The sequence below is a fragment of the Mesorhizobium sp. CAU 1732 genome (genome assembly GCF_039888675.1).
GTDB lineage: Bacteria > Pseudomonadota > Alphaproteobacteria > Rhizobiales > Rhizobiaceae > Aerobium.
In genome coordinates, this window is sequence record NZ_JBDQQR010000004.1 from 227450 (window position 1) to 283109 (window position 55660).

Here is a 55660-nt window from a genome sequence, read left to right on the forward strand (position 1 = left end):
CAGTGGATTCCGGCCATCAGCGCATGGCGTCCCATTGTGGCCGCCGGATCGTCGACATGGTGTGGGAGGATCTGACGCCGGATTTGATTGTCACCGAGGCTTCGGTGCGCAATGCCGCGATCGTCGCGATGGCGACCGGCTGCTCCACCAACGCGGTCGTGCACCTGATCGCGATGGCCCGGCGCGCAGGCGTCAACCTGACGCTGGACGATCTGGACGCGCTTGGCCGCGTGACGCCGCTGATCGCCAATGTGCGCCCCTCCGGCAAGGACTATCTGATGGAGGACTTTCACTATGCGGGAGGCCTGCGGGCGCTGATGGCGCAGATCAGCGACCGGCTTTCGCTGGATGCCATGACGGTCACCGGCAGGACGATGGGCGAGAATTTGGAAGGGGCGAAGGTCTGGAACGACGACGTCATCCGCCCCCTTTCCAACCCGGTCTACAATGAAGGTTCGCTGGCGGTGCTGCGCGGGAACCTGTGCCCCTCCGGCGCCGTGATCAAGCCAGCCGCGTGCGATGGGAAATATCATGTCCACGAGGGGCCGGCGATGGTCTTCGACAGTTACCCGGACATGAAGAAAGCCATTGACGACGAAAATCTCGACGTCTCGCCCGACCACGTTCTGGTGCTGCGCAATGCGGGTCCGCAGGGGGGGCCGGGGTTCCCCGAATGGGGCATGCTTCCGATCCCCAAGGCTCTGATCAAACAGGGGCACCGCGACATGCTGCGCATTTCCGATGCGCGCATGTCCGGCACGTCCTACGGCGCCTGCGTTCTTCACGTCGCGCCGGAGGCTTATGTAGGCGGTCCGCTCGCGCTTCTGCAAAACGGTGACATCATTCGTCTGGACCTTCCGGCACGGCGGCTCGACATGCTCGTGGAGGATGCCGAACTGGAGCGCCGCCGCAGCGAATGGCAGGCGCCGGAGCCGAGGTTCCAGCGTGGTTGGGGCTGGATGTTTTCCAAGCATGTCACGCAGGCCGACAAAGGCTGCGACTTCGATTTCCTCGAGCGTGACTTTGGCCGCACTGCCGGCGAACCGGACATTTTCTGAGGCTCCATATCATGACATTCACCCTTTCCCGCGCGCTGACCGGAATCTCCGGAATTCTTGTCACTCCCTATGACGAGGCTGGCGATATCGCGCCGCAGAAATTGCAGCCGATCATCGACAGGGCGCTCGCGGCTGGCGTGCACCTGACTGTCGTCAACGGCAACACCGGCGAGTTCTATGCGCTGACCACCGACGAGGCCTGCCGGATGGTGCAGGATGTGGTGACGATGGTCGATGGACGCGCGCCCGTCATCGCCGGTGTGGGACGTGGCATTCGTGACGCCGAACGGCTGGCGCGGGTGTCGGCCGAGGCGGGCGCTGCCGCGTTGATGGTCCACCAGCCGCCTGACCCTTTCGTCGCACCGCGCGGCATCGTCGATTATTTGCGCGCGCTGAGCGACGCGTCCGGCGGGCTGCCGATGATGCTCTACCTGCGAAACGATGCCATCGGCACGGGCGCTATTGTCGATTTGTGCGCGCTGCCCGGCGTGGCAGGCGTCAAATGGGCGACGCCCAACCCGCAAAGTCTAGCGGAGGCTCGCGCAGCTTGCGATCCGTCGATCGTATGGGTCGGCGGTCTTGCCGAAGTGTGGGCGCCCGCCTTCTATGCGGTAGGAGCCAGAGGCTTCACGTCAGGCCTGATCAATGTGTGGCCCGAGCGTTCCGTCGCGATCCATTCAGCTCTGGAGGCGGGGGATTATGCGCAGGCCAATGCATTGATCGCCGGAATGAAGGTTTTCGAAGAAATCCGCGCTGAGGAAATGGCAGGCACAAACGTCACCGGCGTCAAGTCCGCCCTGATCGCCCAGGGGCTGGACTGCGGCCCGACACGGCCACCTTCGGCATGGCCACTCACAGACAATCAGGGGGAGCGCCTGAACCGCTTTCTGTCCGACAACACGCTGATTTGAGGGACACTTGATGACCGACTACATCCTCTCCGACGAAACCCGCGCCAAATTGTCAAAAGTCTCGACTGCTTCGGTGGCCACGGCGCTCTACAAGCGTGGTCTCCGCAACCAGTTCATTCAGGGAGCGAGGCAGGTGTCGCCCAAACCCTCCAGCATGGTCGGGCAAGCGTTCACCCTACGCTATATTCCGGCCCGCGAAGACCGCAATCCGCTCACCGTCTTTCGCAATGCCGATCATCCGCAGCGTGTCGCGATGGAAACGTGCCCTCCCGGCTGGGTGCTGGTGATGGATGCGCGCAAGGATGCGCGTGCGGCAACCGCCGGTTCAATCCTGATCACGAGGCTGGCGTTGCGCGGCGCGGCCGGCGTTGTGTCCGATGGCGGGTTTCGTGACGTCGCGGGCATAGGCGCGCTGGATATGCCGGCCTATTGCGCAGGGCCTTCAGCGCCGACGAACCTGACGCTTCATGAAGCGCTCGACGTCAACGTGCCGATCGCCTGCGGTGATGTGGCCGTATTTCCCGGCGACGTGCTGGTCGGCGACGGCGACGGCGTGATGGTGATCCCGGCTCATCTGGTGGAAGAAATCGCGGAGGAATGCAGCGGCATGGAGAGCTTCGAGGATTTCGTCCTTGGAGAGGTCAATGCGGGCGCATCGATCATCGGCCTCTATCCGCCGACGAAGGAAGAGAACCAGAAGAAATATGCGGAATGGCGCGAAAAAACCGGACGCTGAAACAGAGTGACCGATGATTCCCTTTAAAGGAGCAGGTCTTTGTCTTAGGCTGGGGATCTGTAATTTGCGGAGCTTGGCGGTGTTTCCCTTGAGGGTTTCAAGGATCTGTCCGCACTGATGGCTGCAAGCAGCGATCGTGCTGTATCGGGTTTCACAAGGTCGAACGTTGCATTGACTCGAAGCGGGCTCATTGGCCCATCCGATAACCTTCGCAGATCGCTCGTCCCTGCGTTCCCTCTCGGGACACCGCCCTCGGATCAGTGGCATCTGCCTGATAGCGCCTGGCCGTGGCCCAGCGAGCGTAGAAACGCTCCCGTCCATGCGCGTCTTGTGAGCCGCTGCGCCGCTGTCATGGTCAGGCGTTTCCGCTGGCGTTCAGCACGGCGGTCTCCCCTGGGGCATTGGCGAGAAGGCCAGCGCGGCTTTTCACGGCAGCTCTGACTGACGTAACGAGCTGATCTGGAAAGTCCTTCGGCAGACTCGCAATGACAGCGTCGGTTTGTTTTTCGGCGCGCGCGGCGAGGTCTTCGAAGATCGTGCGCATCAACGGCAAACCGACGCCCGCGATCTCGGCAGCCTGAAGGAAGTGGCGCGGCGTCAATATACGGGTTTGCGTATGAGGACGACATATACGCATTCGCGTATAAAATTATGATATACGCGAGCGCGTATAGCTAGTCGGACTTCGGGACGGCTCTGCCGGGGACTTGGCGCATAAACGTATTCATAGGAGCGCGTCCCTATCGGGTCAGGCTCTAGGCAAGCCCCGAGCCGCCGGTCGTCTCGGCCCGTTACGGGTAACGATCCTTCGCCCAAAGAGAGGCTCGGGAACGCACCACCAAGCAGGCAGCCTGCTCGCTGGATGGCGATAGACACAAGGAACTGCGGATGGCCGTGAATCAAGCCTACGTTTTCCGCAACAAGATTATTCACGGTCAGCAGACGGGCATAAACTTGACGGGAGCCTGTTGGCTGCCAGCCAGGGTGACCCTACGGGAGTGGTGCGAAACTGTTGCCAAGGAAGGGATGGAGCGCTTCGGTTACGATGGCTTCGGCCGCGCTTCACTCCGCAAGACCAATCGTGCGGACATCACAGCTTCCGTTGACAAGGCTATCAAGGACGACGGGTGGGAAGTTTTCGTGAAGTCGCTTTGATTGGTCGTTATCAATTATATATTGAAAACAATTACATAAGAATGCCCAGTTTCATCTCGTCCGGCGCGCTCAACCGGGACTCGGCTTCCCCGCCTTAGAGCCTCGATATTCGCCGCTTCGGCTTCGGGAGTGTAGATATCCAGCACGATCTCGCCCGTGCGTTCGTCGGCATAAGTCCCCCTGCAAACCGGGGAACTGGCCACGGAACCAGTCGAGATTGTTCGAATGGAGCGTCTCCAGCTCTTCTCTCGTATGCATCTGGCCTGAATTGAACACCACGTTCAGCGGTTCACCGCAAACCGTGAGCTGGCGTGCCGCGACAGGTCATCACCGGTCAGGCGAAGGGCCAGCCTGCTTTCGGCGCCTACCTGCTGGTCCCCGCGACGCGTAGGTCTCGCGCAACTCCCGGACAAGTGCGTCGGCCCCTTACTGGACGAGCAGCAGCTTGGCTTTCTCGGGCATGTGCGCCTCGAGAAGGGGCGTCGAACAATCGAAGAGCGGATCGACTCTGTCAGGGGACTCCGCGGCCATGGCGAAGCTCTGGCCCACGCCAAGGACGACGGATTGGCCATCGTCCACGCCCCCTCCATCGTCGTGAGGTGCGCGAAAGGGCGAAGCTGACACAGGCGCAGATGGCCCCGCTGATGGGCATGAGCGTGTCCGGTTATCGGAAGTGGGAACAGGGCCAGCGGCGCATCAGCGGCCCCCTGCGGCGCTTCTCAAGGTGCTCGAGCGGGAGCCGGATGCGGTGCGCCGGGCGCTGCTGGAAGATGCTAAATAGAGCGACTTCACGGCCCCGAACCCGCCCTCGCGAGGGGGGGTATTGACTAGCCCGATGAGCTGTCCCGGCTCAATCTTTACACGCTTCGTCATCAGCCTTTGCAGAGGCGGTCTTGTCCCCTTGCTGCTGGGCTTCAACATCCTGCTGAGACGTGGCCAGGTTCTTGTCGCCACCGCCCTCTTCGCTCGCGAGCGGCATAGTGTTACCGTCTTTCTTGACGGCGTTACTCGCATCATTCTCCGCTTTCGGTGTCTCGAGCGGTGCGTGAGTGCCGTCTTTGGAAATACCGGTGGTTTGTTCAGTGCCACTGCTTGATGCCGACTGGTCAGGACAGGCAGCAAACGAGGATCCAACGCTCATCGAAATCGCGGCTACTGCTATCAACAGGCGGTTTTTCATCTAACACGTCCTTCCATTCAAGTGCCCAACGAACAAAACAGAAGCTCCCATCCTTTTGTTCCGAGCCCAGCATCTTTTCAGCAGGTTAGAACAGTCCGGTAGCTCGCATGGCTCATAACCATGAGGTCGCGCGTTCGAATCCTGTCCCCGCAACAGCGAAGCCGTTCTGGAATTGCAGCGATCTGCTAGACCGAGGGGCCGGCGCGATCTTTGCGACCGCGCAGGTGATAGAGCCTGGAGGATCCCTCCTTGAACCAATGCTCCTGTTCCGCCATCGAGCGGAAGTTTGGCGAAAGGTACCGACCCCGATGGCTTTGATGGATCGAGGCGGATGGCCCTCGCAGTCTTTTCAAGCTGGGATCCAGAAGAGACCGACGAACTCGTACGCTTCTGATCGATCGAATCCGCTAACGAGCCTGGTGTTGACACTGGTTAATAGAGATAGTATTGGATACAATAGTGACTTCGGATACAGAGGAGACTCGGGCAGAATCGGCTGCCATCCAAATCAGGACGCTGATCCTGAACGGCATATTTCAGCCGGGCCAGCCATTGCGCCAGGAGGCATTGTCGGAGCAACTGAGCATCAGTCGAACACCACTGCGGCACGCTCTCCAATCGCTTGCCGACGACGGATTGGTCGAGACGATCGGCTACAAGGGAGCAAGGGTTGCGAAGCTCGATCAAAGAATGGTCGACGACCTGTTTGACATGCGGTTTTTGCTGGAGCCGCTGGCGCTCCAATCCGCCTTTGGACACCACACCAAGCTTGATTTCGCCAGAGCGGAGATGGCGCTCGACGCCGCCGAGGCGGAACGAGAACCGTCGAAGCTTTCGGAACTGAACTGGGAATTTCACCATGCCCTCTATCGTCCGTCAAACCGGCAGACACTTTTGCGGACCATCGAGCAATTGAACAAGGCGTCGGCTCTCGCCGAGGTGATCGCGAGTTCTATCGTCGTCCGACCCGAAAAGTCGGCGACCGAACATCGGAAATTGCTTCAGGCCTGCCGGGATGGCCACGAGGCCGGTGCGCTTGCAACGCTAGGCGAGCATTTGCGGCTTGCCTATCACGACATACAAAAGCGGAAAGAATGAAGATGCCCGTCAAGAACAGGATCGCCGAATTTCACGACGAAATGACCCGGTGGCGGCATCATCTTCATGCCCATCCCGAGCTTTCCTACCAAGAACACGAAACTGCCAGCTTTGTCGCGGAAAAGCTTCGCTCCTACGGAATCGACGTGACTGAAGGCGTGGGCGGAACAGGCGTTGTCGGCGTGCTTCACGGCAACCGCGAAAGTGAACGCTCCATCGGACTCAGGGCTGACATGGATGCGCTTGCGATTGAAGAGCGCAATGATTTCGCGCATCAATCGAAGAACACGGGCGTTATGCACGCCTGCGGTCATGACGGGCACACAACGATGCTTCTCGGCGCCGCTCGCTATCTGGCCGAAACCCGGAATTTCTCAGGCAGGGTCGTTTTCATCTTCCAACCTGCCGAAGAGATGGGAGGCGCAGACGGCGGCGCCGCGCGCATGATCCGTGAAGGACTGTTCGAGAACTTCCGCTGCGACGAGATTTACGGGTTGCACAACTGGCCCGGAATGGAGGTCGGAACCTTCGCCGTGAAAGCGGGGCCGATGATGGCGTCGGGCGATGCCTTCGAGGCCGAGGTGACGTCCACCGGAATGCATGCGGCACAGCCGCACAAGGGAGCCGACGTCATCCTCACGGCAGGACACATCCTCGTCGCGCTTCAGCAGATTTCCTCGCGAAACACCGACCCTCTGGACGCGATCGTCGTCAGCGCCACGCAAATTCACGGTGGCGATGCCTATAACGTCCTGCCAAACAAGGTCACCATTCGAGGCACTGTGAGGGCATTCTCTCCCATCGCTCGGGCAGCAGCGGAGCCCGCCGTACGGCGCGTCGTGGAAGGCATCGCGTTGTCGACTGGGGCGCAATGCAAGGTCTCTTACGCTCAGCAATATCCGACGCTCATCAATTCGCAGGCCGCTGCGCGGTCAGCAGAGATCGCGGCGACCTCGGTGTTCAACAAGGTCGAGACGAATCCGCCGCAGACGATGATCGTCGAGGACTTCGCCTTCATGCTTGAAGACCGGCCCGGATGCTACGGATGGATCGGCAACGGCCCTGATGACAATGGCCGCATCCTGCACAGCGCCTGGTTTGATTTCAACGACGAAGTACTGCCCTTCGGAGCTTCCTATTTGGCGTCCCTCATCGAGTTGTGACGAAACCAGGTTCACGTCACCGGAACGGATCGGCGGGCATTTCCGGAGCATCTGTCGCACGAGCGCATCATGATCGCCGCACCCGAGAGCTGCCCGTGCTATGGCTCGACCAGACTCTCGAAGCTGGGCGAGGACGTCATCGAGACGCTGGATACGATCCCGCGCCAAAGGAAGGTAATCCGGCCCTTCGCAGGTATAGCGCCACCGGCAGCACTGTTCTACGCGTCCCGCGATCAGCCCAAGCAACCCTCGGACGCACAGTGTAGGGCGAAAATGAGGGTATTCACAGCCCTTTCACCTGCAGCGTGTCTGCTTGCTAGATTGGTCCATCTCATGGTCTTCGTATAAGGCGCTTCACCCAGGCGGTATGCGGAAGACCATGCCGAGAACGACGACATAGAACGCGAGGTGAACGCCACGCGCCAACCGCTCTTGCCGACCCGGCATACCCCGCATCGGGAGCGGCTTTTTGTCGATGAACCACCACCAGATGATGCGGAACGCTGTCAGCAGCAAGGTGATGATGGCGGCCGGAATGTGGATGAGCAGGAAGCCAGCGTTGACGGCCTGCTCGACAGCATTGCCCGCCTGAAACCCGGAGCCAAGCGCCAAAAGGATGGGAATGGCGGCAAGCCAATGGATGGTGATCGGAATCGCGTCATAGCGGTCAGGGCTGCTTTTCAGCATCTATCTCTCCCCAAGTCAGGCTCGCTGCGCTGCGGAAACGCCGGGCGTCGTCCCACTGATTTACGGTGACGATCTCCAATGACCGGAAGCAGGCCCACCTATTCGCCATGCCGGGCGCTGCGCATCAACTTCGTCTGTCATCGGAGGCTCTTTGTAATGTGTATTATACACATAGAAAAAGGGAGGGGATGGAGGCATGTCAAATCAAAAAGTGCATGATACACATTTGTAGGCTGGCGACTTCAGTCGGCGAACCGGTTGATGAGGCGCCATATGAGAGATTGCCAAACGCGGGCAACTCTCGTGATGACGGAAATCACCGTGCAAGAGGCTGCGATAATTGTAACGGAAAGGCCGGCGTATCCTTCCACAATGTCCCGGAGGCCGCCTGCTCGTAGCCAAATCTGTACACGGCCTGCATATACTTCTTGCTGAGCGGATTAAGCATCGAATAGGGAACCTGGACCTCGATCGACGCGACATGGAAACTTGCCCCCGTGCGGCGGGTATGGTTGTAAAGCGCAGTCAATTCGCTTTGCGCCTGAGATTTCAGGAAGAGCGAGTATGCTCGGCCCAGGGCGGGCACCGTCCTGTTGGGCGTGATATCGAACTCGGGAATGAGCGCGTTGTTGACGATCACGTATAAATTGACGTTCCGCTGAACTTGCCTCTCGGAAAAAAGTGCGTTTTCCACGAGAAGAGGTGGTGTCAGAACCTGGGAAATTGATCCTCCATCCGAATGCAGCTCCTGAAACTGCCGACCGTTTGACACAGCTTGGATCTGGACCGGTGGAAAGACGCCTGGGACACTTGCCGAAGCGACGATAACATCTCGAAACAACTTCAGCGCATCCGGGTTTTCGCTTGCAGCAATGGCCCCCATGTTCCAGATCACGCCGCGTTGGGTGTCGAGGTTTGTCGTGAGAACAAACAGCCGTCGTCCTTCGTGGTGTTCGGCGGCAATCTGGTTGAGGACATGTGGCGTGATAAATCGTTCCACATGTCTTTTGAGCGGCCCGGCTTTGAGCAGACTTGAGCCAAACAAACCGAGGGGACCGTTGAGTGCGACAAGTTCCTGGGCGACACCGCTGGTATATTGATGCACCAGCAATTTGTCGTAGGCAGGACCCAGGAAGGCGTATGGGGCAATCAAGGCGCCGGTGCTGACGCCGGTGACGACATCGAAACGCGGGCGCGTGTTAGTGGTAGTCCACCCCGCGAGTACGCCGACACCGAAAGCGCCGCTGCCGCCACCACTGGAGATCATCAGTATGTTTTTCTTTGCGGACTGGGTCTTGACCATCCAGTCGCTATGCCTTGCAAGCGCTTCGTTGCGCGGGGAATAGCGGTAGGCGCGGATTTCACCATAGCCCGCGATCAAGGCATGGTCGGCCTCCTCGGCGTTGGAAGCGCGCTCTGGCGTGTACATGCATGCGGACAGAGCCAGCGTGACGGACAAGAAAATCATCAATGTCCGCATAGATCGCCCGATTACGAAGCGATCAACCAGCACCCTTGGATAGTTGCGAAAGAGCACGTCTCTCACAGCGGAAGCCATCATCGTGTCTCCTTCTGACTGCCTGCCGGTTCTGTTTGCCGAAATGTTGTGTCTTGTCATGGAGCGGGTTCTTTCGAGCCGGTTTGATAAGGAGCGCTGCCATCTTCACGGCAACCGCACGCTTATTGATTCACCTGCCCTCAACTTCCGGGTCGGTGGGCGGAAGCTTTGTCCATGCAATCGCTGCGGTAATCGCGACGAAGGCGATGATAACGCCAGTCCAAACTCCGTAGAGTGCTCGGCCGATGAGGAAGCCGGCGATTACGGGAGTGACGGCCTCCGTGGCGGCAAGCAGCGATTGGGTCGTTCCCAGCACGATCCCCTGCCGCTCCCGCGGGGCATGGACGGAGAGCGCCGCGAGGAAAGTGGGGCGCGCCAGTGCGTCGCCGACACCGACGCAAAGGATGGCAAGGACGAGAACCGGAAGCGTGGTCGCAAAGCCGACAGTGATGTAGCCGACGGCCACAATGGCGCATATGAGAACGATCAGCCGGCGTTCCGTGAAGTACCGCCCGATCCATTGCAGCAGGAACAACTGGAAGATGATGTTGATCGCGCCATCCGCGGCCATGATGTAGCCAAGCTCGCGCGGTCCAAACGATTTGCCTTCACCGACAAAGGTCGCTTGAAGGTAGTTGGCGATCTGCGAGCCATACATGCCATAGGCAACGAAGTAACAGAGCAGCACGATCACAAGCACTCGGATCAAGGGAGAACTGACGATCGACCGGAACGAGACCTTTTCGAGAGAAGCGTCGCTTCGGGTTGACGCATCGACGCCGTTGGAGGCTGCGTGGCTGCCCTTGATCCAGATAGTTGTTACGGCGAGGCTGGCCGCGGAGAGCGCCATGGCCGCGTAAATCGGAACGGTCAGCGAGATGTCGGACAGATAGCCTGTCAGCCCCGCTCCGACGATACCTCCAAGCCCGACAGCGGCATTCAGAATGCCTATGGCCTGCCGTCGGTTGGCAGGGGAGCTGTGGTCCGCGGCGTAGGCGACTGCGGCGGTGAGTGTCCCGCCCGTCAAGCCGAACAGCATGCGCGCCATCAGAACTGGCAACACCGTCTGTGCAAGAGCGAGCAAAAGGAAGCTGGTAAATGCGGCGGCCTGCGTGGCCAGCAGGATTTTCTTACGCCCCAGGCGATCGGAAAGCTGACCGACAAGAGGCGCGGCCACAAACTGGGTGAGCGCTTCCGTGGCGATCACGATACCGAAAATGAGCGGCGTTCCGCCCATCTCCTTGAGGTAGAATGGCAAAATCGGCAAGGCAGCGGCGGCACTTGCTGCATAGAAGCTGACGCTCAGGAACACCGGCAGCATCACGCGCCAATCAAGTCTTGGCGTCTCCTTGCCACCCCCTGCTGTCAGTACGTTGACATTCATCTCGCGAGCCCCTGCTGTTGACCGCACATGCGTCGCGGATGACCAAATTCGCTCCGCAGGGATTTGCCGTCACTCGATCATGTGTAGTATGCACATAGCTGTGATAGGCGGGGGTCGTCAACAGAAAAGTGTATAATGCACATTATTAACGACGCGCTGCTCCATCTCATATGTGCATCATGCACTTATGAGATGGATCGCAAGGCATTGGTCGTTCAGGAATTCGGGCAGTCGCCGGTTTATGCGGATTTTACCGATCCGATCACCGGATCGGGCAAAGTCCGGATCGCCGTCAAGGCCGTCGCAGTGAGCCAGGTGGTTAAGAGCAGACGGTGTTCACCGTATGACGTTCGGATACTGATCGACGCGGGACCTGAACGGCCAACGTCAAGTGCGGTTCATCGGCCGGTGGCCAGCTCTTGGCGGCAATTCGCCCGCCGGCACGTCCATTTGAGCCACCTATTTCCCGGTAACTGGCTGCCTGCTCATGCCATCGGCGAGCATACGCATAAGCCGGATCAGTGCGTCGAAGTCTTCGCGGGGCCAATCCCGGAACAGGTTCAACGCCATCTTTTCCCGCGCCACATCGACGGCGTCCGTCGCTTCCTTTCCTCGCGGTGTGATGACGGCCTCACGCACCCGCTTGTCGGCGGAGCCTGAGCGGCGCTCGATGAGTTCCAGCGCTTCAAGACGCGCCACCTGGCGGCTCACGGTCGTGTAGTCGCGCCCGACACCTTCGGCCAGTTCCACGACGCCGATCGGTCCCCGTCGCTCGATCATGACGAGAAGAGGAAAAAGTGCTCGTTCGAGCGTAAGTCCGGCCATTTCCAGCATCTGCGCGTCGCGCTCAGGGCGGTTCATCAGACTGGCGATGTCGATGAGCGAACGGTACAGCTCGGGCAGCTGTTTTTTAATATATGTATTATGCACCTTTTTTGTTGACACGCCGGCGTCTCCTTATGATATGTGCATCATACACATTGGAGGTGGCAATGGAAGACGAATACACTCTCGCAGTGCTGATCTGCGGTGCCGGCGCCGCCGGCCTCACACTTGCTATCGACCTTGCCCGGCGTGGCGTGGCGTTTCGCCTGATCGAGAGGATGGATCAGCCGTTCTCCGGCTCACGCGGGAAAGGCATCCAACCGCGAACCCAGGAAGTGTTTGAGGATCTGGGTATCATCGACCGGGTTGTCGCGGCAGGCGGCACCTATCCCCGGATGCACGAGTATCAAAATGATGGCACCTATACCGAACGGGACGTCGCCGAGCGGGACGATCCAACGCCGGCAGAGCCTTATCACATGGCGCTGATGATCCCGCAGTTCCTGACAGAGCGGCTCATGCGCGAGCGGCTCGCGGAGTTCGGCCATCGCGTTGAATTCGGATACGAACTTGTCGGCTTCGAACAAGGCGAGGACGGCGTTACTTCGCGCCTGGTGGGACCAGCCGGCGAAGAGGTCGTCCACAGCCGCTATCTTATTGGAGCAGACGGCGGCCGCAGCTTCGTGCGGGGGGCTCTCGACGTCGGTTTTCCCGGTAAGACTCTGGGCGTGCGGGCAATGGTGGCGGATGTCGCGCTGACCGGCCTCGACCGCGAGGCCTGGCACCAGTTCAACGGTGGCAACATGGAGCGAATGGTCTCGGTTTGCCCGCTCGCCGGAACCGATCTTTTCCAGATCCAGGCAATCATTCCACTGGAAGGCGAAGTGGACCTTTCGGCCGATGGAATCGAACGAATGATCGTCGAGCGAACCGCGCGCAATGTCGCGAAGATTCAATCGGTGACCTGGGCCTCGGCTTACTCCATGAATGCCCGCCTCGCCGACCGCTACCAGATTGGCCGCGTACTCCTCGTAGGTGACGCTGCCCACATCCATCCGCCGACCGGCGGCCAGGGCCTCAATACCAGCGTTCAGGACGCCTATAATCTGGGGTGGAAGCTGGCTGCGGTACTCAGTGGCGCTCCGGATCGTCTGCTCGACAGCTATGAAAGCGAGCGGCGTCCGGTCGCGGAAGCGATGCTCGGGCTTGCAGCCGGCCTTCTTGAGGCGGCAAGGCGTGGGGAGATGCGGCGCGGTCGCGAGGTGCACCAGTTAGACACCGGATATCCCGGGTCGCCGCTCGCTGCAAATTCGCCCGGACGCATGGGCGCGTTGCATGCCGGAGATCGCGCTCCCGATGCGCCGCTGCATGGTGCTGCCGGATGTTCCCGACGCCTCTTCGACTTGTTCACCGGCCCGCACTGGACGCTCATAGGTTTTGAGGCCGAGCACGCTATCACCAAGGGAAGAAATGGCCTGCACATTCACCAGGTTGGAGCCGGTTGCGAGCTACAGGACGTGGGTGGCCATTTCCGCGACGCATACGAACTGGTATCCGGCGAATGGGTGCTCGTTCGACCTGACGGCTATGTCGCCGCGATCGTAAGGCCAGATGAGGCCTCCGCGCTCCAAACACTTTTCGCCGAGGCGGGACTGACGGGCGTCGACGGATTGCCGCACTGAGTTGTCGAACGACGATGGCAGCCCTCCGTGGTCAGGACTGTTGCCGATCACCGTCGAGCACGCCAATGAGATGGGCACATCGGAATTGCATTGAACCAGCATCATGTTGGCGGCCACCGCGCCGACCACGGACCGAAGCTTGCACCCGGGATGATCTCACACGAAGGCCCATGTGACAGCAAAATGACTCAGAGTGCAAAATTGATGAAGACCGCATACCCTTCCGCCCGACCATCAAGCTGGGCGTCACTATTGCAACGCCAGGAGAGATCGTCAGGAGACTGAACACATGACGCAGACCCAACGCTACAAATATCCGCTGCAACTGCCGCAGTCGCTCAAAGAGACGGCGGCGCGTCTTGCCATGGAGGACGGCGTTTCGCTCAATCAGTGGATCGTGTCGGCGGTCGCGCAGAAGATCGGTGCGGTGGAGACAGCCGCCGACTTTCTCAAGGCGCGCGCTGGCACGGCGAAGCGCGGCGACCTGACGCGACTTCTGGACCGGGCACCGGACGCGCCGCCGATGCCGAAGGATGCCATCAAGGACTGACCGAACGGAGGCCACCGCCATGACCCGCGCAGCCTTTTACGCCCGTTATTCGTCCGACAACCAGCGCGAGGCGTCGATCGAGGATCAGTTCCTGCTTTGCCGGGAACAACCGCATGCCCGTTTACGTCATTGATCGCCTTGAAATGATCGAGATCAATGACGGCCAATGTGGCGAAGCCTTCGGCTCGAAGCTGCGCGAACTGTCCCTCGATCGCCCGCCGGTTGAGCAATCCCGTCAATGGGTCCGTTTCGGAAAGCCGTTCAAGCAGATCGGCTTCGGTGCGTGCGCGATCTCGCTCGCGCTTCATCGTCACGAAGCGGTCCGCCGGGCGGCCGCATTCGCGAGAGGATCGACCTCCACCTGCGCGGCTACGATACGACGAGCGAATCCAGCGGCGTTTTCGTCTGGAAGAAAGGGCACATAACGTATGTGCTGCCATACCGACCTTCTGCGACTGAACAGGCGCGGCGCGCGATCGCCGACATTCCCCTTGCCGAGCTCACATCGGTCGCCATCGACAATCACGATCTACTCGACAAGCCAGATCCGGCTCGTGACATGGCCGACTTCTGGGGGTTAAAGCGCTTGCCGCGACCGCGAGAGCAAAGCTCGACGAGGCAATCGCCCGCGCTCGCGTTCACATGGCAATGCAGGATAGAACTCCCTGATGACCTTCCGATTCTTACATTCAAGCGACTTGCATCTCGGCAAGCGCTTCGGGCAGTTCTCAGGCGACCTGCCCGCCAAGCTGCGCGAGGCCCGGCACGCGGCGATCGGCAGACTTGGCGAGCATGCGCGGGCCAAGGGTGCATCGACGATCCTGCTTGCCGGCGACACGTTCGACACCGAGACCCCTGCGCCGGAAGTGCGGCGACAGGCGCTTGCCGAGATGCGTCATCATGCGCCCATCCGCTGGGTGATCCTGCCGGGCAACCACGACTCATTGCAGGCCGCGCAACTCTGGTCGACGCTGCGCGCCGAGGCACCTGAGAACGTGACGCTTGCTGTCGAGGTGACGCCACTCGACCTTGCGCCCGGCGTCACGCTATTGCCAGCGCCCTGTACGACGCGGCGGCCGGGGCGGGATCTCTCCGAGTGGATGGACGGCGCGGTCACGGGCGACGGGACGATCCGCATCGGCCTCGCCCATGGCGCGGTTCGGAGTTTTTCCGAAGAAGACAACGGGCTCGATGTGATCGCGCCGGATCGCGCTCGTCGCGCCGGTCTCTCCTACCTCGCGCTCGGCGATTGGCACGGCGGCGTCGAGATCGATCAGCGCACACGCTATAGCGGCACCCCGGAGCCCGACCGCTTCAAACACGATCGGCCGGGCGAGGCGTTGCTTGTGTCGCTCGACGGATCGTCGGCGCTTCCGCAAGTAACCCCGCTCGAGACGGGCAGTTTCTCCTGGCGCACTCTGGCGTTCGATCTCCTCGACGGTGACGATGCCGTTGCGCGCATGGAAGCACTCCTTCCTGAAGCTCGGCTGAGGCGGCAGGCGCTGGTCACAATCGTTGCCGGCGGCCGGGCACGCCTTCAAGCTCGCACCGCGCTGGCATCCGCGGTCGAGAATGCGCGGCCTGACTTCGCCGAACTTGAATTCGACGATAAGGCGCTGGTCACCGAATGCGAGGCTGGAGACCTCGACGCCATCGACCGGGCGGGCGCGCTGCGCGAGGCAGCCGACGCGCTGCTTGCCGAGGCAGACGATGTGGCCCGCTCTGCTGAGGAGCGGGAAATCTCACGGACGGCATTGGGCCGGCTCTATGCCTATGCACAGACGGTCGCCCCATGAAGATCTCGGCCCTGCGTCTGTTCAACGTGAAGCGGTTCGCCAGACGCGGCGTCGCCATCGAAGGCATCGGTGACGGCGTGAACGTGCTCTGTGCAGTCAACGAATTCGGCAAGTCGACCAGTTTCGAGGCCCTGCACGCGCTGTTCTTCCAGCCCCATTCGAGCACCGCAGGCGATGTCAGGAATCTGCGGCCCTACAGCGGCGGAAATCCGCTGGTCGAAACAGATATCTCGACGGAGGCGGGCGCGTTTCGCATCACCAAGCAGTTTTATGGCAGGGGCTCCGCACGCGTCATAGATATCGCGAACGGCCGACTGGTAGCGCAGGCCGACGAAGCCGAGAACTTCATCGCCGGCCTTGTACGGGGCGGAACAGCCGGACCGGCCGGCCTGCTGTGGGTGCGCCAGGGCGTGACCGGCATCGAGAGGCGCAACAAGTCCGAGGAAGAGGGCGAGACGAAGGTTCGTACAAGCCTGCTCCAATCGGTGCAAGGCGAGGTCGAGGCTGTCACCGGCGGGCGCCGTATGTCCGAGATAATGGCCGCCATCGAAGAGGCGCTGGGCCGGCTCGTCACGCCGACCGGACGCCCCAAGACTGGAGAACGCTATGCCGCAGCATCCGACGAGCGCGACAGGCTTGAAGAGCAGGAGAGCAAGCTCGGCGGCGAGGTAAAGACCCTTCGCGAGGCGCTCGACAAACGTGCAGCGTCGGCAAAGCGGCTTGCCGGACTCGACCGCACCGAGGATCGCGAAGAGCGGAGAAAGGCCATCGAAGCGGCACAGGCAACCTTCGATGCAGCGAAGAGCCGATCTGAGACGCTTCGTGCGGCAGAAGCGGAACTCGGACTCCTTCGGGAGCAGCGGGATAATGCGCACCGTGAGCACAATGATTTCGGGACCGCGCTCGAAAGGGCGTCCAGTATCAAGATCAAGCTCGGCGAGGCCGAACGCCGGCGCGTGGGAGCGCTTGCGAACCGCGATGCGGTTGCTGCCGCGGCAGCGAGGGCACATGCGGATATCGAGATTGCGGAAACGGAGGAACAGGAAGCACGCGCTCTCCTGGCTCGCCTGAATGCCGCGCTGACTGCGCGCGAAGCCGCTGAGCGGTTGGCCAGCCTGGAGCAGAAGCTGGAAGCGGCCGAGACTATCCGCGCGCAAATCGAGGCGGAAGAGGCAGAGCTGGCACTGTTGAGACTGCCTGAAAAAGCCGTGACGGAACTCGAAGCGCTCGAGGTCGAGATCGCCAAGCTCAAGGCGGTCGCCGAGGCTGACCGTCCTCTTGTTGCAATCGCCTACGAGCCGCAGGCGCCGGCCGTCCGCCTCGACGGCGAGTCGCTGAAGGACGGCGAACCGCGCAGCTATGGCGGGCAAGCGGAGCTGGCGATCCCTGGTGTTGGTCTGGTCACGCTAAGATCCAGCCGTCCGGCCGGCGGCGATGAGCAGTTGCGGCAGTCGGAGGAACAACGCCGCATGCTCCTTGCTTCAATGGGCGTCAACGACCTTGCGGCCGCGCGCAAGAGACAGGTGGAAGCGCAGCGCAAGGAGGGCGATCTGCGCGAGAAGAGGACGCGCCTGTCGATGCTCACGCCGGACGGGTTGCCGCAACTTCGGGAAGACGTGGCGGCGCATCGGGCGATGACAGGCGACGTGCTCGAACTGAAGGAAGATCCATCCAAAGTTCGAGCCGCGCATGAGGCGGCTGAGACAAGGCGGCTGGCCGCGCGGCAGGCTTGGCGTGCAGTCGAGCCGATGCAGACGGCCGCCGCCGATGCGGTCGTCGCGGCACAAACTGCCTTTGCCGGGGTGGACGCCGAGCGGACACAGGTGGAGGCTACACTCGGGCCGGAGGCAACGCGCGTCGAACGCGAAGGTCGGATGGCCGCGCGGTTGGCGGACCTCGACACCCGGCTGGCAGAGCAGCAGGCGGCCGTCGAGCAATTGCAGAAGGAAGTCATCGATCTCGCTTCGGCCGAGGCGACACTGCGCCGTTTCCGCTCCGTCGCAGAGGCGGCTGAGAAGGAGATGAGCAATTTGCGGGAGGAGATCGCCGGCCTCACCGCTGAAATACGAGCCCGCTCGGAAGATGCGGTCGAGGAGAGATGGCGCGAGACTGTCGACGCCCTCGCGGCGGCAAATATACGCGTTGCGGGCTACGAGAAGGAGGTCGCGGTGCTGCAGCGGCTTCGTTCCTCCCTGGAGACCGCGAGGAGACAGGCGCGCGAGACGTATCTCCTGCCGGTGATGTCCGAACTGCGGCCACTGCTCGGGCTGCTCTTCGACGACGTCTCGATCACATTCGACGACAAGACACTCTTGCCACACAAGATATTGCGCAATGGCCAGGAAGAGGATGTCGAGCGCCTCAGCGGCGGGATGAGGGAGCAGCTTTCCGTGCTGACGCGGCTCGCCTTCGCACGCCTCCTGGCGAAGGATGGCCGCCCGGCGCCGGTGATCTTGGATGACGCCCTGGTTTATTCCGACGACGACCGCATCGAGAAGATGTTCGACGCGCTGCACCGCCAGGCGCGCGAGCAGCAGATCATCGTCTTCTCGTGCCGCCAGCGTGCATTCCAGAAACTCGGCGGGACCGTATTGCAGATGTCAGACTGGGCGCCTGACGAGTAAGCTTGGAGAACCGCTGGAGCAGCCGCGATCCAGATCATTTGGTTGAAGGATCACAATGAAGATGTTATCTAGATTATTGATCTAGAAGGAGGCTGATATGGCCTTGAGCATCAAGACCGAAGAAGCGGATCGGCTGGCCCGCGAGTTGTCCCGCCTGACTGGCGAAACCATGACGGACGCCATCACCCAGGCAATGCGCGAGCGGCTGGAAAGATTGCGCGTCGAGCAGGAAGCGCAAAGCGACTACGTTTCGCGCATGAAGGCTTTCGTTCGCGCACGCGCCGGCCGCTATGACCGTCGCCCGGTCACGAAACAGGAGTGGGATGAAGCGGTCGGCGACACGCCTGAGGAGCTTGGTTTCCCGCGATGATGATCGTCGATGCGTCCGCCATCATCGCGATCATGTTCGAGGAGGCGGAAGCGGCTGATTGCATGGCCGCTTTCCGAACGGACACTTCGCGTCTCATCTCGGCGGTGAACTATGTCGAGGCCGGCACTGTCATGGCAGGCAGGATCAAGGACGGGGACCGGCACGAAGCGATTGCCGACCTGGATGCATTTCTGTCCGACTTCCGCATCGCGATCGCTCCTACGGATGAGAACCTCGCGCGTACCGCCGTCAGGGCGCGTCTGGACTATGGCAAGGGGTTTGGCACGCGGGGCGGCCTGAACCTCGGCGACTGCTTCGCTTATGCCCTCGCCAAACGGCATTCGGCCCCGCTTCTGTATGTGGGCGACGACTTTGCGCTCACCGATGTTCAGCCCGCATTGTCGCGGTAGCTGGCCGACGAAAAAAGGACTGAACTCATGACCCGCGCTGCACTATGCCCGTTTTTCGTCCGACAACCAGCGCGAGGCGTCGATCGAGGATCAGTTCCGGCTGTGTCGCGAATACGCGCAGCCGGAGCGATGGGAGATCGTCGGTTCTTATGAGGACGCGGCCATATCGGGATCAAGCACGGTCCTGCGACCGGGTATCCAGTGGCTGGTGCGCGATCCCCAGCATGGCGCGTTCAACATTCTCCTAGCCGATGCGCTGGACCGGATCAGCCGCGACCAGGCGGACGTGGCGACGCTCTACAAGCATCTGAAATTCGCGGGCGTCACTATCGTCACTTTGGCCGAAGGTGAGATCAGCGAACTGCATGTCGGCCTGAAAGGCACGATGAACGCGTTGTTCCTTAAAGACCTTGCCGACAAGACGCGGCGCGGCCTGCGGGGCAGGGTGGAGAAGGGCAAAGCTGGGGGAGGGCTGTGCTACGGCTACCGCGTCATAAAGAAGTTCGACGCCGAGGGCGAGCCGATCCGGGGCGACCGGGAGATTGTCCTCGAAGAAGCGGAGGTCGTGCGCCGCATCTTCCGCGAGTTCGCGTCCGGCAAGAGCCCGAGGGCCATCGCCGTTGATCTGAACAGGGAGGGTATTCCCGGCCCGCTCGGCCGGGCATGGGGCGACGATGGTAGGCGCCGGTCGCCTCGAAGACGATCCGGACAGGCGCCACACCCTGGTTCGACATCCAGCGCAGAAGCGCCTTCAGGCCGGGCTTGTCGTTGGTGAACTGCCGCGTATCGGCAAGCGCGCCAGAACCGAGACTCCTTCATGCTCACGGTTTGCCATTACAGCTCGTCATTTTTCATTCGATGGCGGGATTTTTGCGTTTGCTGCGACCTTCTTGCTACATTGCACATTTTCGCCGTATTTGGTCAAACTGAGCGAATGAACGCGCACGAGTTAGAGCCCCTTTTGGTTGAGTTGGTGCTTCGAGGAACAGACGCAGCGACCACCAGCCTTGCAAGCATTCTCGATGCCCTTGCGACAAAGACCGGGGGCGTCATTGAGTTTGATATTAGGGTCGACCACGACACGCAGATTCAGCGGCTTGCCAGCGTTATGTTTGCTGAGAGGCAGCGGGTTATCCTGGCGCTGTCGACTGATGGACAGCAAATCGTCCAAGCGCAGGTGGCGGATGCAGTGGACAGCGATTTCTTCCGCCCACTAGCCCTCTGGTTCGCACTGCCCATGAGGGAAAAGCCGCACGTCAATGTCGATGCAGCGGCCGCCTTGCTCCTGGGAGCCCTTCGAAGCAATGGCCAACTGCCAACTCTCATTGGTTAGCAGCATGTTCTTGCGCGTTATCCCAACAGCGCGCCAAAGCCGTCTTGTTGTCCATCCGAACGCAGATGTGATTGCCGCGATCGTTGGGCAACTCCGGCGAGCTCCGCCCCGAAACCCGACAATCGTTCCTTGTTGTGAACGACCGCCAGAATAGCCAGCTTCGCCATATCCCGGGGGAGCAACCTGCGATCCGAAATGCGTGGTGAAGAGATTTGTAAGAACTTGCGGACGGAAGTCCGAGGGGAGAGCCTATCGCCCAGTTCGCGCCCTGCCCGGCGGTGGCGATAAGGCGTGGCTTGCCGCAATCGTGGCCAGATGTTCGTAGCCGGTCCGCGTCGGATCGTAGCGAGCGACGGGATCTGGAAGTTCGACTGCAGCACTCAGCGGTTCGTCGTTGAACATAAACGTCAAAGATCATAGGTACTTCATCTGTTCGGAATGAGCACATGCCTTTGGCCCAGACAACAAGCAATGCCCAATCGAGGACCCGCGCGCGTTTCATGAACCACGCGGGCAGCCTCATCGCATGCATTTAGCCCTGGCGCGGCCGCAAGGCCGTCGACCGGGGGCCGGAAATCTAACCAAGCCTAAAATTCGGTTTTGATTACGGGTCCGCTCCGCCGGCCCCGGTGGAGATGCATGATGAGATTTTGGTTTTCCAGTATTATTCAGAGCATTACGCCCTTGTTTTCCGGGGGGCGAGCATGAGAGTTCTCGTTCTTGGCAGCGGCGTTATCGGGGTGACCTCGGCGTGGTATCTGGCCCAGGCCGGACACGAGGTTACTGTCGTAGACCGGCAGTCCGGCCCCGCTCTCGAAACAAGCTACGCCAATGCAGGGGAGGTGTCGCCCGGCTACGCGTCTCCCTGGGCCGGCCCCGGCGTGCCCCTAAAGGCACTGAAGTGGCTTTTGATGAAACACGGCCCGCTGGCGATCCGCCCCACGTTGGATCCGGCGACATTGTCATGGCTCCTGAAGCTGCTGCGAAACTGCACGTCCTCTCGTTACGCGATCAACAAGGCGCGGATGGTGCCGATCGCGGAATACAGCCGCGATTGCCTGCGCGACCTGCGCGCATCCACCGGTATCGCCTATGACGAACGCGCGCAGGGCACGCTGCAACTGTTCCGTACGCATCACCAGTTGAACGGGATCGGCAACGACGTCGAGGTTCTGAAGCAGTTCGGGGTTGCCTTCGAAGTTCTTGACCGGGCGGGCTGCACCATTGCGGAACCGGCGCTGGGGCGGGTGCCGGAAAAGTTCGTGGGCGGCTTGCGACTTCCTGGCGACGAGACCGGGGATTGCCGCCTCTTCACCGAACGGCTGGCGGAAATGGCAAGCCCGGCGGTCGACTTCCGCTACGGCGTGACCATCAAAGAGCTGATACATGAGGGCGGCCGGGTTCTGGGCGTCCGCACCGACCGGGGAGAAATCCGGTCCGACGCCGTAGTTGTGGCGCTCGGCAGCTATTCCCCCCAGCTTCTGAACCCACTCGGCATCCGCATCCCGGTCTATCCGGTGAAGGGGTACTCATTGACGGTGCCGATCGCGGACGAGTCATGTGCCCCGGTCTCCACTGTCATGGATGAAACCTACAAGATCGCGATCACGCGCCTCGGCGACCGGATCCGCGCCGGCGGCACGGCGGAGATCGCAGGCTATGACAGGTCGCTACGCCTGTCGCGCCGGGCGCCACTTGAGCATTCCGTAAAGGATTTGTTCGATGGCGGCGGCAGATGGAAAGACGTGACCTTCTGGTCGGGCCTGCGGCCAATGACACCTGACGGTCCGCCGATCATAGGGAACACGCCCGTTGCCGGCCTCTACCTCAACACCGGACACGGCACGCTTGGCTGGACGATGGCCTGCGGTTCGGGACGTGTCCTGGCCGACATCATTTCGGGAGCGCGCCCTGACATCGACGTCAACCACCTCGGTGTCGGCCGATATTTGGCGTGAGCGGGAGTGTCGTGATAGGCCGTCCTCTGTCGCGGGTCGTGTGGGTCGGGCGTGCGGTGTGAGGCTGCCCGACCTTTGTGTGGTGCGTCATTGTGGCGGTTGAGGAACAACTGGCTGATGCCGGTCATCATCTGACCGTCTGCATTGGCGCGAATACCGCTGAAGACGTGACAGTCGAGGACCGTTCCGTTTCGATGCGGCGGCCATATGCTTCGTCCGGTGAATCGCGACCAGGTGCCCCTCCCTCGGGACCCCAGGCGCCGATCGCGAGGGTATTTCGTAGCTGCTCGAGCCTTACGCATCTGCCGCCGGGGACGGTTTGGGAACGGGAGGCGATAGACGAGCTGATCAGGCTCGTTGCGGCGGTCCCAGCCGACCAGACAGCACTGGCATGGGATACGCTTGGCGGCATCGCCATCGATGACGACATCAAGCTTGGCCGCGTTGACAGTGCCCGCCTGACCGCGAATTTCCAGGAGACGGTGCGCCGCCTCGCGGGGGCAGGTTTTGACCGAGATCGACACTTGCTAACCGTGGAGATTTGAAGCCCGTCCCGCAACGGGCCTATACGCAATTAATAACGGTCTCGGCTCGAACGGGACCGTTTATGTCAATCTTGCCCTTTAGCGTTCGAATCCCATCGCCATCGACGCGGGCCAGTCCCAGACTACTTGCAGCAATTTACGGCGCGTCACCACACGCTCGAAATGCTGCACCAGAGCAAATAACACCCCCTCTCCGATGTAAACGGAGAGGGGCGCATCGATCCATTTACGCACGGAATGCTCGCGCACGTGCTATGATTGGGGCGACATCGAAGTCATTCATGGCGGGGACGAATTGCCGGGTAAAGTAGGCCGAGGCCGGCAACACTTCCTTGATCGCTTTGCCCTCGAACATCACGGTGGCAGCAAATTCTATCGCCTCGTCGGAGACGTCGCCGATCTTTTCGGTTCGGTCGAACACGCGTTGCTGCAGACGCATAAATTGCTTGCGCGCGGCAAGGCGCCGGCCGTCGAGATCGATCAGGTGCTGTTCGCTCAAGCCGTTCGGACGCGACGCTGGGAACGTCTGGAAATGCAGTTTCGTCAATTCCGCTGGCTCGGCTGCTGCCATCACCACGATCGACTTCGCCATCGCGCGCGCAATCTTTTCAATCAACTCTGGTTCCTTCTCCACCGTGGAGGCCAACGTGCTGTTCGCTTGGCTGTAACCAATGCGCCGCAGCGGCTCGGGCAGGAAATAATTCAGCTGCGCTCCATTGGTCTCGAACAGAGCGTATACCGCATCCCAAAGAAACAGAGCCTGCACGCGCCCGCGCTGCAGAGCATCCAGCGCCGGCAGCGATGAACCGACGACGAGAACCGGAACGTCTTTCGGATCCCACCCTTGTGCCCGCACGATCATCTCAATTGTCGGAATCAAGGCCGGCGAGTTCGTCCCGATCGTCTGGCCCTTCATATCCGCGAATGATTTGATGGGACCATCCTTCAACACCGCGACCGACTGGTAATTGTCGGGAATGGGGCACATGAAGCCCACCACCGGTATGCCATTGGAACGGCCGCCGAAGATGCCGCCTGCGCCCGTAACCATGGCGGAGGCTTGTCCTGAAACCATCAAGTTGGTCGCGAGTTGGGCTCCTGCAACCGGCATGATTTCGACGTCGAGGCCCTCTTCAGCGTAGAAGCCGAACGAGATCGGGATGGACGCGTAGACTGCGTCTGCGGAGGAATCGAGAGTTGCAATACCGTAGGATATGCCGATCTTGCGGCGCGTTTGCGCAATGGCCGGCATCGCCAGCGTTGTCGCCGTGGCCGCTGCGGCGGCAAGCAGTTTTCGCCGGGTTAAGGCGAACGGAATGTATTTAATTGTCATTTTGGGTTCCCCTGTTGTTAAGTGGTGGCTTTTCAGGCTGCCCTGCCGGAAATCTCGCTTTGGCTCGCCCAGAACAAAATCTTGTGGCGGGCGTACTCGACCCCGAAATGAAATATGGTTCCGACAATCGCGAGAATGATTGCGGTCGCAAAGACGCCCGCGGTGTCCAGCAGCGCACTCTGGTTGACGATCAGGTAGCCCATGCCGGTGTTTGAGCCCAAGAACTCACCGACGATCACACCGAGCATCGAAAACAAAAGGCCAATGTTGGCGCCCGCAAGCAGGAACGGCATCGAACTCGGCAACTTCACTTTCCAGAACAGCTGAACGCGCGTCGCACGCAACGTGCGCATGAGCGCGACCTGCTCATTGTCGGCGATTTTCAATCCGTGAAGCATATTCAGGAAGATGGGGAAGAAGGCGGACAGTGCCCCAAGGGCGATCTTCGACTCAATGCCATATCCGCACCAGACGATGATGACGGGCGCGAGCGCGATGCGCGGCATTGCCTGGAAGCCCACCAGAATCGGGTAGATAGTGCGCTCGAGAAAGCGCACTTCGCTGATAACGGCGGCGCTGGCTACGCCTAGCACGAATGCGATCAGGAATCCGGCGACCGTCGCATAGATGGTCATGGCGAGATGATGTGGGTAGAGATCTATCCCGTTTATCAGCGCGAACAGCACCTGGGTGGGCGCAGGCAGCAGGATGCCGGGCTCGAAAATGACGACCGCAAGCTCCCAAAGTAGAAACGAAGCGATAAATGCGCCGATCGCGTAGAGGAACGAGACAAAGTTTTCCATGGTCATTCCTCACCTCCAGCGTGACGCTCCGGAAACAACGAGCGGATATGATCAGCGATTTCTCCGAAGCGTGGGTGTCCCATCACTGACAACGACCGGGGCCGTGGAATATCTACGTCCAGCACTTCCAGGATGCGCCCGGGACGCGGCGTCATGACCACGATACGGTCGCTCAATAGAATTGCCTCCGGGATGTTGTGGGTGACGAAGATCATCGTTCGCCCGGTCGCTTTCCATATGCGCTGGAGCTCCAGGTTGAGGTCTTCGCGGGTCATGGCATCAAGTGCCGCAAACGGCTCATCCATCAGCAGCACTGGCGAGTCGAATGCCAGCGCACGTGCAATTGCGACGCGCTGCTGCATGCCGCCCGACAGTTCCGCGGGGTAAGCATTCTCGAACCCCTGCAGTCCGATCATGGTCAGGAGCTGACGCGCACGCTCCGCGTATTCCTCCCTTGGCTCAAGACCAAGCACCTCGGCAGGCAGGAGGACGTTGTCGATGATACGACGCCAAGGCAGCAGGACTGGACGCTGAAATACGTAGCCAATCGACGCTTGGTCGGCGACCGGCGAGCCGTGGATCGCAATCGACCCCGATGTAGGCGTGAGCAGCCCGGCAATGAGGTTAAGCAGAGTAGTCTTGCCGCATCCACTAGGCCCGAGGATGCTCACGAACTCGCCGTCTCGGATCGACAGCGTACTTGGTGCCAGCGCCACAACCGAGGCGCGGTTCCGAGTTTGATACGTCTTGCTGACTGCGTCGATTACAACACTCTCGCCCGACCTTGTTTCAACGTCTTTCAAAGCGACCCCACTAATGCACTTGGTTCTGGCGCCCACTGTCGTGCCTTGGAAGTGTGGCGACCTACCCATGTTCAAACGAACCTCGAATAGATATTGAAGGGAAACGCACGATCATCGGCGGGAATGCGCCGGACGCGCGCTCCATCAAGGATCTTGTCCATCGTCGACCCCAGGTCCGGGCATGCGTGCGGCACGCTTCCAGTCATCTGAAGCCATAGTTAGCGAGCGTTGTTTCACTAGAACGCAAGCATTCGACGAATTCGCTTTGCTGGCATGCCAGGCGTGCAGCGTTGCCATTCCATGCGGGGTGGCACGTTGCATAAGTGCAATTGCCGGTCGCCCGGTCGAACCTTGGTTCATCATGCTAGTCATCTGCAAGCTCCGCCATGGGCCGCTCATTGCTCGACAGTTTCAGATATACCTTCCACGAAACGAGATAAGCGGGTCCAATGCTTTTATCCAAAAAACGCATCCGCATTTCTTATGTGTCTAGGCGTATCATCCCGCTCGCGGATGGTGGCCATCTCGGGCGCGCTCGCACCTCGCAGTCGGCAACTAGGCCGAGGTTGGGATCGTGGTCGATGGTGATCGACAGTTGCGGGGCGCTGGTGGTTCTGGCGTGTATGACAACCACAGCCACACAGTCGTCGGCGCCGATGATGGCCGTCGCGCCGGCTATGGCTCCTTCCGTCAGGGTGTTCAAGCCGTCAACGCCGCTCTGGCGGCCAGCCACTAGACACGCAAGTGAATTCCGTGCGGGGTCTGGCATGAAAGCCACCTAGCTCGGGGTAGTCAGCCGACTCCGAAGGACAGCGGCACGGCTGCACCCGATCATGAGCCGCTTGGACGTCATGCACCTGCCCCCGTAGGCGTCTGACCAGGTTGGAGTGTCTGGACGTCCACGCGGCGCGCGGGACGCATGCTGCCAAGCGGCAACATGGACCGTGATTGGGGAGAGGCGAAGACTTTGGGCTTCTCAGTCGACTGATGTCTGGTGCTGGCTGTAATCCCAACCGTCTTGCAACGTGCGAACAGCGCCGTGCAGATGCGCCATGAACTGATCGACGACAACGGAGCGCCTTTTGTTCTTAGGAATCATCGCGACGTATTCGACCATCAGGGCTGGCATCAATGGGCGGAACTGAAGCCGGTCGCCATAAGCAACCCCGTTAAAAAGATCGATGACGGCAACGCCTACACCAGCCTCCGCCCATTGGCAGGCGGAAACCGCCGAGGTGGTATAGAAGTTTTTCACATGCGCCGGCTTGTCGATTCGTAGTGCCGCCTGCCACTGAGCGTAGATCGGCGTGTTTCGGGTGGGCAGAATGATGCGCTGGTCGCTCAGGTCATCACGGGTAATGATCTGCTTCTTCGCCAGTGGATGCGTGCTCGGCATAGCGGCGATCGCCTCCACCCGCGCCAAGAGTTTGATCATGGCGTCTGGATAGGCCATCGGCATCAACGACAGCGCCAAGTCGAAATTGCCCAGTCCGGACCAGTCGCGCAGGTCCCCCGGAATGGACATTTCCATCGAGATCTCGACGTCGGGAAATTCAGCGACGAACGACTTCATTGCTGCAGGCAAGAGGCCGAAGGCTGCGGCCGGCGTGCAGGCGATCTGCAATTGGCGATGCTGGTCATTCCGGAGACCCTTCGACATCTCGTCAATCCGGGTCATTCCAGCCAATATCATATCGACTTCGTTGTAGAGGGCGATTGCATCGGATGTCGGCACGATGCGCCGCCCTTCCCGAACGAACAGCCCCATTTTCAGGCTTTCAGCCAGATCATGCAACAGACGACTGACCGCGGGCTGGCTCAAGCCAAGGTGCTCCGCGGCCATTGATACCGATCCGGTCTGCATCCAAGCGCTGAAAGCCCTGAGGCGGCGAAGATCGATCATTGAAAAGGGGTAGCACGGAATAAGTACATTACAAACACGGATGTTTCCTTTGAATGAATGCATTGGACACTCCAGCATGCTGCGCGGCATCGTTCGACCGATCACAGGGAGTGAGATTGGTGTGGGTGGCGAGGTGAACGGGCATGTCAGCCTGTTCCCTAGAGGCGAGTGCACCGGCGGGACAAGCGCCGCCTACGATCAGGGAACCACGCGCCCGCCGCCACTACACGACCGTACTCTCCGGGCCTTCGGAACAGTCTCGCTGGCCTGTCATTCGAGGAAGGGAAGACAATGAGCAAAGCTGTATTTATATCGGAAAATCGGCCACCCAGGACTCAGGTGCCGCAAAGCCAAATCGCAAAGGCGGGTGACTTCCTCTTTCTGAGCGGCGTGTCCGCACGCAGCGATGACGGCAAGGTGGTCGGGCATGGCGACATCAAAGCGCAGACCCGTCAGATCTTCACCAATATCCAGAGCGTCCTGGCCGTGGTGGGCTGCGACCTGACCGACATTATCAGGTTGACCACCTACCTAGCGACGCCTGCGAGTGATCTGGAAGCTGCGCACAAATACATCGACACGCGGATGGAATTCTTTGGCGATCATCGCCCGGCAAGCACCGGGGTCAATGTCGCTGGCCTGATGCTGCCCGAGATGCTGGTCGAGGTAGATGTCATAGCTTACGCGCCGCACGCCGTGATCGGACCAAATGCCAAGATCATCGGTGGAGCAAAATAATGCGGATGATCGACGCAGGAATATTCATCCCTGTTGGCAACCGCGGATGGGTTGTTTCTAGCAACGCCCCCGAGGAGGAGGATGCTTCGTACCCGCGCGTTCTGACAGTGGTCAAGAAAGCTGAGGCGCTAGGATTCGATTTCGCGCTTAGCCCGGCGATCTGGCGCGGTTACCAAGGATCAAGTGAATACTGGATGCGTTCGCTTGAATCGCTGACGCTCTCGGCCGCTTTGCTGCAAGCGACGAGTAGGATCATGGTGTACGGCACCGTCCATATGACGGTCTATCCGCCAGCCACCATTGCCAAGATGATTGGTACGCTGGACCAGATCGGCCCTGGCCGCGTGGGGCTGAACCTGGTGACAGGAGCAAACTATCTCGATCTGTCACATCTCGGGCTCTGGCGAGATGGGTTGGACCATGATGAACGGTACGATCTGGCTGACGAGTGGATCACCGTTGCCAAGCGCCTCTGGAGCGAGGGTGTCGTATCGCATAAAGGCCGGCACTTTGCATTGGATGAAGCAGTCATGGGACCGAAGCCGTCGCGGCTGCCACCTCTGGCCAATGCAGGAGCGTCCGGGCGGGGGATGAAGTTCGCGGTCGACAACTGTGATATCGCCTTCATCGCCACCGGCGAGGGCCAAGAGTACATCGCTGCGGCCAAGAGCGCGCGCACCACTGCAGGGGCGGCGGGCAAGTCCGATCTGAAGATCTATGGTCTGTTTACGTTGATTCCCGGCGATACGGATGATGATGCCCGAGCCAGGCTGGCACACTTCGATGCTGGTGTTGACCAGGAGGCACAAGCCCATATTGCGCAGGGCTATGCGATGAATCCGAACGCCAAAGATGTCAGCACGATATCGAAGGGGCGGGGCGGTCATGGCACCGGCAGTTCTGTCGCTCGGTGGACTATGATCGGCTCATACGAGTCGCTTGCCGGTCGCATCGCAAAGGTCGTCGACGAAGGCGATCTCGACGGGATCATCCTCGTCGTACCCGACTATGTGACGGATCTCGAAGCGATTGCAGGGAGGACTCTGTCGCGCCTTGTCGAGTACGGGATCACCTGTCGCGTCGGTCAAGCGTAATGCGGTTTGCCATGGGCAGTTGGCAAAGGCACTCAGAAGAGGATCTCGCTGTCGAGCCGCTGTCTGGCGGCCAGGGTCGCCAGGGCGTGTCGATAGCCGCGTCGGATGCGGCTCAGGCGCAGAGTGTATTTCGTTTCAGCGCAAGACCGGGCCCGGCATCCGGCTGACCACAGCGGCATCATCGCGCCAAGCCGCCGGACCGCAACTTTATCTCGGAATCCGACACTGGGAACATCATGCGTGCGCCGGTTCCGGGGCGGGTGATGTTATCCCATCAGTCCTGAAACAGGAGCATGCAATGTACGTAGTGAAGGAAACGGCCGCAGCCATTGCGGAGGCTGCCCGATGAGCGTCGAATACGTCACGTCGTCACCGCGGATTGCGCTTATCGGCGCCGGAAGCGGCCCGCTCATCATTTTCATGCACGGTATCGGCGGCGGGAAGGAAAACTGGATTGAACAGATTCCAGCCTTCGCCGGCGAGTTTCACGCAGTTGCCTGGGATGCCCGAGGATACGGCCACTCCGACGACTACGAGGGACCGTGCCGCTTCGAGGATTTCGCCGCAGACGTTGTGCGAATCATCGACTTCTATGGCGCGAGGAAGGCACATCTGATTGGCCTCTCCATGGGCGGCCGCATCGCTCAGCATTGCTATTTCAGGGCGCCCGACCGCGTCGCTTCCCTGACGCTATGCGATACGCAGATGACTTTCGAGAACCGCTCCGATGCGGACCGCGAAGCGTTCCTTGCGTCGCGCCGCGCTCCACTTCTCGCGGGGAAGACGACGCGCGACATCGCCCCGGCGGTGATCGGTTCCCTCGTTGCTCCAAACGCATCGAAGCGGGCGCTCGACCAGGCCATGGAAACCATGGGGCAGTTGCGCACGGAGAATTACCTGAAGACGATGGAAGCGGTTCTGCGCGAGCCCATCGCGGGTGACTTCAGCAAGATCGATGTTCCAGTCCACGTTGTCGTGGGCGAACTCGACAAATTGACTCCACCACCCATCAGCGAGGACATCGCGCGGCGCATCCCTGGGGCGAGGTTCTCCATCATCCCTGGAGCGGGCCACCTCAGCAACATCGAAGAGCCCCACGCCTTCAATCTTGCCGCGCTGGAATTCGTCCGCGACGTCGAACGAAGCCAGGCGTGAGTGAATGATATGTCCTCCACAGACTGCACCAAACAGGATGCCGCGCGGGAAATTGTTGCTGCCTTCGCTGCATGTCCGGTTGCCACCATCAGCGACAATCTCGACCGTTCCGTTGGGGCGCGTGGGCTGACGATGATGTCGCAGTCGCGACGCATGATCGGACCGGCCTTTACCGTCAAAACGGCGCCGGGAGACAATGCTTGGATCCATCGAGCGCTCGACGTCATGTCGCCCGGGGATGTCCTGATCGTAGACGGTGGGGGATACGAAGATCGTGCGCTGATCGGCGAGATCATGATGCGTATCTCGCAGGCGCGGGGCGCGGCCGGCTGGGTTATCGATGGAGCCATCCGTGATCTCGACGTCATTGCATCAGGAGATTTCCCGGTCTTTGCACGCTCCTCGACCCATCTCGGGCCTTACAAGAACGGTCCCGGTGCGCTGCAGGTCTCAGTCTCGATCGGCGGAATGGTCGTCCATCCGGGTGATATCGTCGTGGGTGACATCGACGGCGTTGTGGCCTTCTGCCCCGAAATCGCGGCTGACCTGCTCGTAGCGGTCGAGAAGCAGATGGCGAAAGAGGAAGCCATCCTTCGGCAGATCGCAGATGGCACCTATCGCAATCAGTACGCCTGACATAGCCCCCCGTCGCGCAGATAGCGGTAGAGAAACGTGACGAAGCGGAAGTCGAGGCGGTCATCGGCTATCTGACCCAAACCAAGAGAGACTGAGTCATGACACAACATACGGACATCAAGGCGATCGACACCGAGCTGTTCCGGGCCCTGATGCGGCGCATCGCCTCCAGCGTCGCGGTGATCACGACGTCTTACGAAGGCCACCTACACGGCATGACCGCGACCGCGATCGCGAGCGTCTCTGCCGATCCCGCCCGGTTGTTGATCGTCGTCAACCGTTCGACCCGCAGCCATCCGCTGATCACGTCCAGCCGCACCTTCAGCGTCAACATGCTGGCCGAAACGCAGCGCGATCTCGGCACGCGGTTCTCATCTTCCAGCATCGAAGACCAGTTCGCCGGCGTCGATTACGAAATCGGCGTCTCCGGCAGCCCGATCTTGAAGGGAGCCGCCGCGCATCTGGAATGCTGTCTCGTCAGCGAGACCGATATGGGGAGCCACACCATCTTCGTTGGCGAGATCATCGGTGGTGCGCTTTCGCCCACGACCAACCCGCTTCTCTACCACGACGGTGCCTACAAGCGCCTGACGCCTCGGGTCAGCCCATACGATATCGCCCCATTTTTCCTTGAGCGCTGGTCGCCGCGCGCCTTCACAGACGAGACCATTTCGCCTTCAGATCTAATGCCCCTTTTCGAAGCCGCGCGCTGGGCGCCGTCGTCGATGAACGGCCAGCCTTGGCGCTTTGTTTACGTGCTCCGGGATAGCGCAGGCTGGAACGAGGTGCTGGACGGCCTCTCTAACACCAACCGTTCCTGGGCCTTCCGCGCTGCGGCACTCGTCGCCTTTCTGTCACAAGACTGGATGGATTTCGGCGGCGGACCGGTTCCGTCGCCAACGCACAGCTTCGATGCCGGTGCGGCCTGGATGTCCTTCGCCCTGCAGGCGTTTCTTTCCGGCTGGCACACGCACGGCATGGCCGGCTTCGACCAGGCGAAGCTTCGCCAGACGCTGCAAATCCGCGAGGGTTTCGCACTCAACGCCATCATCGCCATTGGCAAGATTGGCGATGCCGGAATGCTGACTGACAAACTGCGCGCACGCGAACTGCCGGTGGATCGCGCGCCGCTGGAGCAGTTGGTGTTCCAGGGCAATATGTAAGGCCAATCGCTTCAGCCTGCCTAACAAAATACGCCGGTCGCACCTAGAACATTGCGACCGAGGAGACGCGCAGGTAACATTCCTCGCGTTCAGTCCTCTAGTAATGCGTCTTAACGTCGTAGCCTTAAATTTGAGGTTGATGCGGCACAGGCGGCACAGACACTCGCTTGTGCTGCTGTGGCCTAACTCAGCTCCCGGACAATGGCAGCTTCGAGGAAGCCGGTTCGTCCGCCAAGCCGGCCGGAATAGGCGCGCATCGCTCCCGCTCGTAGGGGCAGCTCAAACGCCCGGTTTCAGGGATAGGCAAAGTTTGCCCGAACCTCCACGATGGGAGCGCATATCAGGCTATGTTGGTTACTTAGGCGGTCAATCTCGGTAGGTCCAATCGGTAACGGCTGCGACCTGTTTGAAGACACCATCGACGCCATTGGCTGTAGGGTCGGCTCGTTGAAGCCACTCCTCAGCCCACGCGATCCAATCCTCAACGCTGCGTCCATCGGTCTCCGCCGAGGAAACAGTGTCCATTGATCGCAATGCCGACAGGAAATCGCGTACGGCGGCGAGTTCGTGCCAATCCTGTGACAGCTCCCTGAATTTTCGCCAGCGGTTAGCGTCTCGCTTGCGTCGTTGCTGCTCTTCATACCGGCGTCTCTCGGCGAGCTGGCGCTCGCGCTCTGCCACCTCTCGATCCTTGCGCTGTTGAACGAGCAATGGTCCGGCAGCGACGAAAGTGGCCAGAATATCAGGCAGCATGCCCTCCATTGGCTGTTTTTCGGATTCAAGCCATTGGCGCGTAAGGCCTGCCGGCCATTGCCAGGTCTTGATCTCAATAGCCAGCAATCCGGTCGGCACCAGTTCCTTCTTCCAGCCGTTGTCGCCAGTTGAGCGCCATCGCTTCTCGTCTTTGGTCAGAGGCCGCCGTTCCTGCTTTTGCTTCTCGCGAACCTGAAACTCCACCTTTTCGCCCAAGACTTCGGCGACCAGACGACCGCGCTCCCCCTGCGCAACCTGTCCGCCTTGGCGCTCAATCGCCTTGAAGCCATCCGCGAGATTATCGATCGCATCGTCATCACACCCGGCCCGACACGCCGGGACCTCACCGTCACCCTGCAAGGCGAGCTTGGCACAATCCTCAACTGGATCGAGCGAACCGGAAAGCCAGGCTACAAGCCGGCGATCGATACCCGCTCATCGCAGTTGTCGGTCTCGGTCAAAACTCGGGCAGGTCTGCGCCTCATCAATTTCACCGTGATGCCTTTGCTCGACTGGGTGCGCACCGGGCTGGACACGACGCTGGAGAGCGGGGCTGAGGCGCTGGGCTTCGACATCATCGATTTTGCGGTGTTCGATGTCTTTCTGCTGCAACGCCCCGGCGCGGCGGACGAGCTGGCCTCGAAACTCCTGGCGGCCGCCGAGCATCGCTACACCACCACGCCGCGCGCTCTGGGACGAGCTTCTGCGCACGCTGATCCGCGGCTTGCCCGGCGGCCCCGGGCACTACGAGAGCGGCGAATTCCACGCGCTGCTGGCCGCCTATCAGCAACTCGGAACCGAGGCCTACCGGCGAAACCTGATTGATTTCTTGGGCGAGGTCACCCGGACCTGCGAGGAAGAAGGCGCGGTATTCGCCATCCATCCCGACGATCCGCCAATCCCGCTCTGCGGCCTACCGCGGATCGCCAGCACGCTCGACGACTTCGGCAAGATCTTCGATGCCGTTCCTTCGCCGGCCGCTGGGATGATCTTCTGCTCGGGCTCGCTCGGCAGCAGGCGCGACAACGTCCTTGCCGATTTCGTCGCCGCGTTCGGGCCGCGCATCTTTTATGCACTTCCACGACGTATTCGTTTTCGCGACGATCTTGGCAGCTTCACCGAAGCCGAGCATCTGGGCGGCGAAGGGGCGTTTGACCTTCGCGACGTCATCGCTCTGTTGACGAGCGAGGAGGCGCGCCGCCGGGAGGCCGGCGTTTCGAACTGGGAGATTCCCTACCGCGCCGATCATGCGTGTCGGATCCTTTACGACCAGGGTAGGGCGGATTTCGTGCCGGGATACTCGCCGGTCGGCCTTGTCAAGGCGACGGCGGAGCTGCGCGGCATGATCCACGGGCTGGACGCAGGGCGTGGGGGCGCTACATCAAATTTCAGGTCTTGTGGTAGTGGCTAAATGGAAGCGCAGAGACGCCTGGGATACGGGCCAAGGCCCAGAGAACCGGAAGCTGAAGCAGCGGTGCTCGGCCTCGTTGAAGGACAGGAGTTCGTGGTGACGGAGGGCGAAGATGATGAAGTCCGTATCCTGCTGCAAAAGGCGCACAGCCCGAGGCCGCGAAGCGCGAAAAGGAGGCGCTGACGCATATCTCCCCTCTGGCTCAGCGTAAGCTATGTCGAGCCACGTTTCGCGCCCCTAGAGGTTGGTGGTTCCGATGATCCGGGACCTTCTGCCGCGTGACAAGCGATAGACACCACGTCCCCCACAGCGCTCCGTCCTTCCGGAGCGCTGTGGGGCTGCCGCTCACGCCAGATATTGGCTGACACCGAGGTGGTTGACGTCGCAGTCGAAATTCCAGATCCTGTCGCTCGCTACGATCCGACGCAGAGCGGCGGTGGACATCCGCGTTCGGGTGGACAACAAGACGGCTATGGCGCACTGTTGCGGGCAATGCGCGAGCAATCCCATCATCGACGGTGACCCATGGCGGCCGACTACATCATTGGTCCGAACATCGAAAATCAGCGGCTGACGCGTTCCGTGAGTGGTGTCGATCACGGTGGTCAAGCAGTCGATATCTCGGTCGTCGAAGAACGGCCGCTTACCATCTTCCTCAATTCGCAGGAGATCGTCACGGCGATGACGATCGGCGACTATCCGGAATATCTGGCGCTTGGTTTCCTGCGCAATCAGGGGATGCTGGGGCCTGAAGAGACGATCACCGGCGTGGATTATGACGAGGAACTCGAGGTCGTGGTGGTGCGGACCGAGAGCCGCACGACCTATGAGGAGAAAGTCAGGAAAAAGACCCGCACCAGCGGTTGCGCCGTCGGCACCGTGTTCGGCGACATGATGGAAGGGCTGGAGGGTCTTACCCTTCCAGCCGCACCGGTGCGTACCTCGTGGCTCTATGCGCTGGCACGTACGATAAACACGACGCCGAGCCTCTATCTCTCGGCGGGCGCGATCCACGGTACGGTGCTGTGCAGGGAGGATCGTCCGCTGGTCTATATGGAGGATGTCGGCCGTCACAACGCCGTCGACAAGATCGCGGGATGGATGCTTTTCGAAAAGGCGAGCGCCGAAGACAAGATCCTCTATACGACCGGCCGGCTTACCTCGGAAATGGTGATCAAGACCGCCATGATGGGGATCCCGGTGCTTGCTTCGCGCTCCGGTTTTACGGCCTGGGGGGTGGAGATCGCGCGCCAGGTGGGGCTGACGCTGATCGGGCGGATGCGCGGTAAGCGCTTCGTCTGCCTTTCGGGCCACGAACGCCTGATCTGGGATGCCGACCCGGAACTGGTTCCCGAGGACGAAAAGCAGCATCGCCGCAAGGGTGCGTTGATTGACTAGAATCCTGGGCGTCGTACTGGCCGGGGGGAAGGCCACGCGTATGGGCGGCGGCGACAAGGGCCTGCTGCCGCTTGGCGACGCGACGCTGCTCGACCACGTGCTTGAGCGGTTCGCGCCACAATGCGCCAGGCTTGCGATCAACGCCAACGGCGATGCCGCGCGTTTCTCGCGTTTCAGGCTTCCCGTGATTCCCGACACCCTGCCGGATTATCCCGGCCCCTTGGCCGGTGTTCTCGCGGGTCTCGACTGGGCGGCGGATGAAGGCGGCGATGCGATCGTGACGGTGGCGGCGGACACGCCGTTTCTTCCGCGCTACCTTGTAGCCCGCCTGCGGGACGCGGCGGTGGCCAAAGCGGTTCCGATCGCGCTAGCAGCCTCACCAGACGAGGCAGGCGCGGCACGCCGTCATCCCACCTTCGGCCTGTGGCCGGTGGCGCTGCGCGACGATCTGCGCGCCGAGCTTTCAGGGGGCCTGCGCAAGATCGTCCTGTGGGCTGACCGGTATGGCGTCGCGACGGTGCAGTTTCAGACTGAACGCTTCGACCCCTTCTTCAATGTCAATACCCCGGAAGACATGACCCGCGCCGCCGCGATGCTGGCGGGAGGCGACGCATGAGGCTCTACGGCGTGGTCGGCTGGAAGAACACCGGGAAGACCGGCCTCGTCGAGCGGCTCGTGACCGAGATGGTGGGGCGCGGCGTTGCCGTGTCCACCGTCAAACATGCGCATAAAGGCTTCGATATCGACCATCCGGGCCGCGACAGCGACCGCCACCGCCAGGCAGGCGCGACCGAGGTGCTGATTTCCTCGCCCGCGCGCTGGGCTCTGATTCACGAACGTCGCGGCGAGCCCGAACTGCAGCTCGACGAACTCCTGCCGAAATTCTCCCCTGTCGATCTGGTTCTGGTCGAGGGCTTCAAGCGCTCCGGCCTGCCGAGGGTCGAGACATATCGTGCGGAGGTCGGAAAGCCGCTGCTGGTGCTGGACGACCCGACGATCAGGGCGGTGGCGAGCGATACGCCGCACGCCGGCTTGCAGGTGCCGCTCTTCGACCTGAACGATACGGCCGGTATTGCCGAATTCATTTTGCGGGAGGTCGGCCTGTGACCCCAGCTCCCCTCGTGCCCCCGCGGCTGAAGAACGATTGCTTCGCTCTCCCTCCGGGCATCGACTGGACGCCGGTGGACACCGCCCTTGGCCTGCTGCGTGCCAATCTCACTCCGGTCGTCGCGACCGAGGAACTGGAGGTCTCGCAGGCGCTCGGCCGCATCCTGGCGAGCGATGTCCTCGCGCGCCGTTCCAATCCGCCGGCACCCAACGCCGCTGTCGACGGCTACGGCTTCGCCCATGCGGCCACCGGCGAAGGGCCGCAGACGCTGCCGTTGGTCGAAGGTCGCGCGGCGGCGGGCGTGCCTTTTTCAGGCCGCGTGCCCGAGGGAATGGCCATACGCATCCTCACCGGCGCAATCTTACCGGAAGGCGTGGATACTGTGGTTCTGGAGGAAGACACGGCCAGCGACGCCGCGCGCGTCGCCTTCCATGGACCGGTCAAACTGCGGTCGAACACGCGCAAGGCGGGTGAGGACGTGGTTGCCGGCAATCTCGTCCTGCCGGCCGGACATCGGCTGCGTCCGCCGGATCTGGCGCTTTTGTCGGCTGTCGGGCTGGCGAAGGTCGCGGTATTCCGCCCGTTGCGCGTCGGCGTGCTTTCCACCGGCGATGAAATCGCCGCGGATGTCGGGGAGACGACGCTGCCGGCCGACCGCATCTATGACGCCAACCGGCCGATGCTTTTGGCGATGGCGCGGCGATGGGACTATGCGGCGATCGATCTCGGCCATGTCGGTGACGACCGTGCCGCGCTTGCTGCCCGGCTCGACGAGGGTGCTACCGAAGCGGATGTAATTTTTACCTCGGGGGGCGCGTCGTCCGGGGATGAGGACCACGTCTCCGCGCTGCTGCGCGAAGCCGGAACGATGCAAAGCTGGCGAATAGCCGTGAAGCCCGGCCGCCCGCTGGCGCTCGGCCTGTGGCGCGGCGTTCCGGTTTTCGGTCTTCCGGGAAATCCCGTCGCCGCTTTCGTCTGCACGCTCGTCTTCGGTCACCCGGCGCTGTCGGTGCTGGCGGGAGGTGCGTGGGCACCGCCGGCAGGCTTCACGGTGCCGGCTGCCTTCGAGAAAAACAAGCGGGCAGGGCGGCGCGAATATCTGCGCGCGCGCTTGACGCAGGACGGCCATGCCGAAGTGTTCCCCTCGGAAGGGTCAGGGCGGATCAGCGGTCTTTCGTGGGCGACCGGCCTTGTCGAGATCGAGGACGGCGCACGCCGCATCGCCCATGGAGATCCGGTCCGCTTCATCCCGTACGGCTCGTTCGGATTATAGGGAGCGGGCCACAAGGGTGATCTTCTGGTTTGATGCGTTGGCCCGACGATGGAACGGAAGTCCCGATGAACAGTTTTTCGTATCACCTTGCCAGGTCTGCCGCGATCTGAGACGCTGCGGCAGGAGGGGGCGCGGGTCGTCTGAAAAAACGGGGAAGGAACAAGCCATGAGAAGCATTGTCCTCGCGGGTGCAGTTGTATTTTCTGCATCGACTTGCCTGGCGCAGACCGCTGCGCCGCCGCAATCGCCCACGCCAGGAATTGCTGAGCAGTCCGAGGACGCTCCAGTCCAGCAGACAGGCCCGGCTAATCTCTGTCAGGAGCTCCTTGCGTTCATGACGGCGCCCGTGCCCGAGCCGGAAGGGGTGGCCCCGGCGAAACCGGCGGCTGCTGCGCCTCAGCAGGCAGCGCCTGCCTCGGGCACCGAGGCGAGCGGGAGTGGTACGTCGGCCTTGGCCGGTACGACCGATGCGGACGAAGCTGCATCGGCCGAGCCGGACAGCGAGACGAATTCGGCCCAGGAAATCACCAAGCAGGAAGGCGTCGCAACCGATGCGCCGGACGATTCCGGAGACGAGAAGGCCACGGCCTCCGGTTCGGTCGAAGACGCGCCCCAAAAGGATTCCCGGTCCGCTCCGACACCCCCTGCGGATGTGACGAGCACGCCCAAGGATACAGTGTTGACCGTGGAGGCGGCCGAACGATTGGCTGCGGCGAACGACCTCGAGCAATGCCAGAAATCGGCCCGGCAGATGAGGGTTGCCGGCGTCGACATGCCACCGCCTCTCATGGCATTGGCCGCGCTGGATTTGCAGTATCAGCAGCAATCGACAGGTGCGAACGTGCCTGCGGCCACTGAAGAACCAGCGGCGAACGACTAGAGCGACGATCCGGTTGTTCCGACGCCGGTTCGTGGTTCGTGACAACCGAAAGGAGTTGGCGGGATGGGCATGATCGTGAGTGGGATCGCTGTGGCGATCGCAATTGGAATCGGCGCGGGTTATTTCCTTGTGAACAGCCAGCAGCAGAAATCCGTTTGGCAGGCCTACAGCACCAACAGCACCCGTGTCGGCGATCCCGGTCACAATCTCGTCGGGCAGAACTGGAACGGCGAGCCTCGCGCCGGCGAGGGCGCGGACAGCGCCAGCTAGAGCAGCTCAGGGTCTGACTGAAACACCACTACCACTTCGTTGCGCCCTCGCTACGCAGGCGAGGATCAAACGCCGCCGCCGTCCGTGACCTGGATCCTCCTCCGTTTACGGGGGAGGGGGACCGCCGAGGCGGTGGAGGGGGTGTCCATGCAGAGCGATTCCACCTCGTTCGGAACCGATCGATTCATCGCCTCAGGCTGGCGACCGGACGTTTTGCTGCGGCATTGATGTCCGTCAATGCCGCAGGATGCGGATAATTCCGCACTCCACCGCAGACGCGTGATCCTCAGCCACCGTCCCGCCCCTCAGGCAGGCGGGCTTGAGGGCAGGCCTTGCGCGACACGCTACTCCGCGGGTTCGGCAGCCACAGGTGGAGGCGTCTTGCCGGTGGTGGTCCTGGCCAATTCTTTCTCGACCCAGGCGCTGTGATGTTCCTTGGCCCAGTTCAGATCGACCTCTCCTGAGCCCATCGCATCATAGGCGCCTTCCATGCCGAGCGTGCCGATATAGATGTGTCCGATGATGACCGCGACCATGATGACGCCCACGGTCGCGTGCACATATTGGGCTGCCTGCATGCCGTTGACATCGGTGAATGAGAACGGGAACAGCATGAAGATGCCCGAGACCGACAACGTGATTCCGCCCAACACGACCGCCCAGAAAATGAGCTTCTGGCCCGTGTTGAAGCGGGCGGCCGGAGGATGCGTGCTGTTCGATCGATCGAAGAACCCCCCGGCCGTTTTCAGCCAGTTGGCGTCGTAGCGATCGGGAAGATTGTCCCAGATCCACATGACCAGCATGGCGAGGACGCCGAGCATGAACGCCCAGGCCACGAAATCATGCATGTATTTTGCCCAGACTGACCACGCCGAGAAGGCTTCCGGGCCGATCAGCGGCATCAGCAGGTGCTTGCCGAAAATGAAGTTGAGACCGGTGATGGCAAGGATGATGAAGGCGGTCGCGGTCATCCAGTGAATCAACCGTTCAAAGGCGTTGAAGCGCAGGATCCTGGTGCCCGATTCATCCCTGGCGGTACGAATTCGTCCCCTGTAGAGGAAGAACAGCGCCAGCGCGACCAGCATGCCCACAATGGCGATGATGCCAATCCAGGGCAACACGCTCTCATGGAACCTCTGGTACTCGCGGCCCTGCGGCTGCTGCAGGGTCGCGGCTCTTTGATCCGGGATGCTTATGCTGCCCTGAACCTTGTTGAGTTCATCGAGAAGCTGCTGCTCGCTGACCGCGTTGGCGGTGGGGTTGCTGCCTGCGGCTTCTTGCGCTCGCGCCGGGATAACAAGCAGGCCGAGAGTCAGAATGAGCACTGTAACAGCCGGTGAAATCAGTCGGCCAAGGCTCCAGATACGCATTTGCTCCGTCCTCCTGAGCTTATGTCACAGCACACCGTGAAGTGGCCGCTGTCGTTGTTAGACTGCGATCGTCTCGCGATAGGCTGTCTGCCAGCCCCATGCGCCGGAGCCATAACCGCGCTGCGTCACGCGCTCCTTGTAGATGGCAGCGATAATTTCACTGTCGCCGGCGAGGAGCGATTTGGTGGAGCACATTTCAGCGCAGAGGGGCAGCTTGCCTTCGGCAAGGCGGTTGGCCCCATATTTGGCGTACTCGATTTCCGACGAATCTGCCTCCGGCCCCGCCGCGCAAAAGGTGCATTTGTCCATCTTGCCGCGCGACCCGAAATTGCTGACACGCGGATATTGCGGCGCGCCAAACGGGCAGGCGTAGAAGCAGTAGCCGCAGCCGATGCACAAATCCTTCGAGTGCAGAACCACCGCATCGGCGGTCGTGTAGAAGCAGTCGACCGGACACACGGCCGCGCAAGGGGCGTCTGTGCAATGCATGCAGGCCATTGAGACGGAACGCTCGCCCGGCTTGCCGTCATTGATGGTGACGACACGGCGGCGATTGATACCCCACGGAACGTCGTGCTCGTTCTTGCAGGCGGTCACGCAGGCATTGCACTCGATGCAGCGGTCAGCATCGCAAAGGAACTTCATTCTGGCCATTTTACGTTCCCCTCTTACACTGCCGCGATCTGGCAAAGCGTGACTTTGGGCTCCTGCATACCCGTCACCGGGTCGTAGCCGTAGGTGGTGATGCTGTTCGCGCTTTCGCCGAGCACGTAGGGGTCGGTTCCCTCGGGATAAGTGCCCCGCAAATCCTCCCCCTGGAACCAGCCACCGAAATGGAAGGGCATGAAGGCCACGCCCTTGCCGACGCGCTCGGTAACCAGAGCCTTGACCCGCGCCTTGGAGTCGTTCTCCGCTCCGCTGACCCAGACCCAGCTACCATGGTTGATGCCACGCTCGGTCGCATCGGCAGGATTGATCTCGACGAACATGTCCTGCTGCAGTTCGGCCAGCCAGCGGTTGGACCGGGTTTCCTCGCCGCCACCCTCGTATTCGACCAGGCGACCGGTCGTCAGGATGATCGGGAAGGATTTCGCAATCCCGGCATCAACGGCGGCTTTCTGCACGCTGAAGCCGATATTGGGCAGGCGGAACTGCTTGGCGTCCGGATAGGTCGGGTATTTCGCGACCAGATCAGTCTTCGGAGTGTAGATGGGCTCGCGATGGATCGGAACCGGATCGGGCAGGTTCCACGCGACCGCCCGGGCCTTGCCGTTGCCGTAGGGGTGACAGCCATGGCTGAGCACGACGCGCTGGATGCCGCCGGAAAGGTCGGTTGACCACGACACTTTGCCGATGTCGCCCATATCGGCGCCGATTTCTTCGATCACCGAGAGCTCCTCGGCGTTCAGGTCCTTATCCCAGCCGAGTTTCTGGAGCACGGCCATGGTGAATTCCGGATACCCGTCGGTCAGTTCGGACCCTCGTGTGTAGGACCCCTCTGCCAATAGCGTTTCGCCATTACGCTCGACGCCGAAACGGGCACGGAACGGGCTGCCGCCATCCATGACATGCAGGTCGGCGCTGTAGAGGTTGGCAGTGCCCGGATGGCGGACTTCCGGCTTGCCCCAGCAGGGCCATGGCAGGCCGTAATAGTCACCGCCGACTTCTGGATCGTCTTTCGGCGCGCGCATCGTCACCAGATCGAACTTCGCCTGGTTCCTCATATGCGCCTTGAGGCGCTCCGGCGACTGGCCGCAATAGCCGGTCGACCAGCTTCCACGGTTCATCTCGCGCAGCACATCTTCGGGGACCGGGCGGTCGCCCTCCACTTCGATGTTCTTGAACATCCAGTCGGCGAGGCCGAGCTTTTGCGACAGCAGGTAGAGGACCTGATAATCGTCCTTTTGCTCGAAGCTTGGCGCCACGATCTGCTCGCCCCACTGTATTGACCGGTTGGAGGCGACGCGCGAGCCGGACGTTTCGAACTGGGTGCAGACCGGCAGGAGGTACGTATTGTCCTTGCGTCCTGCCTGTACCGCGAGCGAGGCCCAGGTGGTGGGATGAGGATCGGCTACGACGAGCAATTCAAGGCCGGCGAGGCCTTTGATCGAATCCGGTATGCGCGCAATGCTGTTGCTGGCATGACCCTGCACGAACATCGCCCGCATCACGTCGGGCTGCTCGACGTCTTCCTTCGGCAGTGAGACTGCGTCGAACCAACGCGTCAGCGGAATGCCCGGCGTTTCCATCAGCTCCTTGGAGGGGAACTGGCCGACGAGGTCGTTATAGGGAATTTCCCAGACCCGTCCCCAGTGCTTCCATGCGCCTTCCGTCAATCCGTAATAGAATGGCAACGTCACCACATCGAGCCCGATATCGGTTGCGCCCTGGACGTTGTCGTGCCCGCGGAAGATATTCGCGCCGGTCCCCGGTTTTCCCACATTGCCTGTTGCGAGGCACAGGATGCAGCTTGCGCGCGTGTTTGCGGTTCCCACCGTGTGGTGCGTCTGACCCATGCACCAGATCATGGTCGAGGGCCGCTGAGTGGCGAACATCTCCGCGATGCGCTTGACCTGCTCGCCCGGCACGCCGGTGATCAGCTCCACTTCCTCGGGCGTGTACTTGGCGACTTCCTTGCGGACCTCGTCCATTCCGTAGACGCGCTGGGCGATGAATTCCTTGTCCTCCCAGCCATTCTCGAAGATGTGGTAGAGCATGCCCCAGATCAGGGCGATGTCGGTGCCGGACCGGAACCTCACGAACTCGGTCGCGTGTGCGGCAGTGCGGGTGAAACGCGGATCCGCTACGATCAGGTTGGCATTGTTGAGTTCCTTGCCTTCCAGCAGGTGCTGCATCGCCACCGGATGAGCTTCGGCCGGATTGCCGCCCATCACCATCATCGTCTTCGAATTGCGGATGTCGTTGAACGAATTCGTCATCGCACCGTAGCCCCAGGTGTTGGCTACGCCGGCGACGGTCGTTGAATGACAGATGCGAGCCTGATGGTCCTGGTTGTTCGTCCCCCACAGGGCGGCCAGCTTGCGGAAGAGATAGCTTCCCTCGTTGGAGAACTTGGCAGACCCCATCCAGTAGACGGATTCCGGGCCGGACTTCTCGCGAATATCCAAAAGCTTGTCGCCGATGCCCTCGATGGCCTCTTCCCAGGAGACGCGCTGCCATTGACCGTCGACCAGCTTCATCGGATATTTGAGCCGGCGATCACTGTGAACCAGTTCGCGTACGCTCGCGCCCTTAGCGCAATGCGAGCCGCGATTGATCGGGCTGTCCCATGAGGGTTCCTGCCCCGTCCAGACCCCGTTCTGGACTTCCGCGGTGACCGTGCAGCCGACCGAGCAATGGGTGCAGACGCTTTTCTTCAGCTCGATGGGCACGCCCGGCTGGGGCGGACTGATCGCCTCGGCCGTTCTTACCGTGCCAAGCTGAAACGTTCCCACAGCGGCCAATCCACCGGCGGCAAGGCCGGAGCGACGCAGGAAGGTCCGTCGATCCAGAGGAGCCGATTCTCCGTTCCCGTTAAGCGACTGCAATTTCGTGTGACCGACTTGCCTACTTTTGCGCTTCGTCAACATGGCAATGACCTCACTTTTTCAGGGGATAGCCGTTCACGCGGTAGAAGGCCTTGATATGGTCGGTTTCCCGATAGCGAGGCCCGGTTTCCTCCTCGCCGGGATCGTAGGCCTGCGCCTCGCCCGGGGCGAGGGCGACGGCCGCCACGGCGGTGGTGGAGACACCGCCGAACGCCCGGAGGAAGTTACGCCGGCTGAGGCCTGTCGGTCGCTTGTCCTGCATTTTGCATCCTCCCCTGTAGACGGGCTGCTGGCCCGTTGATGTGCCCACTAGGCGCTTTGCCGTGTCTCGATGGCAAAGGCTGCGATTTCGACGTCCACGAAGAGTTTTCCGACGGCGCCGACCGCGCGGTAGAATCCTGCCGTCTTCGCCCCCTCCAGATCGGCGAAGAAGCGCCTCGCCCACGGCGCAATGTGTCGTTCGAAGAAGTCCCGCTCGTCGTCGGTCGAAACCGCGAAACGATTACCGGCCATGCCGCTCATGATTTCGAGAAGCGTGCCGAGATGATCCTCGGGATCGCAGTGACCCTCCGCGCGCTTGAGCCCGAGCCGCATCATATCGCCGCGCAGGCGGGCGAGGGGCCGTTCGTTGAGAAAGCCTGTCAGGTAGTAGGACGCGTAAGGGAGAAGCTCTCCCCGCCCGACGCCAATGAACAGGTCGGAATATTCGCGCCGCACGGCATCCGCCGACGAGGACGCGGCGGCCCGCGCAAGTGCTAGGTGAGCGCCGCCGAGCGGCGTATCGCCATTGTCGGTCAGGCGGGAGAGCCGCGTAAGCAGGTCGCCGTCAGGCGCCGCCAGCAGCAGCGAGGCGAGGAGGGCGTATTCATCCGACCGTGCGCGGTCGATATCGTCGATATCTGCCGCGCCAGCTTCGGACGCCGGATAAAGATCGGGGCGCAATAAAGTCCGTGAAATACCGGTAAGAACCTCAACGGAAAGAACCCGCTCGGCCGGAATCCGACGCCACAGCGAAACTGTCGGTTGAGCGACCCCAAGGCCACGAGCCAGGACGGAAATCCCGCCTACTGACCTGATGGCATCCTCCAGCCCTGCTTCCCTATGCATCTCATGCCCTCGGTACTGCAGGTTCATAGTATTTCCCTATGGACATATTGCAACCCCTGTCCAGGGAAACACCTCGCGACCTCAAGGTGGGTGGGCTCAGCGAGGCATTGCGCCGCCGTGCCGTGGGCGTGGAAGCGGTTCGAGGTCTGGCCAACGCGCGCTTTCCGGGGCGGGAACCGTCGCCATCGTAGGTTGATCCGGGGCCTCGGTCGAAGTGTTATCGGCCAGGATAACCGGCACCCGGACCGCTGGCTGCTGCGCCGGTGGCACCACCGACGGCGTCTCCACCGCGGCCTCGGCATCCGGTTGAGTGCTGGCCGATTCGTCGGATGGAGCATCGGGCGGCTGGGTGAACACGGTTTGCTCTGCATCCTCTCCAAGAGCCCGCACCGTCTTGGACAGGAAGCTGACGACGGACCTTCCGGGATCGAGCGGGCCGAATCCAGCCATTGAACCAGGCTGGTTGAAGTCCCAGGCATATTCCGCCGGACCGACATAATCGCGGATGCCCGGATCGATCGACCACATCTTGCGCAAGGCGGCGCTTTTCAGCGCCATGGGCACGCCTTTCTTCAGGAAGGCAGTGAGGTCGCTGTCGGCAGTTAGGTCTTCGAGGCGCGGGAGTGGTTGCGGTGGCTCAGCCGTTTCAGGCTCAACGCCCTCCGGCATGTCGGCATCGGGCAGTGGAAGCGAACCGTCGGGATAGGCTTTTGCGGGAAGCTCGCCCGGCTCTTTTTCATCGTGACGCGCCGCCAGCTTGCGGCGTGACCAGCGGGCGAGGCGGCTGTCCTTGCCGTCACTCATGGCCATCGGCCTTCAAGGTGGCGCCAGGGTTCTGCCGGCTCGTGTCCGCTTTGTCTCGCTTTCGCTTGATGAAGGGACGGTCGACGTGGTGCGCCTCGATGAAGCGGGCGATGTGCTCCTGTATCTCGACGGGCATGGGAACCGCCTCGATGATGTCCGTTCCGGTCTCCGTCAGCGCCTCCGCGTCGGCGGGATCTGCGGTCACAAGATGTAGAACGACGCCGGGGGATGCATCCGTGTGTCGCAACGCAACCCAAAGGCTGGGTCGGCTGGACCGCAGGTTTTCCCGGTACATGGTCGTATCCATGTCGTAGATTTCGAGCTGGACCTTCCCCGCATAGTAGCGGGTTGCCATGGCGGCCTCATCAAGCATCGTCCATGGCGCGGCGGCCGGCGCGCCGGCGAGTACCCCGACCGGAACCCAGGCATGGTCGATCCAGGGATTGTTCAGGGCTCGCCGCTCGACGATCACCCCAACTTCGATGGTTTCTCGTATCAAGCCGGCTCCTTCAGTCTCACTGATCTGCCGCACGGAGCGGCAGGCTGGCGATAAGGTTCTGCGGTTTCATGCGCACCATCCGGTCGGGGGTCATCGCCAGGATCAGCCATACCGGCCGACCGCCGATCTCCGCCCTGGCTTCGCGCGGGTCAGAGAAAGAAAGCCGGAACAACGCAAGAATGCGCTCTGCGTCCTCAGGGTCAAGCTCCTCTTGTGTCCACAGGGTGTTGCCGATGCGCGTGGCCTCGGCGTCGAGCCCGATAAACCATGCCCAGTCGTCGTCCTCGACACGCTCGACCGGGTCGATCTTCACCTCGATGAAAAGCAGATGGCGTATCCAGTCCTGCATCGCGGCGGCAAGGCCGCGCCGTGACGCGCTGTCGGCATGCCCGAGGCCGAGCACCATGTCGAAGGCGTCGCTTCTGTCGAAGTAGCTTGCGGCATTCTCGTCGTCGAGGATTTCCAGCTCGGTGACGGCCGGCCCGCCCAGCATGCTCAGCAGCGGAGAGGTATGGCGGTTCTGCTCGTGGACTTCGATGGTCTCGGCGTCGGCAAGCAGCAGGGTGCCTTCGTGAAACGTCACCCGCTGCGGCCTGTAGAACAGCTCGGCCGCGCGCAGCGTGGCGGCATCGGCCCCGCCGTCGAGCGCATTGCGAAGCACCAGTTGCGCAAGCTGGTTCATGAAGAGCGGCGGCGTGTCGGCTGCCGAACCGCGCGCCAACTCCAGATAGGCTGCCTCGAGCGACGGGGCGGCCAGCAGGCGGTCGCGAAACGCTGTCATGAAGGTCCAGTTTTCCCGCGCATCGGGGTCCTGCATCGCGGCGATCTCATGCGCGGCGATCGGACGGCGCGGATCGTGCATCAGAAGCTGGTGATGCAGCATCACTTCCGCCTCGCACGCGTCTTCGGGCGGCAGAAGTTCGGGCCGGGCGAAATAGGCCTTGAGGAACGCGTCAGTCACGGTCAGCCGGCCTGCCGCGTCCCTGTCCAGCAGATGATGTCCGGAAGAAAGCCAGAAATCCTTCAATCGTTTCGCCCCGCCAATGTCCTTATGTCAACTTCTTCCATCACGTCGTCTTCCTCCTCGACCTCGATCATGCGGAAGGCTTGTGCGGGATCAAGCCGGGCGATCTTGCGATGCAGCGTGCGGAACGTCTCCCGGACGCCTGCCGCCTCGCCGTTGCGGTGGAGGGCGAGCAGCGTGTTCGGCGGATGATCGCACAGCGATTCTGCAAAGGCGATCTCCTCCTCGGCAGCCGGACGCGCCGCGTCCATCCCCGGAGCTCCGCAGTGCGCGACGAGTTGCCTCGCCAGGCTTTCGACGGCATCCGCGCGTTCCTTCGCGGTTGCTTCCGCCACGAGGACGAGGGTGGACCAGCCAAAGCTTTCGATGCCGAGGAAGCCGGCGCGAAAGGCCTGTCGTTCCTTGCCCGCCAGCGCATCGACATCGGCGCCGAAGAACAGGAAGGTGCCGGTAACGGCCCATTCGCCGGGTTCCGCCGCACGCGAATAGACGAAGGTATCGGAGGGATCGAGACGAATCGTCCGCGGTAATTTTAAAGCCATGGCGCCCCTGTCGAGGGATCGAGCCAGGTCGGCGAGGCAAGAACCCCCCCAAGACGGCGTCGGTTGGGCTCTCCATCAAGAAGAAGGTCGCCACTGTCGTCGATCCGGGCGTCCCGCTCGCCGCGCGGCAGACGGTTCAGCCATTGTCCGGCAAGGCCCGCAAAGCCGTCTTCGTTCCATTCATGGAATGCGGCCATCAGGTGACGGGAGAAGCTGGTGATGATCTCCCCCGCATCGGCGGTTTCAAAGCCGAGTTCGTCGAGCGCACCCGTCGTCGGCCGCAGACCCGGTCCCGGGCCATCGACCACCGACGTGCGGATCATGGCGGAGAAGACCAGCCATGCCGGCGTCTCGTCGTCGCACGTTCCTTCCGGCCAGCCGAGCCGCCCGCCGCCCACAAGAACCCCGTCGACGCGAATCGCGTCCGGCCAGTCGAAGGTGACGGGTTGCGACGGCGGCGCATGCGCCGCAAGGGCATCGGCCAGCGCGTTCATGCCGGCATAGAGGGCACGGCGGGCCTGCGCGAAGTCTTCCTCGGGCTCCAGGACGACCGCAAACTCGGCCAGATCATGACGCCGAACCCACACCAGCGTCCCCGCTCCCCGCTCTCCGGCAATGGCGCAGGCATGCGCGAAGGCGTCGCCGGACTCCCGCAGCGTGACGAGGCCGTAAGGCGGAGGCAGATCGAGTTCGTGGTCTAGCACCGGATTGCGCCAGGACATAATGCCGGTCCATTTCTGATGACGGCGTGCATTTTCTCCTTATAATGACTCTAAAGTGATGGCGCTACCGCACTTGCTTGTGTCGCGTCGCGGGAGGTGCTCTCATGAACCCAGACAACCCTCGTACCATCTTCGTCTGCTCTTGCGAAAAGAGCATGCCTGCCTACGGCGACAGCGTTGCCCGGGGCTACAAGCGGGCGCAGGTAAAGTCGGCTGATCAGCTCTGCGGAGCCGAAATCGAGCATGTGCGCAGTGCATTGAGGGCAGGCGGAGCCATCACCATCGCCTGTACGCAGCAAGCGCCGCTGTTCCGCGAAGTCGCGGAGGATGTCGGCTTCGCCGGCGATCTGGCTTTCGCCAATATCCGCGAGACCGCTGGCTGGTCGAGCGAGGCGGCGAATGCCGGGGCGAAGGCTGCGGCCCTCGTGGCGATGGCCGCCGAGCCCGCAACCGCGCCTGAACAGGTCACGCTTACCAGTAATGGCGTGGCGCTCGTCTACGGCCGCGACGAAACGGCCATCGAGGCTGGCCGGCAGCTCGCAAACGATCTCGATGTCACGGTGCTGCTGGCGCGATCCGGCGACGTCGTGCCGAACAGCGTCTGGGATTTCCCGGTCGTGCAGGGCACGATCAGGAACGCGCGCGGCCATCTCGGCGCGTTCGAGGTGACTGTAGACGATTTCGCGTCGCCGTCGCCGTCATCGCGCGAGCGCCTGCGGTTCGGCGTGCCTCGCGACGATGCGCAGTCGACCGCAGACATCATTCTTGATCTATCTGGCGGTATGCCGCTGTTTCCGGCTCACGAATTGCGCGCAGGGTATCTGAAGGCAGATCCGGCCGACAGGGCAGGCGTCGCCGTGGCGATTGCCAAGGCGGCCGGTCTCGTCGGGGAGTTCGACAAGCCCCGCTACATCAATTTCTCTGCCGACCTGTGCGTGCATTCGCGGTCGCGCATCACCGGCTGCACGCGTTGCATCGACCTGTGCCCGACGGGCGCCATTACACCCGCCGGAGACCACGTTCTCATCGACGCCGAGATCTGCGCCGGCTGCGGAAGCTGCGCCGCCGCCTGTCCGACGGGTGCCGCGTCCTATGCCGTCCCGGACGGGGAGGCCCTTCTGCGGCGGCTGCGGACGCTTCTGGTCACCTATCGGGAGGCGGGCGGCCAGAACCCGACCGTGCTGTTCCACAACGCCGACCATGGTGCGCCGCTGATCGACGCTCTCGCGCGCTTCGGCCCCGGCCTGCCTGCCAACGTGCTGCCAGTCGCGGTCAACGAACTGACGCAATTGGGGCTCGAGGCCTGGACCGCGCCTGTCGCCTGGGGCGCGGTGGCGGTCAAGGCGCTGGCTTCCGCACGGCCAAAGCACGACGCCATTGGTCTTGCACGAAACGTCACCATAGCGAATCTCCTGACGGGCGCGCTCGGTTACGGCTCGCAGATCTGCGGGATCATCGAGGCCGATGATCCTGACACACTCTCATCCGTCCTGGTCGCGATGCAGCCGCAAAGCCGGGCTACGAAACCTGCAACGTTCCTGCCTCTCGGCGGCACGCGCAGCCTGCTCAAAAGCGCGGTGGTCGAACTCCATGGCGCCGCGCCGACGCCGGTGGACCGCGTCGCGTTGCCGGAGTCTGCGCCATTCGGTGGGCTCGACGTCGACGTCGAAGCCTGCACGCTATGTCTTGCATGCGTGACGGCGTGTCCGACCGGTGCGCTCTCCGACAGCGAAGAGCGGCCCGCTCTCCATTTCGCCGAGAGCGCATGCGTCCAGTGTGGGCTTTGCGCTGCGACCTGTCCGGAAAATGCAATTACCGTGGCACCGCAGATCGATTTCCTTGCCTGGCAAGCCCCGCGCCGACTCGTCAAGCAGGAAGAGCCGGCGCTCTGCATCAGCTGCAGCAAGCCATTCGGAACGAAGAGCACGATCGATCGCATCGTCGCCAGGCTTGAAGGCAGGCACTGGATGTTTGCCGGCGACAATGCCGCAAGGATCGACGTCGTGCGGATGTGCGATACGTGCCGCATCGAGGCGGTGACCAATGAAGGGTTCGATCCCTATGAAACATCCGGCCGTCCCGCACCGCGAACCACCGAGGACTATATCCGCGCCCGTGACGCCTCGGACACCAAGCCCGGCTCAAACTAATTCTCGCTGGCTTCGGCCTGCAGGAAGCGGATCAGTGCGGCGCGATCTTCGGGATCGCCGATGATCTGTTCGGGCATCTTGGTGCCCGGCGTGTAGGTGGCCGGACCCAGTTCGAACAGCTTCGCTACCGTTTCCGGCGTCCAGACGATGTCCATTTTCCGGAAGGCTTCCGAGTAGCGATAGCCGGGAACCGACGCGATCCTGCGGCCGAAGATTCCGTGCAGCGTCGGGCCGGCGCGATTGACGTTGTCGGGGTCGAGCGTGTGGCATGCGATGCATGCGCGGTAGACCTGGGCATCGGGATTGCCGGCATAATCGCTCATGGGATCAGCCTCGTCTGCGACGGTGCTTCCCAACCGCCTGCCGGTTTCGACGTCCCACTCCCGCACGATGCGGTCAGCGCCCCCGGTCATCAGCGTTCCGCCCCCGGGCCGGAATGCAAGCGACCACACGGGAATGTTCGCCGTATCGAAGGAATGCACGGTCTTCAGGTTTTCGGCGTCGAGCAGCGCGATTCCGCCAGTGACGGCGGCCACCGCGATGTATTTGCCGTCGTCCGTCACCGCCAGCGCGGTCAGCGGGCCGCGAAACACCGCAACCTCGCCACGGATAGCGCCCGTGTGATCAAGCGCGCGCAAGGTCCCGTCGACGCTTCCGGCCAGCAGGCGGTCTCCCGCAAGCGCAGCAAGAACGGTGAGAGGCGTCGGCACGGTGACCCGCACCGGCGCGGTGTCGCCTTCGGACGGCCACAGGATGACGGTGGCGTCATGGCCGGCGCTGGCAAGCGTCCCGCCCGACAGGAAGGCTACCGCATTGACGTTGCCCTGGTGCCCTTCGAGGATATGTGGCGCACCGCCGTCGAGCGGCCAGAGCCGGACGGTGCCGTCCCATGACGCGGAAGCGAGGGATGAACCGTCGGGGGACAGTGCAAGTGACACCACCGGCGCCTTATGTCCTTCCAGGACGGAGACGGGCGTGCTGTTCCCGTCTTCCCAGAGCGCGATGCGGCCATCCGCCCCGGCGCTGGCAAAACGGTTGTCCGGCAGAAGAGCGACGGCATCGACCTGATCGTCGTGGAACAGCAGCACATCGCGCGCCTCGCCTGTTTCGAGCGACCAGATGATGGCCTTGGCATCGAAACTGCCGGTGATCGCCGTCTGACCGTCGGCGGTGATGGCGATCGCGCGCACCGGCCCGCCATGGCCGCGCAGTTCCGCTCCATGCGCGGTTGCACCGAAGAGAAAGAAGGCGGTCGCCACTATGCGTATTGCCAGCATCGTGTCCATTGCACCCTGTGCGGATACATGCTCCGCTGAACATACAACCCACACTGTTCGAGGCAATCCCATGACGCAGAATATGGAAACCGATTCTTTCAACATCTCCATGCGCAAATTTCTCAAGCAGGTCGGCGTGACCTCTCAGCAGGCGATCGAAAAAGCGGTGGAGCAGAATGGGTTGAAAGGGCAGGGACGCCTGGCGGTCAAAGCCGTGATCACGGTGGAGGCCGTCGGCCTGAACCATGTGATCGAAGGCGAGATCGACTTGGGGTGAGGCGCTAGGCTGGCGGTTCTGGAGCATATCTTTGCCCCGAAACCGGTTCCCGCTTTCGGGAGACATGTTTTATTTGAAGAAGCGTATCTGCCCTGCCGGGGCCGTATCGTAGCCGGTAAGTTCGGCCGCGCGGTCGGCGAATACCTGCTGCCTCATCAAGTGCAGCAGCGCCTGGAACGGTGGCAGGAAATACGTCCGCTGCCGCATCAGCAGGTCGAAATTCTCCCAGACGAGCGGCACGAAATCCAGCCCCGCACCGCTTGCGGCGGCACGGGTGGCAATGCCGCAATCGGCCCGGCCGGTGCGAACGGCCGCGGCAAGATCCGGCCCGGTGAGGCATGGCGGCTCCAGCCGGTCGAGATCGCCAGGCGAGAGCCCGGCGATGCCCATGAGCAGGGTAAGCAGCATATCCGCGCCCGCGCCGCGCTGGCGAACCGCTATCTTCGCCCCGGTGGTCCGAACGTCGGCCAGGGTGTTGAGGGATTTCGGGTTGCCAGGCGGCAACAACAGGCCCTGCTCGCGCCGCGCAAACCCGACGAGGACCACGTCGTGGAGTTGGGCCATGTCCGCCACCGCGGCGGCATTCGGATCGGCGTCCGCGCGATGGAAATGGATCGCCGCCGCCGCCGCCTCCCCACGCTGCAGGCGGCCGACGCCGCTTTCGGTGCCCTCGGTCAACGAGGCGAGGCCGGAGCCCGACTGGCGCAGGCTCCATTCGAGAAGATCGTCCTGGCTGCCGCCGACGATCGGCGGCGCCTCCTGCGGCAACATCCCGGCCGGCCGCGCCAGCCCCGACATGACCCAGCGGTCGAGCTCATGGCGCGGAAACAGCCACTTGCCGGTGACCTTGCTGCACGGGATTCGTTCCTCGGCGACGAGCTCGTAAAGTTTGCGCTCCCCGAGGCGGAGATACTCGGCTGCTTCCGATGTCGTTAAAAACTTCATCCTGCACTGTTATGCATATCCTTGCTTGAATTCAACAATTTGACTTTGCCGAAAATCCCGCGCGAACATGACGTCGTGAGCAGGCGAGGGGTCGATGGCGGAAACAGTCAGCGCATGGCATCTCATCGCGTCCGGCGACGCGACGCTGTTCGCCATCGTCCGGCTGTCGCTGGCGGTAAGCCTGCTGGCGGTCACCATCGCGATGATTGTCGGCCTGCCGCTTGGCGCCCTGCTTGCACTCACCCGTTTTCCGGGTCGCTCCGTCATCGTCGTGCTGTTGAACGGCTTCATGGGCCTGCCGCCGGTGGTCGTCGGACTGACCGTCTACCTGCTTTTGTCGCGGTCAGGGCCGCTGGGTGACCTCGGGCTGCTGTTCACGCCCACCGCTATGGTCATCGCCCAGTCGCTCCTGGTGCTGCCCATCATCGCGGCGCTGACACGGCAGACGGTCGAGGATCTGTGGCACGAATACCGTGAGGAGTTGAGTGCGATGGGAGTCGGGCCGGCAGGCCGGATCGCGACGCTTCTGTGGGACAGCCGCTTCAGCCTCATCACCGCCCTGCTGGCCGGTTTCGGCAGGGCCGCCGCGGAGGTGGGCACGGTGATGATTGTCGGCGGCAATATCGACGGCTTCACCCGCACCATGACCACGACCATCGCGCTCGAGACTTCCAAGGGCAATCTGCCGCTGGCGATGGGGCTCGGCCTCGTCCTGATTGTCCTGATCCTGCTGATCAACGCCGCTGCATGGGGCGTGCGGGCATGGTCGGATGAAAAGGGGGCATAGGCATGCGCGCTGCCGCGAGCGATCTTCCCCTTGCCTTCGACGACGTATCGCTGACCGCAGGCGGGACGACCATCCTCGAACGGCTCAACCTGACCATCGGGCCGGGAGCGCCCACGCTCATCCTTGGCCCCAACGGGTCGGGCAAGACCTCGCTGCTGCGGCTCAGCATGGGGCTTGCGAGCCCGTCGGCGGGCGTCGTGACGTGGGGCGGCCGTGCGAATGGCGGACCGGGGCGGCGGGCGATCCTGTTCCAGAAGCCGGTGATGCTGCGCCGTTCGGCCGCCGCGAATGTCGCCTACGGGCTTGCGCAGGCAGGGTGTCCGCGCCGCCTGCGCGCCGCGCGTATCGATGAACTGCTGGAGCGCGTCGGCCTTACGGCCCTTGCCTCACGCCCGGCGCGCCGGCTTTCCGGCGGCGAGCAGCAGCGGCTGGCGCTTGCCCGTGCGCTGGCGCGGCAGCCGGAAGTTCTGCTTCTCGACGAGCCGACGGCAAGCCTCGATCCGGCCGCTACGCGCTTCGTAGAAGAAATCATCCTCGCGGCCGCCCATTCGGGCACGAAGATCATCATGACGACGCACGATCTCGGCCAGGTGCGCAGGCTTGCGAAGGAAGTCGTGTTTCTGGTCCGCGGCCGTCTCATCGAACAGGGCGAGGCGGGCGACTTCCTCGACCGGCCCGCGACCCTACAGGGCGCCGCCTTCGTGCGCGGAGACCTCGTCCTTTGACAATGAAATGGAGAGTGAGATGCTGACTCGTCGTGTGTTTTCCAGCCTCGTAGTGGCTCTCATGCTGGCCGGGGCGTCGCCCGCCCTGGCGCAGGATGAGTCGATCGTCGTGGCGTCGACGACGTCGACGCAGGATTCG

Annotated in this window: 57 protein-coding genes and 2 pseudogenes (2 of these 59 cut by a window edge); 34 read left to right on the forward strand and 25 right to left on the reverse strand. The window is 62.0% G+C overall.

Annotated features, from left to right (window positions below; all coding sequences use genetic code 11):
- The 3 genes in view from araD to AAFN55_RS24880 are tightly spaced (at most 11 nt apart) and all read left to right on the forward strand, a layout consistent with a single transcriptional unit that may run on beyond the window.
- Positions 1-1058, forward strand: partial view of an L-arabinonate dehydratase gene (araD, locus tag AAFN55_RS24870; protein ID WP_347801687.1) — the 3' portion only. Its footprint begins 685 nt before the window's first position; only the last 1058 of its 1743 coding nucleotides appear in the window; its start codon lies off the left edge, out of view; the stop codon is at positions 1056-1058.
- An 11-nt stretch (positions 1059-1069) separates the two neighbouring features.
- Complete coding sequence (locus AAFN55_RS24875) at positions 1070-1969, forward strand: dihydrodipicolinate synthase family protein (RefSeq protein WP_347801688.1); 900 nt, start codon at positions 1070-1072, stop codon at positions 1967-1969.
- A 10-nt stretch (positions 1970-1979) separates the two neighbouring features.
- Positions 1980-2705, forward strand: coding sequence for a ribonuclease activity regulator RraA (locus tag AAFN55_RS24880; RefSeq protein ID WP_347801689.1), 726 nt, complete (start codon positions 1980-1982; stop codon positions 2703-2705).
- Between the two features lie 355 nt (positions 2706-3060).
- Here AAFN55_RS24880 and AAFN55_RS24885 read toward each other — a convergent pair whose 3' ends face one another.
- Positions 3061-3306 carry a hypothetical protein gene (locus tag AAFN55_RS24885; RefSeq protein WP_347801690.1) on the reverse strand — a complete coding sequence of 82 codons (246 nt, stop codon included), beginning with the start codon at positions 3304-3306 and terminating at the stop codon, positions 3061-3063.
- A 287-nt stretch (positions 3307-3593) separates the two neighbouring features.
- Here AAFN55_RS24885 and AAFN55_RS24890 point away from each other — a divergent pair, with 287 nt between their 5' ends.
- Positions 3594-3860 carry a hypothetical protein gene (locus AAFN55_RS24890; protein ID WP_347801691.1) on the forward strand — a complete coding sequence of 89 codons (267 nt, stop codon included), beginning with the start codon at positions 3594-3596 and terminating at the stop codon, positions 3858-3860.
- A 426-nt stretch (positions 3861-4286) separates the two neighbouring features.
- Here the strand turns inward: AAFN55_RS24890 and AAFN55_RS24895 are convergent, their stop codons facing one another.
- Together AAFN55_RS24895 and AAFN55_RS24900 are read right to left on the reverse strand one after the other, a co-directional pair.
- Positions 4287-4439: a hypothetical protein gene (locus tag AAFN55_RS24895; RefSeq protein ID WP_347801692.1), complete on the reverse strand. Its 153-nt coding sequence runs from the start codon at positions 4437-4439 to the stop codon at positions 4287-4289.
- Between the two features lie 271 nt (positions 4440-4710).
- Positions 4711-5040 (reverse strand): hypothetical protein, encoded by a 330-nt coding sequence (locus tag AAFN55_RS24900; protein WP_347801693.1) that lies wholly within the window; start codon positions 5038-5040, stop codon positions 4711-4713.
- Positions 5041-5487: 447 nt separating this feature from the next.
- Between AAFN55_RS24900 and AAFN55_RS24905 the strand changes: the two genes are divergently transcribed.
- Both AAFN55_RS24905 and AAFN55_RS24910 read left to right on the forward strand, forming a co-directional pair.
- Positions 5488-6138, forward strand: a complete 651-nt coding sequence (locus tag AAFN55_RS24905) for a GntR family transcriptional regulator (protein ID WP_347801694.1) — start codon at positions 5488-5490, stop codon at positions 6136-6138.
- Between the two features lie 41 nt (positions 6139-6179).
- Positions 6180-7301 carry a M20 aminoacylase family protein gene (locus AAFN55_RS24910; RefSeq protein WP_347801855.1) on the forward strand — a complete coding sequence of 374 codons (1122 nt, stop codon included), beginning with the start codon at positions 6180-6182 and terminating at the stop codon, positions 7299-7301.
- Between the two features lie 354 nt (positions 7302-7655).
- Here AAFN55_RS24910 and AAFN55_RS24915 read toward each other — a convergent pair whose 3' ends face one another.
- The 4 genes from AAFN55_RS24915 to AAFN55_RS24930 form a co-directional block, all read right to left on the reverse strand.
- A complete protein-coding gene (locus tag AAFN55_RS24915) occupies positions 7656-7988 on the reverse strand; it encodes a cytochrome b/b6 domain-containing protein (RefSeq protein WP_347801695.1) in 333 nt (110 codons plus the stop codon).
- A 316-nt stretch (positions 7989-8304) separates the two neighbouring features.
- Positions 8305-9549 (reverse strand): patatin-like phospholipase family protein, encoded by a 1245-nt coding sequence (locus AAFN55_RS24920; protein WP_347801696.1) that lies wholly within the window; start codon positions 9547-9549, stop codon positions 8305-8307.
- 127 nt (positions 9550-9676) lie between these two features.
- Positions 9677-10930, reverse strand: coding sequence for an MFS transporter (locus AAFN55_RS24925; protein ID WP_347801697.1), 1254 nt, complete (start codon positions 10928-10930; stop codon positions 9677-9679).
- Between the two features lie 459 nt (positions 10931-11389).
- Complete coding sequence (locus AAFN55_RS24930) at positions 11390-11875, reverse strand: MarR family winged helix-turn-helix transcriptional regulator (protein WP_347801698.1); 486 nt, start codon at positions 11873-11875, stop codon at positions 11390-11392.
- Positions 11876-11922: 47 nt separating this feature from the next.
- On the opposite strand from AAFN55_RS24930, the gene AAFN55_RS24935 reads away from it, so the two are divergent.
- Positions 11923-13437, forward strand: a complete 1515-nt coding sequence (locus AAFN55_RS24935; RefSeq protein WP_347801699.1) for an FAD-dependent oxidoreductase — start codon at positions 11923-11925, stop codon at positions 13435-13437.
- Positions 13438-13726: 289 nt separating this feature from the next.
- Positions 13727-13987, forward strand: a complete 261-nt coding sequence (locus AAFN55_RS24940) for a toxin-antitoxin system HicB family antitoxin (protein ID WP_347801700.1) — start codon at positions 13727-13729, stop codon at positions 13985-13987.
- Between the two features lie 167 nt (positions 13988-14154).
- On the opposite strand, the pseudogene AAFN55_RS24945 reads toward AAFN55_RS24940, so the two are convergent.
- A pseudogene (locus AAFN55_RS24945) lies at positions 14155-14427 on the reverse strand (hypothetical protein); the annotation flags it as partial.
- Between the two features lie 228 nt (positions 14428-14655).
- Here AAFN55_RS24945 and AAFN55_RS24950 point away from each other — a divergent pair.
- The 8 genes and pseudogenes from AAFN55_RS24950 to AAFN55_RS24985 all read left to right on the forward strand — a co-directional run bounded on the left by AAFN55_RS24950 (position 14656) and on the right by AAFN55_RS24985 (position 23023).
- Complete coding sequence (locus AAFN55_RS24950; protein ID WP_347801701.1) at positions 14656-15783, forward strand: DNA repair exonuclease; 1128 nt, start codon at positions 14656-14658, stop codon at positions 15781-15783.
- Entirely contained in the window at positions 15780-18407 is a 2628-nt protein-coding gene (locus AAFN55_RS24955; protein ID WP_347801702.1) for a DNA-binding protein, read from the forward strand. The genes AAFN55_RS24950 and AAFN55_RS24955 overlap by 4 nt, the downstream gene beginning before the upstream one ends.
- A 97-nt stretch (positions 18408-18504) precedes the next feature.
- Complete coding sequence (locus AAFN55_RS24960; RefSeq protein ID WP_347801703.1) at positions 18505-18777, forward strand: type II toxin-antitoxin system VapB family antitoxin; 273 nt, start codon at positions 18505-18507, stop codon at positions 18775-18777.
- Entirely contained in the window at positions 18774-19187 is a 414-nt protein-coding gene (locus tag AAFN55_RS24965) for a type II toxin-antitoxin system VapC family toxin (protein WP_347801704.1), read from the forward strand. Before AAFN55_RS24960 ends, AAFN55_RS24965 begins: the two co-directional genes overlap by 4 nt.
- A 37-nt stretch (positions 19188-19224) precedes the next feature.
- Positions 19225-19857, forward strand: a pseudogene (locus AAFN55_RS24970) (recombinase family protein); the annotation flags it as partial.
- Between the two features lie 147 nt (positions 19858-20004).
- Positions 20005-20520, forward strand: a complete 516-nt coding sequence (locus AAFN55_RS24975) for a hypothetical protein (RefSeq protein WP_347801705.1) — start codon at positions 20005-20007, stop codon at positions 20518-20520.
- 635 nt (positions 20521-21155) lie between these two features.
- On the forward strand, positions 21156-22478 hold the full coding sequence (locus tag AAFN55_RS24980; protein ID WP_347801706.1) for a D-amino acid dehydrogenase: 1323 nt from the start codon (positions 21156-21158) through the stop codon (positions 22476-22478).
- Positions 22479-22570: 92 nt separating this feature from the next.
- Positions 22571-23023 carry a hypothetical protein gene (locus tag AAFN55_RS24985; protein ID WP_347801707.1) on the forward strand — a complete coding sequence of 151 codons (453 nt, stop codon included), beginning with the start codon at positions 22571-22573 and terminating at the stop codon, positions 23021-23023.
- A 226-nt stretch (positions 23024-23249) separates the two neighbouring features.
- Here AAFN55_RS24985 and AAFN55_RS24990 read toward each other — a convergent pair whose 3' ends face one another.
- The 4 genes from AAFN55_RS24990 to AAFN55_RS25005 all read right to left on the reverse strand — a co-directional run bounded on the left by AAFN55_RS24990 (position 23250) and on the right by AAFN55_RS25005 (position 27928).
- On the reverse strand, positions 23250-24356 hold the full coding sequence (locus AAFN55_RS24990) for an ABC transporter substrate-binding protein (protein WP_347801708.1): 1107 nt from the start codon (positions 24354-24356) through the stop codon (positions 23250-23252).
- Positions 24357-24388: 32 nt separating this feature from the next.
- Positions 24389-25165, reverse strand: coding sequence for an ABC transporter permease (locus tag AAFN55_RS24995; protein ID WP_347801709.1), 777 nt, complete (start codon positions 25163-25165; stop codon positions 24389-24391).
- The gene (locus tag AAFN55_RS25000; protein WP_347801710.1) at positions 25162-25962 is read right to left on the reverse strand and encodes an ABC transporter ATP-binding protein; all 801 of its coding nucleotides are present in this window, start codon (positions 25960-25962) and stop codon (positions 25162-25164) included. Before AAFN55_RS25000 ends, AAFN55_RS24995 begins: the two co-directional genes overlap by 4 nt.
- 976 nt (positions 25963-26938) lie before the next feature.
- Positions 26939-27928: a LysR substrate-binding domain-containing protein gene (locus AAFN55_RS25005; RefSeq protein WP_347801711.1), complete on the reverse strand. Its 990-nt coding sequence runs from the start codon at positions 27926-27928 to the stop codon at positions 26939-26941.
- Positions 27929-28156: 228 nt separating this feature from the next.
- Between AAFN55_RS25005 and AAFN55_RS25010 the strand changes: the two genes are divergently transcribed.
- From AAFN55_RS25010 to AAFN55_RS25030, 5 genes are all read left to right on the forward strand, one after another.
- Entirely contained in the window at positions 28157-28603 is a 447-nt protein-coding gene (locus tag AAFN55_RS25010; RefSeq protein WP_347801712.1) for a RidA family protein, read from the forward strand.
- The gene (locus tag AAFN55_RS25015) at positions 28603-29697 is read left to right on the forward strand and encodes an LLM class flavin-dependent oxidoreductase (RefSeq protein ID WP_347801713.1); all 1095 of its coding nucleotides are present in this window, start codon (positions 28603-28605) and stop codon (positions 29695-29697) included. Before AAFN55_RS25010 ends, AAFN55_RS25015 begins: the two co-directional genes overlap by 1 nt.
- Before the next feature lie 345 nt (positions 29698-30042).
- The gene (locus AAFN55_RS25020) at positions 30043-30852 is read left to right on the forward strand and encodes an alpha/beta fold hydrolase (protein ID WP_347801714.1); all 810 of its coding nucleotides are present in this window, start codon (positions 30043-30045) and stop codon (positions 30850-30852) included.
- Positions 30853-30861: 9 nt separating this feature from the next.
- Positions 30862-31488, forward strand: coding sequence for an RraA family protein (locus AAFN55_RS25025; RefSeq protein ID WP_347801715.1), 627 nt, complete (start codon positions 30862-30864; stop codon positions 31486-31488).
- A gap of 98 nt (positions 31489-31586) precedes the next feature.
- Positions 31587-32651: a flavin reductase gene (locus tag AAFN55_RS25030; RefSeq protein ID WP_347801716.1), complete on the forward strand. Its 1065-nt coding sequence runs from the start codon at positions 31587-31589 to the stop codon at positions 32649-32651.
- A 366-nt stretch (positions 32652-33017) separates the two neighbouring features.
- On the opposite strand, the gene AAFN55_RS25035 is transcribed toward AAFN55_RS25030, so the two are convergent.
- The gene (locus tag AAFN55_RS25035; protein WP_347801717.1) at positions 33018-33608 is read right to left on the reverse strand and encodes a hypothetical protein; all 591 of its coding nucleotides are present in this window, start codon (positions 33606-33608) and stop codon (positions 33018-33020) included.
- On the opposite strand from AAFN55_RS25035, the gene AAFN55_RS25040 reads away from it, so the two are divergent.
- The 8 genes from AAFN55_RS25040 (at position 33582) to AAFN55_RS25075 (ending at position 39744) form a co-directional block, all read left to right on the forward strand.
- Complete coding sequence (locus AAFN55_RS25040) at positions 33582-34229, forward strand: mannonate dehydratase (RefSeq protein ID WP_347801718.1); 648 nt, start codon at positions 33582-33584, stop codon at positions 34227-34229. The genes AAFN55_RS25035 and AAFN55_RS25040 overlap by 27 nt on opposite strands.
- Positions 34129-34815 carry a mannonate dehydratase gene (locus tag AAFN55_RS25045; protein ID WP_347801719.1) on the forward strand — a complete coding sequence of 229 codons (687 nt, stop codon included), beginning with the start codon at positions 34129-34131 and terminating at the stop codon, positions 34813-34815. The genes AAFN55_RS25040 and AAFN55_RS25045 overlap by 101 nt, the downstream gene beginning before the upstream one ends.
- A gap of 525 nt (positions 34816-35340) precedes the next feature.
- The gene (locus tag AAFN55_RS25050) at positions 35341-36213 is read left to right on the forward strand and encodes a formate dehydrogenase accessory sulfurtransferase FdhD (protein ID WP_347801720.1); all 873 of its coding nucleotides are present in this window, start codon (positions 35341-35343) and stop codon (positions 36211-36213) included.
- The gene (mobA, locus tag AAFN55_RS25055) at positions 36206-36829 is read left to right on the forward strand and encodes a molybdenum cofactor guanylyltransferase MobA (RefSeq protein WP_347801721.1); all 624 of its coding nucleotides are present in this window, start codon (positions 36206-36208) and stop codon (positions 36827-36829) included. The genes AAFN55_RS25050 and mobA overlap by 8 nt, the downstream gene beginning before the upstream one ends.
- Positions 36826-37320 carry a molybdopterin-guanine dinucleotide biosynthesis protein B gene (mobB, locus tag AAFN55_RS25060; protein ID WP_347801722.1) on the forward strand — a complete coding sequence of 165 codons (495 nt, stop codon included), beginning with the start codon at positions 36826-36828 and terminating at the stop codon, positions 37318-37320. Before mobA ends, mobB begins: the two co-directional genes overlap by 4 nt.
- Positions 37317-38594, forward strand: coding sequence for a gephyrin-like molybdotransferase Glp (glp, locus tag AAFN55_RS25065; protein ID WP_347801723.1), 1278 nt, complete (start codon positions 37317-37319; stop codon positions 38592-38594). Before mobB ends, glp begins: the two co-directional genes overlap by 4 nt.
- Positions 38595-38760: 166 nt before the next feature.
- Complete coding sequence (locus AAFN55_RS25070; RefSeq protein WP_347801724.1) at positions 38761-39474, forward strand: hypothetical protein; 714 nt, start codon at positions 38761-38763, stop codon at positions 39472-39474.
- Between the two features lie 63 nt (positions 39475-39537).
- Positions 39538-39744, forward strand: a complete 207-nt coding sequence (locus AAFN55_RS25075; protein WP_347801725.1) for a hypothetical protein — start codon at positions 39538-39540, stop codon at positions 39742-39744.
- Positions 39745-40088: 344 nt separating this feature from the next.
- On the opposite strand, the gene AAFN55_RS25080 is transcribed toward AAFN55_RS25075, so the two are convergent.
- The 10 genes from AAFN55_RS25080 to AAFN55_RS25125 all read right to left on the reverse strand — a co-directional run bounded on the left by AAFN55_RS25080 (position 40089) and on the right by AAFN55_RS25125 (position 49360).
- The gene (locus tag AAFN55_RS25080; RefSeq protein WP_347801726.1) at positions 40089-41114 is read right to left on the reverse strand and encodes a formate dehydrogenase subunit gamma; all 1026 of its coding nucleotides are present in this window, start codon (positions 41112-41114) and stop codon (positions 40089-40091) included.
- Positions 41115-41171: 57 nt separating this feature from the next.
- On the reverse strand, positions 41172-41768 hold the full coding sequence (gene fdh3B / locus AAFN55_RS25085) for a formate dehydrogenase FDH3 subunit beta (RefSeq protein ID WP_347801727.1): 597 nt from the start codon (positions 41766-41768) through the stop codon (positions 41172-41174).
- A 14-nt stretch (positions 41769-41782) separates the two neighbouring features.
- Entirely contained in the window at positions 41783-44704 is a 2922-nt protein-coding gene (locus tag AAFN55_RS25090; RefSeq protein WP_347801728.1) for a formate dehydrogenase subunit alpha, read from the reverse strand.
- 10 nt (positions 44705-44714) lie between these two features.
- Entirely contained in the window at positions 44715-44924 is a 210-nt protein-coding gene (locus AAFN55_RS25095; protein WP_347801729.1) for a formate dehydrogenase, read from the reverse strand.
- 47 nt (positions 44925-44971) lie between these two features.
- Positions 44972-45769, reverse strand: coding sequence for a Cro/CI family transcriptional regulator (locus AAFN55_RS25100; RefSeq protein ID WP_347801730.1), 798 nt, complete (start codon positions 45767-45769; stop codon positions 44972-44974).
- A gap of 96 nt (positions 45770-45865) precedes the next feature.
- Complete coding sequence (locus AAFN55_RS25105) at positions 45866-46573, reverse strand: DUF3306 domain-containing protein (RefSeq protein ID WP_347801731.1); 708 nt, start codon at positions 46571-46573, stop codon at positions 45866-45868.
- A complete protein-coding gene (locus AAFN55_RS25110) occupies positions 46566-47072 on the reverse strand; it encodes a DUF3305 domain-containing protein (protein WP_347801732.1) in 507 nt (168 codons plus the stop codon). Before AAFN55_RS25110 ends, AAFN55_RS25105 begins: the two co-directional genes overlap by 8 nt.
- Before the next feature lie 16 nt (positions 47073-47088).
- A complete protein-coding gene (locus tag AAFN55_RS25115) occupies positions 47089-48099 on the reverse strand; it encodes a DUF6352 family protein (RefSeq protein ID WP_347801733.1) in 1011 nt (336 codons plus the stop codon).
- The gene (locus AAFN55_RS25120; protein ID WP_347801734.1) at positions 48096-48638 is read right to left on the reverse strand and encodes a DUF6505 family protein; all 543 of its coding nucleotides are present in this window, start codon (positions 48636-48638) and stop codon (positions 48096-48098) included. Before AAFN55_RS25120 ends, AAFN55_RS25115 begins: the two co-directional genes overlap by 4 nt.
- Positions 48629-49360, reverse strand: a complete 732-nt coding sequence (locus AAFN55_RS25125) for a biotin/lipoate--protein ligase family protein (RefSeq protein ID WP_347801735.1) — start codon at positions 49358-49360, stop codon at positions 48629-48631. Before AAFN55_RS25125 ends, AAFN55_RS25120 begins: the two co-directional genes overlap by 10 nt.
- A gap of 104 nt (positions 49361-49464) precedes the next feature.
- Between AAFN55_RS25125 and AAFN55_RS25130 the strand changes: the two genes are divergently transcribed.
- On the forward strand, positions 49465-51510 hold the full coding sequence (locus AAFN55_RS25130; RefSeq protein ID WP_347801736.1) for a 4Fe-4S binding protein: 2046 nt from the start codon (positions 49465-49467) through the stop codon (positions 51508-51510).
- Here AAFN55_RS25130 and AAFN55_RS25135 read toward each other — a convergent pair.
- Positions 51507-52787 carry a c-type cytochrome gene (locus AAFN55_RS25135; RefSeq protein WP_347801737.1) on the reverse strand — a complete coding sequence of 427 codons (1281 nt, stop codon included), beginning with the start codon at positions 52785-52787 and terminating at the stop codon, positions 51507-51509. The genes AAFN55_RS25130 and AAFN55_RS25135 overlap by 4 nt on opposite strands.
- A gap of 70 nt (positions 52788-52857) precedes the next feature.
- Here AAFN55_RS25135 and AAFN55_RS25140 point away from each other — a divergent pair, with 70 nt between their 5' ends.
- The gene (locus tag AAFN55_RS25140; protein WP_347801738.1) at positions 52858-53064 is read left to right on the forward strand and encodes a DUF6494 family protein; all 207 of its coding nucleotides are present in this window, start codon (positions 52858-52860) and stop codon (positions 53062-53064) included.
- A gap of 69 nt (positions 53065-53133) precedes the next feature.
- Here AAFN55_RS25140 and AAFN55_RS25145 read toward each other — a convergent pair whose 3' ends face one another.
- On the reverse strand, positions 53134-54009 hold the full coding sequence (locus tag AAFN55_RS25145) for a helix-turn-helix transcriptional regulator (RefSeq protein ID WP_347801739.1): 876 nt from the start codon (positions 54007-54009) through the stop codon (positions 53134-53136).
- A gap of 94 nt (positions 54010-54103) precedes the next feature.
- On the opposite strand from AAFN55_RS25145, the gene AAFN55_RS25150 reads away from it, so the two are divergent.
- The 3 genes in view from AAFN55_RS25150 to AAFN55_RS25160 are tightly spaced (at most 19 nt apart) and all read left to right on the forward strand, a layout consistent with a single transcriptional unit that may run on beyond the window.
- The gene (locus AAFN55_RS25150; protein WP_347801740.1) at positions 54104-54796 is read left to right on the forward strand and encodes an ABC transporter permease; all 693 of its coding nucleotides are present in this window, start codon (positions 54104-54106) and stop codon (positions 54794-54796) included.
- 2 nt (positions 54797-54798) lie between these two features.
- Entirely contained in the window at positions 54799-55521 is a 723-nt protein-coding gene (locus tag AAFN55_RS25155; RefSeq protein WP_347801741.1) for an ATP-binding cassette domain-containing protein, read from the forward strand.
- A 19-nt stretch (positions 55522-55540) separates the two neighbouring features.
- Positions 55541-55660, forward strand: partial view of an extracellular solute-binding protein gene (locus AAFN55_RS25160; RefSeq protein WP_347801742.1) — the start only. It continues 714 nt past the right edge of the window; only the first 120 of its 834 coding nucleotides appear in the window; its start codon is at positions 55541-55543; its stop codon lies off the right edge, out of view.

What these genes read in the sequence shown, in the direction of transcription:
- AAFN55_RS24880 (WP_347801689.1), top strand. Translation starts at nt 1,980, where the DNA reads ATGACCGACTACATCCTCTCCGACGAAACCCGCGCCAAATTGTCAAAA.
- AAFN55_RS24915 (WP_347801695.1), bottom strand. Translation starts at nt 7,988, where the DNA reads ATGCTGAAAAGCAGCCCTGACCGCTATGACGCGATTCCGATCACCATC.
- AAFN55_RS25105 (WP_347801731.1), bottom strand. Translation starts at nt 46,573, where the DNA reads ATGAGTGACGGCAAGGACAGCCGCCTCGCCCGCTGGTCACGCCGCAAG.
- AAFN55_RS25090 (WP_347801728.1), bottom strand. Translation starts at nt 44,704, where the DNA reads ATGTTGACGAAGCGCAAAAGTAGGCAAGTCGGTCACACGAAATTGCAG.
- fdh3B (WP_347801727.1), bottom strand. Translation starts at nt 41,768, where the DNA reads ATGGCCAGAATGAAGTTCCTTTGCGATGCTGACCGCTGCATCGAGTGC.
- AAFN55_RS25155 (WP_347801741.1), top strand. Translation starts at nt 54,799, where the DNA reads ATGCGCGCTGCCGCGAGCGATCTTCCCCTTGCCTTCGACGACGTATCG.
- mobB (WP_347801722.1), top strand. Translation starts at nt 36,826, where the DNA reads ATGAGGCTCTACGGCGTGGTCGGCTGGAAGAACACCGGGAAGACCGGC.
- AAFN55_RS24890 (WP_347801691.1), top strand. Translation starts at nt 3,594, where the DNA reads ATGGCCGTGAATCAAGCCTACGTTTTCCGCAACAAGATTATTCACGGT.
- AAFN55_RS24910 (WP_347801855.1), top strand. Translation starts at nt 6,180, where the DNA reads ATGACCCGGTGGCGGCATCATCTTCATGCCCATCCCGAGCTTTCCTAC.
- AAFN55_RS25120 (WP_347801734.1), bottom strand. Translation starts at nt 48,638, where the DNA reads ATGGCTTTAAAATTACCGCGGACGATTCGTCTCGATCCCTCCGATACC.
- AAFN55_RS25050 (WP_347801720.1), top strand. Translation starts at nt 35,341, where the DNA reads ATGGCGGCCGACTACATCATTGGTCCGAACATCGAAAATCAGCGGCTG.
- AAFN55_RS25130 (WP_347801736.1), top strand. Translation starts at nt 49,465, where the DNA reads ATGAACCCAGACAACCCTCGTACCATCTTCGTCTGCTCTTGCGAAAAG.
- AAFN55_RS25150 (WP_347801740.1), top strand. Translation starts at nt 54,104, where the DNA reads ATGGCGGAAACAGTCAGCGCATGGCATCTCATCGCGTCCGGCGACGCG.
- AAFN55_RS24900 (WP_347801693.1), bottom strand. Translation starts at nt 5,040, where the DNA reads ATGAAAAACCGCCTGTTGATAGCAGTAGCCGCGATTTCGATGAGCGTT.
- AAFN55_RS24875 (WP_347801688.1), top strand. Translation starts at nt 1,070, where the DNA reads ATGACATTCACCCTTTCCCGCGCGCTGACCGGAATCTCCGGAATTCTT.
- AAFN55_RS25145 (WP_347801739.1), bottom strand. Translation starts at nt 54,009, where the DNA reads ATGAAGTTTTTAACGACATCGGAAGCAGCCGAGTATCTCCGCCTCGGG.
- AAFN55_RS25025 (WP_347801715.1), top strand. Translation starts at nt 30,862, where the DNA reads ATGTCCTCCACAGACTGCACCAAACAGGATGCCGCGCGGGAAATTGTT.
- AAFN55_RS25100 (WP_347801730.1), bottom strand. Translation starts at nt 45,769, where the DNA reads ATGCATAGGGAAGCAGGGCTGGAGGATGCCATCAGGTCAGTAGGCGGG.
- AAFN55_RS25095 (WP_347801729.1), bottom strand. Translation starts at nt 44,924, where the DNA reads ATGCAGGACAAGCGACCGACAGGCCTCAGCCGGCGTAACTTCCTCCGG.
- AAFN55_RS24920 (WP_347801696.1), bottom strand. Translation starts at nt 9,549, where the DNA reads ATGATGGCTTCCGCTGTGAGAGACGTGCTCTTTCGCAACTATCCAAGG.
- AAFN55_RS24955 (WP_347801702.1), top strand. Translation starts at nt 15,780, where the DNA reads ATGAAGATCTCGGCCCTGCGTCTGTTCAACGTGAAGCGGTTCGCCAGA.
- AAFN55_RS25030 (WP_347801716.1), top strand. Translation starts at nt 31,587, where the DNA reads ATGACACAACATACGGACATCAAGGCGATCGACACCGAGCTGTTCCGG.
- AAFN55_RS24990 (WP_347801708.1), bottom strand. Translation starts at nt 24,356, where the DNA reads ATGACAATTAAATACATTCCGTTCGCCTTAACCCGGCGAAAACTGCTT.
- AAFN55_RS25075 (WP_347801725.1), top strand. Translation starts at nt 39,538, where the DNA reads ATGGGCATGATCGTGAGTGGGATCGCTGTGGCGATCGCAATTGGAATC.
- AAFN55_RS24980 (WP_347801706.1), top strand. Translation starts at nt 21,156, where the DNA reads ATGCATGATGAGATTTTGGTTTTCCAGTATTATTCAGAGCATTACGCC.
- AAFN55_RS24940 (WP_347801700.1), top strand. Translation starts at nt 13,727, where the DNA reads ATGACGCAGACCCAACGCTACAAATATCCGCTGCAACTGCCGCAGTCG.
- AAFN55_RS25015 (WP_347801713.1), top strand. Translation starts at nt 28,603, where the DNA reads ATGCGGATGATCGACGCAGGAATATTCATCCCTGTTGGCAACCGCGGA.
- AAFN55_RS24995 (WP_347801709.1), bottom strand. Translation starts at nt 25,165, where the DNA reads ATGACCATGGAAAACTTTGTCTCGTTCCTCTACGCGATCGGCGCATTT.
- AAFN55_RS25010 (WP_347801712.1), top strand. Translation starts at nt 28,157, where the DNA reads ATGAGCAAAGCTGTATTTATATCGGAAAATCGGCCACCCAGGACTCAG.
- AAFN55_RS25080 (WP_347801726.1), bottom strand. Translation starts at nt 41,114, where the DNA reads ATGCGTATCTGGAGCCTTGGCCGACTGATTTCACCGGCTGTTACAGTG.
- AAFN55_RS25125 (WP_347801735.1), bottom strand. Translation starts at nt 49,360, where the DNA reads ATGTCCTGGCGCAATCCGGTGCTAGACCACGAACTCGATCTGCCTCCG.
- AAFN55_RS24960 (WP_347801703.1), top strand. Translation starts at nt 18,505, where the DNA reads ATGGCCTTGAGCATCAAGACCGAAGAAGCGGATCGGCTGGCCCGCGAG.
- AAFN55_RS24935 (WP_347801699.1), top strand. Translation starts at nt 11,923, where the DNA reads ATGGAAGACGAATACACTCTCGCAGTGCTGATCTGCGGTGCCGGCGCC.
- AAFN55_RS25070 (WP_347801724.1), top strand. Translation starts at nt 38,761, where the DNA reads ATGAGAAGCATTGTCCTCGCGGGTGCAGTTGTATTTTCTGCATCGACT.
- AAFN55_RS24950 (WP_347801701.1), top strand. Translation starts at nt 14,656, where the DNA reads ATGACCTTCCGATTCTTACATTCAAGCGACTTGCATCTCGGCAAGCGC.
- AAFN55_RS25005 (WP_347801711.1), bottom strand. Translation starts at nt 27,928, where the DNA reads ATGCATTCATTCAAAGGAAACATCCGTGTTTGTAATGTACTTATTCCG.
- AAFN55_RS25020 (WP_347801714.1), top strand. Translation starts at nt 30,043, where the DNA reads ATGAGCGTCGAATACGTCACGTCGTCACCGCGGATTGCGCTTATCGGC.
- AAFN55_RS24975 (WP_347801705.1), top strand. Translation starts at nt 20,005, where the DNA reads ATGCTCACGGTTTGCCATTACAGCTCGTCATTTTTCATTCGATGGCGG.
- AAFN55_RS25140 (WP_347801738.1), top strand. Translation starts at nt 52,858, where the DNA reads ATGACGCAGAATATGGAAACCGATTCTTTCAACATCTCCATGCGCAAA.
- AAFN55_RS24965 (WP_347801704.1), top strand. Translation starts at nt 18,774, where the DNA reads ATGATGATCGTCGATGCGTCCGCCATCATCGCGATCATGTTCGAGGAG.
- AAFN55_RS25135 (WP_347801737.1), bottom strand. Translation starts at nt 52,787, where the DNA reads ATGCTGGCAATACGCATAGTGGCGACCGCCTTCTTTCTCTTCGGTGCA.
- AAFN55_RS24925 (WP_347801697.1), bottom strand. Translation starts at nt 10,930, where the DNA reads ATGAATGTCAACGTACTGACAGCAGGGGGTGGCAAGGAGACGCCAAGA.